Genomic DNA, 57,671 nt, shown 5'->3' with positions numbered 1-57,671 from the left:
AACGGCGGCAGCATGCTGTTAGGAGCCTGCGAAGAGCCCGGAGCCCGGGATCGGCTGGCCTATCACATGCTGGTTCTTCTGGGGTTTACAATCGCGGTATCGGTACTTTACATGCTCATCATACAGTTCTTTTATTAAAGATAAGGAGAGAATAAGATAATGGAAACAAAGAATAAAAAAGGATTTCTATCAGGAACCGTCGCCATACTGACAAATGTAAATTTTTTACTTATTATTGTTGTAAACATGGTATCAAGTATTGCATTCTCCATGATCAACACACCGGTTACCCTGGTGGGTTCCAATCTGGGCCTAAGCGCCACACTGATTGGCCTGATTGCCAGTCTGTATTCCTTCAGCAAGATCCTTGTACGTCCCTTCATGGGAAACAGTTTCAAACGATGGAACCCCAAATGGGTCTACATGGCCGTCCTGTTCATGCGGGGGCTGGTGGCGGTGGCCTATGCATTTACCAACAATATTCCCATGTACATATTTTCCCGGCTTCTGCAGGGTGTAAACTTCGGCTGCAGTAACCTGGCTACCCAGATCGTCGTAGCCGAGGTGGTGGACCGCGAAGAAATCGGCAGCGCCTTTGGTCTCAGCTCTCTCCTGCCGAAACTGGTGGCCGCGTACACTACCATCGTCTCCATGTTTTTCTACCAGAATTACGGCGCTTCCGTGGCATTTTGGGCGTCTGCCGCAGCCAGCGTGCTCTCAATGATTCTGTTGCTGCTGGTAAAATTCCCGGATCGGACGGAAGAAAAAAAGGCATTTCAGAAAAATCTGGAAGAAAACCGCTTCAAAAAGAAGGGTATCAACGATTACATCTTCCTTCCGGCCATCCCTATGTCCTGTATCGTCTGCCTCCTCTGCCTTCCCACTTTTGCAATGGAGACGATTCTCTTACTTTACTGTAAGGAGATCGGCGTGGATTTCGGGGCCGAATATCTCGCCGTTTACGCTGCCATGATGGGAATCGGCGCCTTTGCCGGAGGGCTGCTGGGCGACCGTCTGGGTGAAAAGTTTGTGGTATATGCATCGATGATTATGGCAATCGTAGCTTTTCCATTAATCTGCGTCACTACAAACAAGACGGTCTGGATGGCCTCCGCCGTCCTGGTCGGGCTGTACAATGCCATGCCGAGCCCGGCTATCCGCGCAAACATGATGCGGCAGGCGGGTGTCTTATACTCCAGTATCGCATTGGCGACCTTCTGTATTTTCCAGGATATCGCCTCCACTGTTTCCAGTACGATTGCTGGCTTTTTATCCGACGCCTTCGGATTCCGCATGGCGCTCTGCGGGCTTGCCGTTTTCCCGTTTATCGCCATGATCATCTATACCGTACTGCTGTTCCGGGCGAAAAATGCGCCGCAGACTGAGAAAATCAGGGATTCGTATTAGTAAAACAGAGTTCGGAAGAACCGGTTTTAGTAAACCGAATCCCGGGATGCCTAATGTCAAAACGCGCGATTTAAGAAAGGATATGTTATATGGTAAATGTAAGTTTAAAACCTTATTTTGAAATAGAATCCCTGGCCTTTTGCGAAGACGCTTCCACGGCGCTCGCCAATGATTTTCAGTTCGGCATGGCCCTGCCCTGCCGGATTCATCAGGACAGGCTGATGGCGGATGCCGATTCTTTTGCAAAGCTGATGGCTTTGGGATGGACAAAAGAACAATCCCGAAGTATCCCGCGGACCGAGCTTTCGGGCCATCTTTTCCTTCCCGTGGGACAGGTCCTTGCCGAGCAATTCGGATGGACCGTGCGCGAACGGTCTTACCGTGGAAAACGGATGATAAAGGCATCTAAACTGCCGGATTTCCCCATGGATCCCATTGGTCTTTATTACTTATTTGAACAGACATGCGGAATTGTGAAAAAAGCATTTTATCTGGAGGAAGCACGGACGCTGATCGCCTACCGTCTTTATGTTCCGGTCTCCTGCCCCACCTCCTCCCCGGACTCCGGACCGCGTAAGCTGGCGGTAATCCTTCACGGCCTGGGAGGCGGCAATGTGTTTGACCGGGCAGATAATAAACTGGCCCATATGGGGCAACGGTACAACTATCTGATTCTGGCACCGCTTGCCTATACGAACGGAATGCATGGAAGCGCCTATCCGATGGCACGCGATTTTACGGACATGGAAACCGCAGACCCGTCCAATCCAGCCAACCTGACGGAAGAAGAACAGCGCATTTACCGCCTGTGTGAACTGGCCGATATGCAGGCGCTTGAGGAAGTGAGAAAACAGTACGGGGTTGACGGCGGAAACATCTTCCTGGGCGGCAACTCCATGGGCGGGGACGGTACTTTTTATCTGGCCTCCCGTTACCCGGACGTCTTCCGCGCCATCGCCCCCTGCGCAGGCGGCCCGGACCTGCGTTTTTTCCCGGCCGAACAGCTCCGGGAGCTCCCCGTCCGGCTTCTCTGCGGCACGGAGGACTCCGGTTTCCATCTGCTCCTCTCCATGTACCGGGAACTGAAAGACCGGGGCGTACCGGCAGAATTCGCAGCCGTTGGCGGCGAGACGCACGGAACGGCATGGCTGCATGATCTGGAAGGGATGTTTGATTTTTTCAACAGGATGTCGGCAGAATCGTCTGAACGGTAAGATCGGACGGAGAGCAGAAAAAGGAGCCGTTGTTCCGGTAGAAATGATTCTACTGTTACAGCGGCTCCTTACTTTTCAAATCTTATGCCGCATGAAACGCAGCATAAATGCAACACGATATGCAACACGATATTAAAAAAGCCCTGAAAAATCAGGGCAGCAAAAAAGCGGGTGATGGGAATCGAACCCACGTATCTAGCTTGGAAGGCTAGTGTTCTACCATTGAACTACACCCGCGTAATAATCATGAGAGGTACAATCTGGTACATAAGATATTCCGTTGGGAGCTTGCTCACATAAGAAATATCTCACATTCCAATCGGGGTGACAGGATTCGAACCTGCGACCTCCTGGTCCCAAACCAGGCGCTCTAGCCAAGCTGAGCCACACCCCGTATATGCATGGCAGAACATCTGCAATGCATGAATTATTATATACTATGCCGTCCCGGTTGTCAACCGTTTTATATAATAAATTGTGTCTTTCAAAAAGATATTTTTCATGTAATTAATACAATTTTCTGCCGTCCTCATCGGGACGGCCTTCGGTGTCAGTTCTCCAGGTAATTGATTGTATAGTGCGCTTTTCCTTCGCGATCCAGCTCCATCAGCATATAGCTCGGCTTTCTTCCGTCCTGCCGCGGGAAAGAGAGACTGCCGGGATTCAGGATCGTCAAATCCTCCCGGATGTCCAGGTATGGTTTATGGGTATGGCCGAACATGGCAATTTGAACCTTGCGGTCCCTCGCCTCATCCGCCAGACGCTCCGTTCCCACCGAAACACTGTAAAAGTGCCCATGGGTCAGGAATACCCGGTAGTCTCCTATTGTAATCTCTTTCTCTCTGTCCAGGTTGGAAAAGAAATCGTTATTTCCCAGTATCATATAGACCTGGCAGTTTTCGTTCTGTTCGCGGCACCAGGTTTCAATCCGGTCCTCGCTGCCCTCCGCGTCCCCCAGATGAATCAGCATGTCAAAGGGCGCTGTTTTTTCAATTACAGTCTGCAGATTACCATCCCTGCGATGTGTATCACTTACGATTAATATCTTCATCGTTCCCCTCCAAGGCCGCCTTAAGCGCCTCTTTCATCATTTCCAAAGCCTTGCCGCGATGGCTGATTTTATTCTTCTCATCGATCGCAAGCTCGGCGGATGTTTTTCCATACTCCGGCAGATAAAGAATCGGATCGTAGCCGAATCCCCCTTCTCCGGCCGGCTCCCTGGCTATGAGCCCTTCCATTGCCGCCTGGGTGTGAAGGACACGGCCGTCGGGAAGAACCGCGGCAATATTGCACACGAAACGGGCCGCCCTCTTCTCTCCCTCCGCGCCTTCCAGTCTCTGGATCAGAACCCGGTTCTTAACCGAATACGGCTCCGCCTCCAGATATCTGGCCGAATACACGCCCGGTTCCCCGCCCAGGTAATCGATAACCAGGCCGGAATCGTCCGCAAGAACCGTGCCTCCCGTCTGCTCCCAGACTGCGCGGGCTTTAATCTCTGCATTTTCGGCAAAGGTGGTTCCGCTCTCCACAATATTTCCCTTGAATCCGGCTTCCTCCATCGAGAGGATCTCTCTGCCCAAATCCTTGAGGATCAGGCGGATTTCCTTCATTTTCCCCTCGTTGCCTGTCGCAAATATAATTTTATTCTTCATTCTCCACAACCTCTTTTTTTCTCGTGTATGCTTTCAGGCACACATTGCATTTCTGTTCTTCCTCCACCCGCTCCCAGGACGTTCCCTTAAAGCTGATGTAACCCTCGCCGTCGCTTAAATCGACGCGGAGGTTTTTATCGGGTGAATTGTATTCGATCGCCACCGGATGAACAGAACCCGGCGTACTGATACTGACGATGACGGCAAATTTCTTTCCGGCTGCAAGTTCCACCGGCCGGTCTAAATCAATGGTATAAAATCCTGCATTTTTAAGTGTGCCCGACGCTGCCAGCATCCGCCTGCCAAACTGTGCGCTGCCCTCCACATCGGTGACCGTATATACTTCATAGGATGTATCCTGCCCCGTGGCATAAAAGCCGACCGCGGACAGCTCTTCTTCCTCTTCGGCCGTATAGATATTGGCAAAATAGGCGTTCTCCTTACCGTAGCCGAGCTGGCCTACCCAGCCGCAGAGATCCGTCTGATAAATATTATCGTAATTATCCGTGCCGTCCACTCTGGAATACAGGATATTGTGAATTCCAATATTGGTATCGTAATAGGATACGTAAAAATATCCCTCATCCCCGAATTCACCGCCCCAGCTATTGGCACAGATAAAAGCTCCGTCGCCCTCCAGATCCAGATTAAAGTTTTCTTTGGAATAATTGTCGTCCCATCCGATGATTACGATATCGTGGTTCGGCTTTGCCGTTCCTATATAGCAGTATGCCCCCTGCTCCTTGTTATAATAACGCGAATCACTCTGGCCGGTCACCATCGAGGTGTACAGGGAACTCTGAACTCCGCCGTAGAGATAAACAGCCCGCTTAATGGCCTCATAGTCTTTGCTCGGTATAATCTGTATGTCCTGTACATGGCACACGGGCTTCAGTCCCGGAGGCGAATATTCATCTCCGTATTCATCGTCTTCCTCATATACCGGTCCCTGCCATGCGAGCAGATAGGCCATGGACATCGTATACTCACCGCCGTCGTTCTGCTGCATATGGAAACTGTTCCTGATGGACATATGATCCTCTGAAAAACTCAAGTCCGCTTCCGGAAGGAGCCTGCTCTCCAGCGCCATGACGGAGGCAAAAGCCCAGCATGTGCCGAAGCTGCCCTGGTTCTTGACCCTGGGCGCCCGCCCTGTTTCGCGGTAATCATAGGCATAGGGAAGACTTCTCTCATCCTTTCCCTCAAAGGAGAGTTCCAGAATGTTTTCATTCACATCCCACTCTTTTTTGTAGGAAAGCGCTTTTTCCACCGCTTCCAGCGGAACGTACAGAACGCCGTCCCTCTTTTCAATCCCGGCTTCCAGGGCTACGGTGACACCGTTTAAAATCATCTCGGGCGTCCCCTCCACCATCTCCGCGCGGATTGTGTTCTTCTCCATAACCAGCCTGGAATTATCGTACAGCCTGGCCGAACAGGAAAGGCAGTCCTGAAGAATACTCACCGGAACCATAAAGTATCCCTCCTCCGTCATAATTACGGAAGGGCCTTTTCTCTTCACCGTGCGGCCGTCAATCTTCAGTTTAATGGTTTTATCATTTACTTCCTTCGATATAATGGAATACCATCCGCTGTTCCAGCTTCCCGGCTTCTCTCCCCTTTTAACCTGTTCCCGGGTAAAAAAAGCCTGGTTCTTCGCCGCAATGCAAAAGAGCAGCAGAACCAGCAGAACGATATATAATCGTTTACGCCTCAACTGTATCTCCTGTTTTTCTTTTCGGTGGTCTCGGTCCCATAAACTGGTAGTAGTACGTCTTCATCATACCGTTATAAATCTTCCTGTTTTTATCCGCTTTCCTGCCGATATCCCTCTCCGCGTCCTCATACGCGGTAATCAGATACAGGGACCAGGAATCAAGGGCCTTGTACCGCTCCCCAATCTGACGGTACAGCGCGGGGAGATCTTTCTTCTCCTCCAGCCTCTCGCCGTAAGGAGGGTTGGAAATGATAAAGCCGTATTTTTTAGGATGGCTCAGTTCGGAGATAGGCCTCTGCTGGAAATGGATCAGATGATCGACGCCGGCCCTTTTCGCATTCTCTCTGGCCGCCTTAATCACTTCACCGTCTATATCGTAACCCTGAATGTCCACTTCTACCGTATCGTCCACCATTTCGGATGCCTCGTCAATGGCGTCATACCAGCATTTTCTCGGAATCAGGTTCTTCCAGTCCTCGGAGAGAAAAGAACGGTTCAGTCCCGGCGCAATCCCCGCCGCAATCATCGCGGCTTCGATCGGAAAGGTTCCGCTGCCGCAGAACGGGTCTACCAGGATCCTGTCTTTCTTCCATGGAGTCAGCATGATGAGGGCGGCAGCCAGGGTTTCCGTGATCGGAGCCTTGCTTGTAAGCTGCCTGTATCCCCTCTTGTGAAGGGAATCTCCGCTCGTGTCAATGGCTACCGTGACCTGGTCTTTATAGAAGAAAACCCTCAATGGATATTCACATCCCGTCTCGGGCATCAGTTCCAGATCGTATTCGGCCTGCATACGGCGTACAACGGCTTTCTTCATGATTCTCTGAATATCCGAAGGGCTGAAAAGTTTACTGTTGATGGAGGATGCTTTCTTCACCCAGCATTTCGCATCCTTTGGAAGATAATTCTCCCAGGGAATTTCCCTGGTTCTCTCAAACAGTTCATCAAAGGTAAGGGCCTGAAAGCCGCCCACTTTTAATAATACCCTCTCGGCTGTTCTTAAGAAAATATTAGCCCGGCAGATTGCCTCCGCATCGCCTTCAAAACTGACGCGTCCGTTCTCAACCTCCGTAATCTCATATCCCAAATCAATTATTTCCTTTTTCAAAACAGCCTCCAGGCCAAAGTGGCAGGGGGCTATCAGTTCATATCGCACCAAAATGTGTCCTCTTCTCTTTCCATATCCGTATTTTATTGTTTATTCATCACATTAACAGCGGCAATTCAGTACCTTCATAGTTACCGTTAATATTACTATTTTAGTTTACCAGATCGCTCCTGTCAATAACCCTTTTACTGGTCTGTGAGGTACTTTCCCCTGTAAAATCTAAGCCCATTTGCAACATTTACAACCTGATACCCTTTTCTGTAAAATAAATTGCAGGCTAACAGGCTTTCGCTTCCTCTCGCACAGTAAAACAGCAGCGGCTGGCTGTTGTCCAGCAGTTCCGGCTGCTCCATCAGTTCGTCAAACGGATAATTTTCTGCACCGCATAAGTGGGACTGACAGTAAGAGGATGGACTTCTCAAATCTATAATCCTGCCCTCGTATCCCTGTTCCAGCCATCTGTCCAGATGCTGAATCGGAATTGTCTCATACATAATAGACCTCCTGTCCCTTTTACTATATTATATTCCTGCCGGACAGACTTGTTCCTGCGTAATAAAAAAGAGTCCGGCGAAGCATTTTCCTATGATATGAAAAAAAGAGTATTCCTCTCCCGGGACATAAATCCCTGCAGAGGAATACTCTCTTCCGGCACAAAACCTGCCAGATTAACTTACTTAGTAGTTATTTCTGTCACAGTTGCTGGAATTGTTCTGGCTGTAATTCTGGCTGCTGTTCTGGCTGTTGTTCTGGCTGTAGTTCTGGCTGTTATTCTGGCTGCTGTTTTTGCTGCTGTTGTTAGAGCTGTTCTGGCTGCTGTTTTTAGAGCTGTTCTGAGATTTGTTCTGGCTGTTGTTCTGGCTGTTGTTCTGAGAACTGTTCTTGCTGCTGTTGTTGTCCATATCGTTGTAGCTGTTTTTGCTTGACATATTCATTACCTCCAAGGCTGTTTTTTGTTACACCGTTAGTATGGCTGTCACTGTTTTAAAATATTCATGAAGGCAGTTTACAATTTTTTGTAACAATTTTGGACAGCGTGAAAAACAATGCAAAAGCACGGTTCGCGGACTTTTCATTGCCACTCAATAAAAGACGAAAGGCACAGCTGCAGCTTTGACGCTGCATCTGTGCCCTTCCTATATCATCCTTTAACCGAGTACGCTGACGATTTTGACAGGTGTACGGTAATTCCAGTTTGAAGTTTTGATTCCGGTACGTTCTGTGGACGCATGTACAATCTGTCCGTTTCCTATGTAAAGTGCCACATGGTTGATTCTCTTCCCATTACTGTAAAAAATCAGATCTCCCGGCTGCATCTCCGCCGCGCTGATCGCTCTTCCCTGTGTGGCCTGGGAACCGGAAGAACGGTTTAAGCTGACTCCGCCCCCATTCTGCATCACATATCTGGTAAATCCTGAACAGTCAACTCCTGTGCGTGGATCGCTTCCGCCGTATTTATAACGGCCGCCTACAAACTGAAGTGCGTAATCCACAACCTGCTGTCTGGTGTTGGTCTGCGCCGTCTGTGCCTGCGCTGCTGCTTCCGCCGCATCGGCAGCATCTTCAAGTGTAATGCCGTCTGTCTTTAAGTATCCTTCTTTATCTCCTGCCGCAACTCTGACCCAGCCGTCGGAACCGTTCTCAACTACCTCGAAAATTCCGCCCTTCTGTGCCGTGGCAACGACTGCCGAACTCTCATTCTCCTCTGCATAGACGGAGGCATTGGCTGCTTCAATCTTTGCCACCATATCTCCATCCAGGCCGTCGGCCGGTCCTGCAAATGCCGCCTGCGGTCCGGCTACCGTAAACATTCCGCAGATACACATCATTCCAACAAATTTGATACTCTTATTTAAATTCATCCAAAAACCCCTTGATTGTTATTTGCTATATTCAGTTAAATTCTCACGAAAACCTTGCTATTTATTAAGGTTTCCTTTCTAAATGTTACACAATTGTTAAATCATGTTACGTTGTTATTATATTTTCTTTTCTCATCTTTGTCAAGTTCGTTTCGGATGTTTTATATTTATTTAATATTTTCGCGTAACAGTCCATGCTGTCTGAACTGTTACTATTTCGCCTTTTTCCTCTCCTCCCAGTACGCCCACAGCGGACCCGCAATGCAGACGGATGAGTAACAGCCGCTGATTAGTCCGGCCAAAAGAGGCAGTGAAAATACCTGGATTGATTCAATTCTGTAAACGACCGAGAAAATATACACGATAAAAATACTCATTACAACCGTGAGCGCCGTATTGATGGAACGCCCCAGTGTTTCCGTGATACTCCGGTCCACCAGTTCCGACAGGCTGGTCTTTTTGCCCGCCTCCTTCATATTCTCTCTTATCCTGTCATAAAGCACGATCGTGTCGTTGATGGAATAGCCGATAATCGTCAGCGTCACCGCTACAAAGGCGTCGTTGACCGGAATCCGGAATATGCCGAAAATGAAGACAACGATCAGGATATCGTGGATCAGCGCCAATACGGCGGACACTCCCGCCGCCAGGCCGGAGAGAGACGAGAAGCGCAGCCTGATGTAAATAATAATGAAAAGAGCGGACAGCACCACCGCCGTCACCGAATTTTTCAGCACTTTTGCCCCGATATAAGGTTCTACGGCAAATGTCTCGGACAGGGCAAAGTCTCCTCCCTGATTGTTCAGCAGGGTTGTCACGCGTCCCTGTTCCTCCGGCGAGATTCCCTTATTGCCAGCCAGCGTCAGCACCAGCTTTTTCTCTCCCGTAAGCGGATCCTCCGAGGTCTGCACACTGACCGGGCGGCCCAGTTCATGCTCCACTCCCGACCGGACGGCCTCCGTATCGGCCTCCTGATCGTATGTATATTTGAGGATCACGCCTCCCGTAAACTGTGTGTCCAGCTTCATTCCGTTTACCGCGCTGATGGTGGTTCCCGAAAGGAGCACAAAACAGGTAAACAGGAGAATCCATTTTCTCTTTTTCGAAAATCCCAGCACTTTTTTCTCTTTTTTCTTCCGGAACATTGTAATCCGGCCGAAGAACGGATACTCGATCAGGGAATTGAGGATCGTCCTGGACATCCATACGCCTGCAAACAGGTTGATGAGAACGCCGGTAAGCAGCGTGTAGCCAAAACTCAGCATGGTCCCGGAGCCGAAAAACATCAGGATTGCCGCCACGGCTGCCGTCGTGATATTTCCGTCAAGAACGGAGGAAAATGCATTTTTGTATCCTCTTCTCACCGCCTGCTTGACCGTCATTCCATTTCTCAATTCTTCACTGATGCGCTCGCTGATGATAATGTTGGCGTCCACCGCCATCCCGGCCGACAGGATCAGGCCTGCAATGCCGGGCAGCGTGATTGTATACTGGGGAATCGATATTGCAAGCACCTGAAGCGACATCTGAAAGAGCAGGGTCAGACAGCTTACGACTCCCGGCAGCCTGTAATAAATCATCATAAACAGGCAGATGAGGACCATGGAAAGCGCTCCGGCCGTGGCCATGGATTTCAGCGCCTGGTTTCCCAGCGTAGGGCTGATCGTATTATAATTGGTCGTCTCCATCGAAAACGGCAGCGCTCCGGCGCGTATCTTCTCGGACAGGGCCTTGGCCTCCTCCGGAGAATCCATGCCGTTAATCATGGCCGTTCCCCCGGTAATGGTCTGCTTTACAACCGGGGCGGAAATCAGGGTCTCATCCATATAAATCCCAATCCGTTTTCCGGTCAGTTTTTTCGTGGCCTCTGCAAATGCCTCGGCTCCCGCGCGGTCAAAGGAAAGGCTCACAACGCTCTCCCCGGTATTCGGATCACGGACGGCCTCGCTGCTGTTCACGTCCTTTCCCTCCACCAGGATATTGCCCTCCTCGTCCCGGAATGTCAGCCTGGCCGTCTCTCCAAGCTCTGCTATCGCCTCTTCCGGGTTAAAGTTCTTTTCATCCGATTTCCATGGAAAACGGACAATGACGTGGCCGGCTTTTCTGTCCACCGTCACCTCACGGTCCAATATGTTTTTAGCGTCCAGTCTTCCTTCAATTACATCCCTGGCGGACTCCAGTTCACTTTCCGAGGGCCGGTAATCCCCTGCCGGTTCAAACACAGCCTCCACTCCGCCCCGGATATCGATGCCGAAACGCATCTGCCCGATTCCTTTAATATCGTTTCCGCAGCCAAAAACCGCAGCATAAACAAAGACAGCGATGATGACACCCACTATCCAGATATGATTTTTTTTATTTTTCACGTTATTCCTCCTGTGTTGTATTAATTTACAGTTTCACTACAGGAGCGATCCGTTTCTTTCCGTCCGTTTTATGGAGAATGCAGACAATAAAAAGAGCGCGGCCCATATGCAGGAGCGCGGTGCAAAGATAAAAATAGAAATTTCCCACAATTCCGGTAAACGTATGGGAAAAAGGTACCAGAAAAAGCGGGGCGCCGTCACCGCCCCCGAACGGCCGCCGGCCGTCCTCTTCAAGTTCTTCCTCATCATATAAGTACAGACCCGTTTTCTGGCCGTTCTTCTGGTTCCATGAGACGGGGCCTGCTGCCGGTATGAATGCATATCCGTCGTCGGCCGAACGCCAGCCTGTCCCGGAGATGCATTCAGGCCCGGCGCCGTTTCCCCCCGCCGCTCCATGGGCAAAATGCGCGAAGCTTAAAACAGGGAAGGAATCAGAGACGCCCGGCCCAAAGGATAAAAATAGCAGGCAGAGGATGAACGGATAAAGAAGTCTTAGAATCCCTGTACAAGATTTCTCCTTCATTCGCCGTCGCCCCCTGTCTGCCGTATTAAACATAATTTTGATATGCGAAATATAGCACAGGGCACGGAACATGTCAATTCCGTGCGGCTGTCTTATTCTTTTCTTATCGTTTTGTTTACAGGGTCACCTCTAATCCGTCCTGCGCTCGGAGGCGGCCAGAACCAGGACGGAACGCGCTCCAATCCGGCACGGTTCATTTCCCGCCGCGGTATGAGCGGCGGCATGAGAGGTGTCATGGGAGACGCCATCGTCCGATGTATCCGCCTCGACACTCCAGGCATAATGGGCCGGCAGTTTGGGAAGTCTTATGACCTGCTCCTCCCAGTAGGGATTTACGGCCAGGAAGACGATATCGTCGGCCTCCTGCTCTTCGTCGTACCCGGCAAACAGGATGCCAACGGTCTTTGTTTCGTTGGTGACCGATACATCCCATGAATCGGATGTGTACGTGCCGACAGAGGGGAAACCGCATTTGGCCGCTCCCAGTTCACAGCGTATGGAGCGGTGTTTTTTTCTAAAGTGTATCATTTGTTTAAAGAATAAAAACAGTTCCCGGTTTTTCTTAATCAGTCCCCAGTCCAGCCAGGACAGCTCATTATCCTGACAATATGTATTATTATTGCCCTGCTTGGAAAAGCCGAACTCATCTCCCGCCAGCAGCATCGGCGTACCCCTGCTGCACATCAGGACGGCACAGGCATTCTTCATCAGCTTCATCCTCAGGCGGTTGACCACCTCATCGTCCGTCGGCCCCTCTGTCCCGCAGTTCCAGCTCCTGTTGTCGTCGCTTCCGTCCGTATTATTCCATCCGTTGGCCTCGTTGTGCTTCTGGTTGTAAGAGTACAAATCGCACAGGGTGAATCCGTCGTGGCAGGTAATGAAATTGACGGAAGAATTGTACCCCTGATACTCCTTATCCGAACGGTACAGATCGGGGGAGCCTGTAATTCTCTTCACCGCCTGGGGCGCCAGCCAGTACTCTCCTTTTAGATAACTCCTCAGCTCATCCCTGTATTTCCCGTTCCACTCGGCCCAATGGCAGAACGCCGGGAAACTTCCGACCTGGTAGAGGCCTCCCGCATCCCAGGCCTCCGCAATCAGCTTCGTATCGCCGAGCAGCGGATCAAAGGCCAGCCTTTTTAACAGGGGCGGGTTGGACATCGGCGTCCCATCCTCATTTCTGCCCAGGATACTGGCCAGATCAAACCGGAATCCGTCCACATGATAGGATGTCACCCAGTAACGCAGGCATTCCACAATCATCTCCTGCACAATGGGGTGGTTGCAGTTTAATGTGTTGCCGCAGCCGCTGAAATTATAGTAATAGCCCTCCGGAGTAAGCATGTAGTAGATGTTGTTGTCAAACCCCTTAAAAGAGATCACGGGCCCGTGTTCATTGCCCTCGGCGGTGTGGTTGAAAACCACGTCCAAAATGATCTCCATGCCGTTCTCATGCAGTTCCTTGATCAGGGTTTTCAGCTCCTCGCCCTCCCGGTTGTATTCATCCGCGGCCGTATAACTGGTGTTCGGCGCAAAAAAGCTCACCGTATTATATCCCCAGAAGTCACAGAGCGTCTTGCCGCCCACGACTCTTCTGTCCTGCGTCTCATCGAACTCAAAGATAGGCATCAGTTCCACCGTCGTCACTCCCAGCTCTTTAAGATATGGAATTTTCTCCATCAGTCCGGCAAATGTCCCGGGATTTTCCACTCCCGACGAAGGATGGTGCGTAAACCCTCTCACATGCATCTCGTAGATAATGGAATCGGACATTGAAAGTTTCGGGCGGAACACATCCTTCCAGTCAAAGTTATTTCTCACGACTCTCGCATGGTACTGATCCTCGTCACCGCGCTTCACGCCCCAGACGCTCTGTCCCGTTATCGCCTTGGCATACGGGTCTAAAAGCGGTTTGGTCCTGTCAAAGAGCAGCCCCTTTGACGGATCCCAGGGACCGTCCAGACGGTAGGCATACTCAAATTCCGTAATTTTCAGACCGAACACAATCATGGAATAGACATTCCCCACCCTGTATTTCTCAGGAAACGGGATAACGGCATAGGGGCTGTTCTCCATCCTGTGATATAAAAGCAGCTCACAGGAATAGGCTCCGTGAGAATGAACGGTAAAATTGACGGCTCCCGGAAGTGCGGTGGCCCCGTTGCTCCCATACAGCCCCGGACGTATCCTAAAACCACTCACCTCATCTAACGGTTCCATCTGCTCACATTCGCCTCCGGGCGCGATTATACCCGCACAATCCGCCGGTTCTTCCGTGTCCCGGCCTGCTGTTTCCTGTCCTGCTGTTTCCTGGCCTGCTGTTTCCCGGCCTGCTGTTTCCCGGCCTGCTATTTCCTGGCCTGCCACCGCTCCCGCAATCATAATTTCCTCTTTCGGCTGTTTTGTCTTTCCCTCTTTTTCATACATGGCCTCACGCGGAGGCAGGTGTTTCCGGACGGAACCATTCTCCTTCCAAAAACACCTGCATCTCCTTCTCCTTTTTTATTATCTGCCGTCAGGCATCCTTGCCGCAGTCCAGTGTGAACCAGAACTCCACTCCGTCCTCCAGATTTCTGACTCCATATTGTTTATGATGGGACTCCATAATTGCCTTTACTATTGAAAGTCCGATTCCGCTTCCTCCATATTCTCTCGTTCTCGCCTTGTCTACCTTAAAGAACTTGGTCCACAGATTCGGAATATCCGCCTCCGGGATAGGCTGGCCCGTATTGAATACGGATACCATCACTTCCTTACCGTCCGGTTCCATGCGGATGACAATCTTTTTCTCACCCTCCGCGTGGTTAACGGCGTTGTTCAGATAATTGGTCACTACCTCCTCTATCTTGAATTCATCGCCCCAAACATAGACCGGTTCCGTGTAGCCAAAGTCTACGGTAATTTCCTTCTGCTGAAGTATCAGGCCCGCTGCCGATATGACTCCCTGGATCAGCTCCGTCAGATTAAACCGCTCCATGGCCGTCTGTTCATTGCCGAATTCCAGGGCGGTCAGGGTCAGAAGCTGTTTTACCATCTTGTTCATCTTGCCTGCCTCATCCATAATAACCTCGCAGTAGTAATCGCGGCTCTCCTTCTCCTCTGCCATTCCTTCGGTCAGTCCTTCCGCATATCCCTGAATCAGGGCAATCGGCGTTTTCAGCTCATGGGAAACATTGGCGATGAAGTCTTTCCTCATCTCGTCTATCTGCGTCTTTTCCTCAATGTCCTTCTGCAGCCGGATATTGGCCGACTTCAGCTCTCCGATTGTCTCCTTCAGTTTATCCGACAGCACATTCATACTGTTGCCCAGCGTGCTGATCTCCTCGGTCGAATGTCTCGTCTCCCTGTATTTTGCCTCAAAGTCCAGATTGGACATCTTTTCGGAAAGCCGTGACAGTTCGTGGATCGGGGATGTGATTCTGCTTGTAATAAAGTAGAGAATGATGCTGCCGACCAAAATCACGGCAATTCCCACGTACATCAGGAAACGGTTTGATATGGCCGCGCTTTCCCGGATGCTGTCGAGAGGAGTCGTCATGATAAAGATGGTCCCGTTGTCGGAGAAGAATCCCCAGCTTTCCAGGTAAAAGGTCTTGGTCCTGGGATCGTACGTTTTCTGGATCATGTAGTTTTCATGCTCCTCCATGATCTCCCGGTGAGGCGCGTTCTTTCCTACAATATACTGGCTGACCCTGTCCTTCATGATTTGAATATCTTTTACCGAGGACACAAGGATGTTGCCGTTCATGCTGTCGCAGATAAGCAGCGTAATATTGGACGTATCCCTCAGGTAGCGCACCAGCTGCGCCAGCTTTACGACTCCGCTTTCCGAACCGTCCTCATTCGTCCCTGTCTCCGGCTCTGCCGAAGAAACGGATGGCTCTTCCAATTTTAATCCGTAGTCATCACCGCCCCTTTTTCCGGAGTTTCTGTCTCTTCCGTAACCTTTGTCGGTCCCTGTTCCGTCTGCAGAAAAAAAGTCGCTGCTGCTCAGTTCATCCTCCGCCCCTTCCAGGGCGCTCCCGCCTTTTGCCTTCTCTTCCAGGACAATGGCGTCAATTGCATAGTAGGCCTTTTCCAGCACGCCAATCTTGTAATTCTGGTAATAACTCTCCAGAAACCAGTTGTTAATGCACCATGTAGCCGCCACGGCCAGAGCCATCATGCCGATAAACGTTACTGTGAATTTCCATTTCAGCGTCGTATGTCTCATCCATCCACCTCGAATTTATATCCCATGCCCCAGATGGTCTTGATATATTCCCCTTTCTCACCCAGCTTGCTGCGCAGCTTTTTAACATGGGTGTCGATCGTCCTGGCATCGCCGAAATAATCGTAATTCCATACATTGTTCAGGATCTTCTCCCTGGAAAGGGCGATCCCCTGGTTCTCCGCAAAATATGTGATCAGTTCGAATTCCTTGTAGCTCAAATCCACATTCTTTCCATCCACCAGCACCTGATGGGCCGACTTATCAATGTGTATTCCGCCTACATTGATCACTTCCTGAGACATGGTGCTGCTCCTTCGAAGGATCGCCTCCACCCTGGCTACCAGAATCTTGGGGCTGAACGGCTTGGAAATGTATTCGTCCACACCCAGACTGAAACCCTGAAGTTCGTCCTGTTCCTCTCCCCGCGCCGTCAGCATGATAATCGGAACCTGGGAATACTTTCTGATTGTTCTGCACACCTCCCAGCCGTCCATCTTCGGCATCATCACATCCAGAAGAATCAGGGCAATGTCCTTCTGATCGAAAAATACATCTATCGCTTCCTCCCCGTCACCGGCTTCCACAACCTGGAATCCCTTTACCGTAAGGAAATCTTTGACCAGTTTTCTCATTCTGGGCTCGTCATCCACTACCAGTACTTTTAATATCTCCATCTTATTCACCTCTGTGTTATCAGAATTATCAGGGGCTGATCCGGCCCTTTCTTATACAGTCTTGCCGGATAGCCGCTGTTTATCTTTGTTTTACCTGTATTTTAGCAGATTGTAAAGGGAGTTTCTACTGTTTCACAGAGATTTCACAGTGTGGGGGAGTTAGTTGAGATGCGAGGACGCCTCTGTAAGATGGCGGACGGGGTGGTGGGAGGCTGGATATGAGTCTTCAGTCCCAGCGGTTGGTTACGGTGAGGGGGAAGGAAGGTTGTCGATGGGACTGAAGACTCAGCGAAGGGGGTTGCCCCGTCCGTCATCTTCAGAGGCTGATTGTCTCTTTCGTCAAGTGCGGGGCAGGTATTGTCGCTGTCTTTTGGTGGTGTTCCCGCAGCTCAATAATGTCTGGCCATGGAAATGGTTTTCTGATAAAATATGTTTATCACCGTATCATAGGGTTGTGAAAGGAGTGCGTACCATGAAAGTGAGGCCGGCTGTAATCAATGATATAGCGGCAATTCTGGCACTTTACCGTGATCTGAATCGGGAAATGGCGGAATTACAGCCATTCTATATACGTCCCGCAGAGGAGGACAGAGAGTTTCTGGAAGCTGCTGTTGGAAGTGAAACGGAAGATATTTTAATTGCAGAGGAGGATGGAGAAGTTCTGGGAATGGCTTACATCCAGTTTGAACAAACTCCCGTCTATAAAAGTATTATTCCCCACCGTTATACCTATCTTATGGATTTTATCGTCCGGGAATCGTTACGCGGAAACGGGATTGGGAAAAAGCTGTTAGAAGGCGTGGAAAACTGGGGGAGGAGCAGGGGCTCCGAGTATATGGAATTAGATGTACTGAGCCAGAATTTGAATGCTTTAAGATTTTATGAGAAAGAAAATTTTGAGGAATCTGTGAGGGTTCTGAGGAAAAGATTGTAGGGCGGGAAGGCCGGGGCCGGAAAGACGATATCCTTCGCGTCTTCAGTCCCGGTCATAACCTGCCCGGATTTACCACCCGTGACAGCCAAAAATCCGGGAACTGGAGACTCATCTACTCCCTCTCACCATTCCGCCCCCAGCCATCCCGTCGGCGTTTTTATTTCTCAGCCAACTCCCGCTCAGTCAATCTGCGGCTTCCACTGATATCCCAATTCCCACGGGAAATAGTGGAAGGACCATGCGGACAGCTTATTTGTGTAAATCAGAAAACTCTTATAGATCTCGATAAACTCCTCTTTTGTCTCAAATTCATCCAGGCACTCCCTGAATCTGCGGCAGAATTTTCTGAGTGTGTACATGCCCGAGTATCCCAAGTATTCCGTGTAGGGAATATGGAACACCTTATAGGCATCTTTTAAATTTTCCAGTGTATAGTTTGTCTGGACGGCCAGCTTGTAAATTGGGTACATTGTGTACATGGAAAAGTCCCTGATCATGCCGTTTGAAAAATCGATGGATGTCCAGTCCTGGTCGTAGGAGCCTGCTTCGTTTCCTACGGTTGCCGTTCTGATCCTGTAAAGCTCCTCCGGCTCCTTGTCCTGCATTGCCATTGTCTCCGCCTCAATATCGAGTTTTAACTGTTCCCACTTTTTCATTACTCTTCACGTCCTTTCGTATATTCTACAATGATTGGTTTTTTCGTCGTCTTGTACTCTTCCCAAACCTTCTCTCCCACAATATCCAGAAGCTTAATCTGCTCAGGATCTTTAATAAAGCCGACGATCGGGGTCAGCAAATCTTCCGTTACTTTCCCGTAGCGCACGATCATCTTATTACCCGTCTTCTGGGAATAGGATACGACTCCCGGAGGGGTATCCTTAATTTCCATCTGGAATGGTATATCGGCCAGGCTGACCATCGGAACCCACGCATACATGGATTTTCCGGTAACCATTGCATGTTCCTGTATTGCAGTCATAGGAAGGTTGCTCCAGATTTCGTCAATGAGGTCTTTGTTGCGTACATCCTCCAGCTCCGCCTCCACCTTAATGCCGAGTTCGGGCCATTCAATAAACATCGTCTTCATTTGCTCTTCTCCTTCTTTTTGATTTGATTTTTGATTTGTTTTCTATAATTGTTTATAATCTATCTTTCCTTTCGGGAAGATGGTTATAATCTAGTCATTCGGCCGTAAGTCCTCCCTGCATCTGAATTTCGCTGAACATAGAATCCAGCGCCATGAGCAGTTCTTCCTGGGACTGGAAAAGCGGACTGTAGCCGTCAATCACTTTCCTTGCCGCCTCCGCCCCGTCCCTCAGAAGCTCTTCGGCAAGCATGAGCTGGGCTTTGGCGGAATTGACACAGGCACGCTCGGGATCTTCGATATGGTATTCCGCTCCGTGTCCCTTTCCTTTGGCACCTCCGGCTTTTGGCTGAATCGTCGGCATGACGGCCGAGAGATCTCCCATATCGGAACCGCCCCGTCCCTCCACATCGTATTTGATATCCACCTTCTCTTCTCCGGAAAGCTCGCACATACACTTCTCCGCAATTTTCATGAGCTCCCTGTTGTTAAGCTCCGGCAGGGCGCAGGGCCTGTCCTTAATCGTGAGGCCCGCTCCGATTGCATATGCAGCTCCCTTCAGCGCACGGTCCACTCTCCGGTTGGCCTCATACATCATATCGAGAGTAGAAGCCCGCACCATCGTTTCCCCGGAGACCGTACCGGGTATGACGTTGACCGCCGTCCCACCCGCCGTTATGATGGGATGTACCCGCACATGGTCCTCGTCACGGAAGGTTTCACGGATTGCATTAATGGCAGACAGTCCAAGAGACGCCGCATACAGCGCATTGACTCCCATATGGGGACCGGCCGCCGCATGGGCCGCCTGCCCATGAAAGGTAAAGCTCTTGATAATCGCCCCGTTGAGGCTCTTAATTGCGATAAAATCATAAGGAGTGTCCGTCCCCGTATGAAACAGAAAGGCCAGATCGACTTCTTTCATATACCCGCGTCTCATAAACTCATCTTTTCCGCTGAAATACCGGATCACACCACGGCTGCGCAAATCCTCCCTGAATTGTGTGGCATTGATCTCCTCGGCCGGAACGGCCATCAGACGGATTTTTCCGCACATTGTGTCAATCGCTCCCGGTTCCTTCAAGACTGCGGCAATCCCCAGAAGGGCCGCGCACTGTGCATTATGGCCGCAGGCATGGGCAATTCCGTTTCTGGCGTCCGGGTGGCCGTCACACGGCAGTGCGTCCAGTTCTGCGAGTATCAGCAGGCAGGGACCTGGACGTCCGGTGCATACATCCGTATAAAAGCCGGGTATGTCTCCCGCTTTTACCAGCGTGTAACCCAGAGACTCAAATTTTTCTTCCATGTAGGCCGTAGTCTCCCACTCCTGGAATCCGATTTCAGGGTGATGGAAAATATATTGTTCCGCTTCCAGGATGGTTTCTCTATATTGCTCGGTACATCTTACTAAATATTCCTGTGCTTTTCTCATTCCGTATCAGCTCCTTTAGCTCCTCCTTTTGTGCAGCAGTGGCAGGCTACATAATGTCCGGGGGAAATCTCCTTAAGCTCCGGTTCCGGTCCCTCACAGGCGCCGCAGGCCTCATAGCACCGCTTCTTAAACCGGCAGTCGCCGAGCAGTCCGATCGGTGAGGCCACCTCCCCCTTCAGGATAATCCTCCCGCTCCGCCTGGTAAGTTCGGGAACAGGGATGGCGGAGAGGAGCGCCCTGGTATATGGATGGATTGGATTGTCAAAGAGTTCTTCCGACGGCGCCTTCTCCACAATCCGTCCGAGATACATAACCGCTATCTCGTCGGAAAAATGGTGCACCACCGACAGATCATGGGTGATGAACATGCATGTTAGCCCCCTGTCTTCCTGAAGCTCTTTCAGGAGATTCAGAATCTGCGCCTGAATCGAGACATCCAGAGCGGAAACAGGCTCATCACAGACAATCAGCTTCGGGTGAACCGCCAGCGCTCTGGCTATGCCGATACGCTGCCTGCGGCCACCGTCCAACTGGTGGGGATATGTATTGTACCACCGCTTGGCAAGCCCCACCGTATCCATCAGTTTCAGAATCTGCTTTTCACAATCTTCCTTGTCCCCGGCAAGTTTGTTCAGGGTAATCGGCTCACCGATAATCTGGTTCACCGTCTTTCTCGGGTCAAGAGAGGCAAAGGGATCCTGGAATATCATCTGCATTTTCTGCCTGTGGACTCTCATCTGCGCCCCGTTTAATCCGGTAATATCACAGCCGTCGAACATAATCTGACCCGATGTCGGCTCGATTAGACGGAGCACGGTTCTTCCCACCGTGGATTTCCCGCACCCTGACTCGCCTACCACTCCCAGGGTGCTTCCCCTTTTAATATCAAAGCTGATATTGTCCACCGCGTGCAGGGTTCCGCGTTTTGTCTTATAATGTTTGCAGAGGTTTTTTACCTCCAGAATTGCGTCACTCAACGCCCTTCCCCCTTTCTATGGAAAATCCCGGCTCGTCGTAGCGGGAGCAGCGCACCATATGGGTGCCGCTGATATAACGGCTCTGCTGGGTACGGCATGTACACTGTTCCACCGCATAGGCGCATCGGGGAGCAAAGACGCAGCCAGAGGGCAGTCTGGTCGGATCCGGCATCATTCCCGGTATCGGGGTCAGTTTTGCCCTTCTTTCCTTGATGTTGGGAAGGGAATTGAACAGCCCCTCCGTATACGGATGTTTTGTATGGTTAAATACATCCTCCAGCGTCCCCTGTTCCACGATATTTCCTGCGTACATCACCGCCACCTTATCGCATACATCCGCCACGATTCCCAGGTCATGGGTGATTAATATCATCGAAGTGTCGTATTTTTCCCGGTAGTCTTTCACCAGCTCCAGAACCTGGGCCTGTATCGTCACGTCCAGGGCCGTCGTCGGTTCGTCCGCAATCAGAAGCTTGGCATGACAGGCCAGGGCAATGGCAATCACCACCCTCTGTTTCATCCCGCCCGATAACTGGTGAGGATAATCCCCTGCCCGCGTTCCCGGTATCCCTACGATTTCAAGCATCTCCCTGGCTCTCGCCATGGAATCCTTCACGCTGATTCCCTCGTGGATACGGATGCTCTCCGCTATCTGCTCCCCCACTGTGAACACGGGGTTCAGGGCGGTCATCGGATCCTGGAAGATCATTGAGACATCTTTTCCCCTGATTTCTTCCAGCTTTTTATCATCCATTGTGAGAATATCCTGACCGTCCACCTCTATTCTTCCCTCACAGATGCGGCCCGGAGGATCCGGCACCAGGTTGAGCATTGCCAGAGCCGCCGTCGTCTTGCCCGCCCCGGTTTCTCCAACCAGGCCCAGCGCCTCCTTTTGTCCGAGTTGCATATCGATTCCGTTCACTGCGTGCACAATGCCGCTTTCCGTCTCGTACTGCACGACCAGGTTTTCCATATTTAAGACCATTTTGCCGTCACTCATGCTTATCACCTCCTATCGTTTCAGCCTGGGATCCATTGCATCACGCATTCCGTCTCCAATCAGGTTGATGGCAAGCACGGTAATCATGATGGCAAGGCCCGGAAACAGGGTCATGTAGCTGTAATCGCGGATGAACAGCCGCCCGTCCGACAGCATGCCTCCCCACTCCGGCATCGGCGTCGGAACGCCCAGCCCCAGAAAGCTCAGAGACGAGGCCGTAATAATTGCGGACGCCACGCGCATTGTACTCTGTACGATAATCGGGGACAGCGCATTGGGAACCACATGAAAGAGAATAATCTGATACTCCCTTGCTCCGGATGCCCTTGCCGCCTCGATGAATTCCTGCTCCCGGATTGTGAGGACCGACGCACGCGCCACCTGGGCAAAGGGCGGTACGCTCACAATTCCGATTGCCAGCATCAGCACGCCGATGCTCTGTCCAAACGCAGTCGAAATACAGATGGCGAGGAGCAGGCTGGGAATCGGGCTGATTACATCCATGATTCTCATAATCAGTGTCTCAGTAATTCCGCCGTAGTACCCGGCCAGAATTCCAAGCCCGGAACCAATCAGAACGGATACCATAACGGCACAGATGCCGACGGCCAGCGAGTATCTGGCCCCGTACAGAATCCGCACGGCTATATCACGGCCGTACTGGTCCGTGCCGAAGATGTGCTGCGCCGAGGGAGGTTTCAGGGCATTTACAATATCGATCCCCACTACCTGGGTGGAGTAGTCAAACAGAAACTCCGCCAGAATGGCCACTCCGATAATCAGGGCAATGATGGTGAGTCCCGCCATCGCTCCTTTATTTTTTTTATAATCCCGCCATATTTCAGCCCAGATCCCAATTTTCTCAAATTCTTCCGGCCCGGCATCCGGCGTTTTCTTTTTTGCAGTCAACATAAGTTCACCCCTGTCTTCCAAATTTCCTGTTTCTCCGTCACCTCGAATAGCGGGCGCGGATCCTTGGATCCACAAACGCATAGATAATATCGATAAACAGCATCAGCACACTGGCCAGCATCGTGGTCAGCATGATGCAACCTACCACCGTCACCTCATCCCTTGCGTAAATTGCGTCGATCGTCATTCTTCCGATTCCCGGCCATGCAAACACGCTCTCCGTGACTACGGCTCCGCCCAAGGCCACACTGAGCTGGGTGCCCGCGGCCGTAATTATCGGAATCAGGGCGTTGCGGAGCGCATGGTGATAGATAACCTCTTTTTCACTGACTCCCTTTGCCCTTGCCGTTCTCAGATAGTCCTGCCTGATAACTTCCAGCATGGAGGAACGCGTTGTCCTGATCAGCAGGGCGGCCTGGCCTGTGCCTACCGTAATCGCCGGAAGAATGATGCTGTTCCACGATTCGTTTCCGAACGACGGAAACAGATGAAGATGCAGTGAAAATGCAATGATGAGCAGCAGCCCCAGCCAGAAGTTGGGAATGGAAAGGCCGAGAAGTCCTAGTATCATGCTAGAAGTGTCCGCCCAGGTATTTTGTCTGGTGGCGGCAATCACTCCAAACGGAATCGCGATGAGGAGCGCCACGAAAATCCCCCAGAATGCAAGCTGTATCGTGGCCGGCAACCGGCTCATGTACATCTCAAACACCGGCTCATTGGTGGAGGAAGAATGCCCCAGATCTCCTTTCAGAAGATTCCCCATATATCTCGCATACCGTATCACAACGGGATCATTTAACCCCATCTCCTCGCGGAGCTCCTCTTTTTCCTCCACGGAAAGTTCCTGTCCCATATTGACGTCCACCGAGTCCCCCGGCGCCAAATCCACAATAAAATAAACGACGAAAGAAACAGCAATCAGAATTGGTATCAGAAGCAGACAGCGTTTTATAACGTAACGGATCATTTGCTACCTCCTTTGTATATTTAAGCCTGCCTGCATCCCGCTACAAGGATGCAGGCGGCTTCGGCTTTTATGCTGCAGGCCGTCACTGCGGAATATAAACGTTCCTGAAATCCAGAATTGCTCCATTTGGCAGTGTCATGCCCTGAACATCCGCTTTCATTCCCAAATCCAGCATCTCCACCGCTATCGGATAGAATGCGGCCAGATTTGTCATATATTCCTCCAGCTCACCGTAAAGTGCCTTACGCTCATCAGGATCTGAAATTATCCTGGCTTCGTCCAGAGTTTTATCAATATACGGATCGCTGACATTCGTGTAGTTGATGCGCCCGTCCGTATGCAGAATACTTCTCAGCGCATTGTCCGGTCCGATTGTATATCCGCTCCAGCCGCTGACCATAAGCTGGTAGCCTTTTCCCTCTGCAATTGCCGCGTTGAATGTGGCGCTTTCCATAGATTGAAGGTTGACGGTAATTCCGAACTTTGCAAGCTGTGACTGGACAATCGTACAGATCGCTACGTCGTTTACCGCCTGGTTGCTGATCATGTTAATGGTAAAGCCGTCCGCATATCCTGCCTCCTCAAGAAGTGATTTTGCCTTCTCGGCATTATAGGAGTAACCTTCCACTTCGGTGAAAAATTCATTGTCGGGATGCATGACGTTGCGCATCTCCATGGCGTTACCCTGGTAAACGGCGGCGATCAGTTCGTCCCTGTTGATGGCATAAGCGACGGCCTGACGGACTTTGGGATTGTCAAACGGCGCTTCCGTCGTATTCAGACCGAGATAACGGACCGTACTGCTTGGGTACTGTGCCAGCGTCAGCTTCGGGTCATCCGCAATATATCCAAGATCCGTGGATGCCGGGCTCTGGATCATATCCACCTCCCCCGTCTGGAGGGCAATCAGCCTGGCCGCCTCCTCCGGGATGGTACGGACCACAATGCGCCTTGTCTTTGGCTCTCCGCCCCAGTAATCGGGATTGGCGGTTACGGATACGTACTCTCCGTGTTTCCATTCCTCATACCGGTACGCTCCCGTGCCGATCTGGTTGGCCTCCTCCTCACTCATCGTGTCAAATGCCTCCTGGGAGAGAATCACCAGATTCGGATCCGTGATTTTGTAAATGAAATCCATGTCCGGCTGGTTCAGGGTAATCCGGACCGTATAATCGTCAACCACTTCCACACTCTCCATGGAATCCAGTCTCGGCTTGCTGGCTCCCTGTGTCTTTCCCCGTTCATAGGTGAATTTTACGTCCTTTGCCGTAAAGTCCGAACCATTATGGAATTTGACTCTCTGGCGCAGCTTGAATTCCCAAACTGTGTCGGAAACCTGTTCCCAGGATTCGGCCAGGGACGGAGCCAGCGTATTGGTCCCGGTATCTTTCTCAACCAGCGTGTTATACACCCAGATATAAACACTCTTGGTAGACGTGGAAACGCAGTTTTGTACATCCATCGTGTCAAAACTGAGCTTGGGCGCAAATACAATCTCATCCTTGTATCCGCCGGAAGAACTCTGCCCCTGGGATGGAGCCGCCGTCTGGCCGGTATCCGTGGACGGGGCGCTCTGACATCCCACGAGAGTCGATAACGCAAGCGCAGTACAGAATACACGCACCTTAAGGGAAACATTTTTTCTCATCATAGTAACCTCCTGATTTTTTGTCTGATAGTGTTTCATCATTTATCTTTTCCTCTTGTCTATAAATAAAGCAAGTTTTGTGCCAACTTTACATATGCCGGATTTTGCCGAAAAACCGTTCTTTTCCGGCTGCAAATAATTCCGTTCCAAAAGAAAACCGGCAAATTTTTCCTGTTTTCACAGGCAAAATTTGCCGGATATCTTATATATCGTATTCCTTAATCTTATTAAACAGGCCTCTCATACTAATTCCCAGCTCCTGGGCCGTCTGCTCTCTCCGTCCATTGTTCCGTTTCAGTGCCTCCCGGATCATAATCTCCTCCACTTCTCTGATTGTCATACCTGCCAGACGGCTGCCCGGCAGATTCACTGCTGCCGCGGCCGTCTTCCCCTTGCGAACCGCATCCGGCAAGTCTTCCGCCTCAATGCGCCCGCTATGCGACAGAATCACCGCATATTCAAGAATATTGGAAAGCTGCCTGACGTTTCCCGGAAAATCATACTCCATCAGAAGCGACTCGGCCTCCGGGCTGAGCGTCAGTTTTTCCCGGTTCTGTTCTTTCTCAAACTGCCGCAGAAAATGACTGCCGAGCAGCGGAATATCTTCCCGCCGTTCCCTCAGAGGCGGCATCGTAATACTGATCACATTCAGCCGGTAATACAAGTCCTCCCTGAATGTCCCGGCATGCACCATAGATTCCAGGTCGCGGTTGGTGGCAGCCACAATCCGCACATCCAGTTTACGCACCTCATTGCTGCCAAGCGGTGAAAATTCCTTCTGCTGCAGCGCGCGCAGCAGTTTTCCCTGGAGCCCCAGCGGCATATCACCAATCTCGTCGAGAAAAATAGTTCCCTTATCGGCTACTTCGAATTTTCCCTTTTTGTCCTGCACGGCTCCGGTAAAGGAGCCCCTCTTATGGCCGAACATCTCTTCCTCCAGAAGACTCTCCGGGATTGCCGCACAGTTGATTGCCACAAAACGGTTCTTCGCCCTCCGCCCCAACTGGTGCAGCGCCTGGGCCGCCAGTTCCTTGCCGGTCCCGCTCTCCCCATAAATCATTACACTGGTGTCCACATCCTTGAGCCGCTCTATCATATCAAAAACCTTCTGGATTGCAGGGCTTTTTCCAATAATCTTATGGTAGCCGTAGTACCCCTTCAGCTCTTCCGTCAGATATTCACACTGATCATTTAAATGCTTTACATCCAACGCCTGCTTGATAAACACGTTCAGTTCGTCGATATCAAGCGGTTTCACAAGATAGGTAAATGCACCGTTTTGGATAGCCTCCACCGATGTGGGAATACTCCCGTAGGCAGTCATCATAATGACCGAAACGCTGCCGTTCTCCTTCTTTATCTGTTTCAGCACATCGATCCCGTCGCTGCTTCCTATCATCAAATCCAGAAGGATCAGGTCCACCTTCTTCTCCTTCACATATTTGATCCCCTCCTGGGCTGTGGTGGCATAGTGCACATCATACTCCTGGCCGAGCGCCAGGCTCAGGAGCGTGCACATGCTAAGTTCATCATCAATGATCAGAATACTGTTTTTCATCTTCCTCATACCTCCTGAACCGAATCAATATTTCCGTATATACACCGGCCTCGCTTTCGATCGTCAGTGTTCCTCCGTTTTCCTCCACAAACTGCCTGGTAAGAGCAAGTCCCAGCCCTGTACCGGCCTTTTTCGTTGTAAAAAAAGGATCGGTACAGCGTCTCAGCTCCCTGGCATTCATTCCAATGCCCCTGTCGAACACGGACAGGCAGGCCCATGACTCTTCCCTGTAAACCTTCACAACGATGGACGGCTCCGAATTTTCGTCACCCGGGAAATCCGCCAGCTTCTTTTCAATCGACCAGACGCTGTTAATCAGAATATTTATCAGGGACTGGCGAAGCAGATCCTTTTGGACACGGATTAAGAGCGTCTCATCCAGGTCTACGGAAAACCGGATTCGGTTTCCTCTGGCGGTTATGTTTGTCAGATACAGGCAGTTATTCACTATCTCGCCAAGCTGCACCACCTCCGACTTCTCCCTCGTGGGCCTGGAATAATTTAACAGTCCCTCCACCAGCCGGTTCATCCGATCCACTTCCTCCGGAATAAAACGTGCGAAGGCCTCCTTCACCTCCGGTCTGTCTCCCTGGGTCAGGATCAGGGAAACCGCCGTTTTCAGATTCATCAGTGGATTTTTAAGCTCATGGGCGATTCCGGCCACAAGCCTTCCCAGGACCTGGGCCTTTTCCCTCTCAAACTGTTCTTTTCTGTGCTGTTCTTCACTGGTAACGTTTTCCGCCATGAACAGCATACCGCCGGAATAATCCTTCAGGAAATGGAACCAGCAGCGGTACTTCTGCTGATTTTCACCCTCCGTGATTGTCAAAAGATAGGACTGCTGTTCCTGACGGCGAGGCAAGATCATCATTTTATCAAGTTCTTCCATTAGGCGGCCGAACAATGGGAGCTCTTTTACATTTCCCGCCTCTCCTTCCCGCTCAAAATCGCCGCACATCGACTGCGCCGCCGGATTCATCATCGTAACGCCGAAGTTCCGGTCCAGAAACAGGATCCCCGTAGGCACAGCCTCGATAATGCGGTTTCTCAGGCTGCTCTCGTTTTGCAGTCTCACGACCTGCCGCTCCAGCAGTTCATTGGCATGACGCAGCTCCTCTGTTTTTTCCGCAACCTTTTCCCGCAGCATCCTGTTTACGCGGGCGATAATTCCAATTATCAGTAATGCAGCCAGTACTACGATTCCTCCAACCGCCAGAATCCTGTATATCATATCCCTGGCCCTGTCAAGATCGCGGCTTGTAATCCATTTTTTATAGATTTTTTCGTACTCCCCGCTGGTCCTCAGTTCCGCCAGTTCCGTGTCCAGTGTCGCCCGCAGGCGCTGGTTGTCCGGATTCAGGAGGATAGAATAGCCTACCGATGTAATCTGATCATGCATTACTTTATACTGATTTTTGAATCCTTTCCTGTTCAGAATGTATTCGAGGCTCTCGCTGGTTCCGACCGCAATATCGGCCGTGCCGTTCATAAATGCCTCCGCCACGCCCATCTGGCTGGCCGCCGCTATGTACTCCTTGATTCCCATCGATTTCATATAGGCATAATCGATGGAACCCAGTTCAAATACGGCCCGGGAAAGTGACAGTTCTTCCGCCTTCTTTCCATTTCCGCCGGATGCTTCCTTCCTCACAATCATGTAGATTGTCGCCTTTGACAGTTCTCCCGTGGCCTGGTACTTTCTGCCGTCATAATTGCTGACCGGATAACCCATCACTGCATCGGCGTCGCGGACATCCAGGGCGGCAATGCATTCCTCCCGGGATGAGAACGGCAGGTATTCCACCTCCATTCCCTGCTTTCCGGCCATGGCATCCATCATATCGACATGCATTCCCGCAGCCCCGCCCATGTCATCCGTATACTGAAAGGGCGGCATATTCTCGCAGTATGCCACCCTGATTTTCGTTGTTTCCCGTGCTTCTTCCGGTTCTCCTGCCAGCAATACGGCAGGATTTACCCACAATAAAAACACGGTCGCCATAATCCATATTATTTTCCAGTTTTTCCCCTGTCTCATACTCCCTCTCTCTTTTCCCTCACCCCCGGAAATTCCCCAATTTCCGGCCGCTTAACAGAATAAAGTTCCTACATCGGCTTTAAGTTTTTATTCAGCCGGTCAACCATCCATGCAATGCGTTTTTCCCGCCCCGCATCTGTTTTCGCGTCGAGATATGCACGGGTGTAGGTCTTCTTTACCGATAGCGGCATCGCAAGAAAGTTGCTGTATGCAGGTTCATATTCTTTCAAAATCCCGGAAAGAGCCGTAATCTCCTCCTCCCCAATCACGGGCGCCTTGGGGGCATCCCATTGGCCGTTCTTTTTGGCCTCTTCTATTTTCTTCCTGCCGTAATCGGTCATAATGCCCTGCTTCTCAAGCTTTTCTGCCAGCGCCTTATTCTTTTCCGACCACTTGCTGTTCTCTCTGCGTTTTGCAAAATATTTTTTATAGCTTTTGTCGTCAATGCTCTGCATCTGCCCGTCAATCCAGCCAAAGCAGAGGGCCTCCTCCAACGCCTCCCCCGCCTTTACCGTTTTCGGACCGCCGGCCTTGCCGAACAGCAGCCAGTAGCCTTCATCCGTCAGGCAGTTGTCATTCAGCCATTTTCTAAAGTCCTCTCTGTTTGAAAACTCCAACATCCCACTCATCATAAATCCCCTCTTTCTCCCTGTTTGTTTTACCGGAATATTCATTTTACCAGAATATATATTTTCACCTCATTATCCGGATCATCGGGTGATATTACCGCCCTCTCATATTGTTCAAAATCCTCCCTGTCGTCCAGTTCCTCTTTCACCGACGGCAGCCAGGTTCCAAAAATATACTGATACGTTTTATACAGATTTCCAAAATCCCCCCGATGGGTGAAAACCGCAGACTTTCTGCGGCAGGCGCAGAAATCTGCATGCGCATGATATAATATCCGCATTACGGACATTATATCATATTCCACTTTTCCTCTCTATTACCAAAAATAAGCAAAAAATGTCATGAATGGAGGCCGCGTATCTGATAAGCTGTAACGCAGGTATCGTTATCTGTGAATGAATACGCAGATATCTCCATCTGTCACTTAAAGGAGGAAAACGATGAGAGAAACTTTTAGAACCGGAGAGGGCAGTCCTCTCCCCGACGCGCCGATCGGCAGGCTGCTCTCCGTCCTCCGCCCGCTTCTCCTCATGATACCCCTGATTCACATTTTATCCCGTTTCCTGGGGCTTAACGGGGTTCTTTTCGCAAGTCCGGCGACCAACCTGCTTTCCTCACTGGCCTGCTTCGTGATAAGGGCAACACGGTACTTGTGGTCGAACACGACAGGGATGTAATTTCGATTGCAGATTATATTATAGATGTGGGGCCGCAGGCAGGACAAAACGGCGATGAAATCGTGTTTGCCGGCAGCTATGAGGAATTACTCTGTTCCAATACCCTGACTGGACGGGCCATGTTCCGCTCCCTGCCCATCAAACAGAACCCCCGCCGGCAGACAGGGAGTCTCCCGGTACGGGACGCCTGTCTTCACAATCTAAACCATGTGAACGTGGATATTCCACTGGGAATTATGACCGTTGTAACCGGAGTTGCCGGTTCCGGAAAGAGCACCCTGATCTCCCGGGTATTTGCCGGTCTGTATGAAGATGATATCGTGATGGTCGATCAGGGACCCATTACGGCGACAAGCCGCTCCACGCCCGCCTCTTATCTCGGTTTTTTTGACACAATCCGAAAGCTGCTGGCAAGGGAAAACGGCAGACCTGAGGGACTGTTCAGCTTCAACTCCACCGGAGCCTGCCCGGTCTGCGGCGGCAGGGGTGTCATCGTGACCGAGCTTGCTTTCATGGATCCCGTCGTAACGGAATGTGAGGCATGCGGCGGACTGCGGTATAACGAGGAGGCCCTTGCCTGCACCTATAAGGGGAAAAATATCGTAGAACTACTCCGCATGACCGCGTCACAGGCTATGGAAGTGTTTGAAAACGCGAAAATCAGGAACCACCTGAAGGTGATGGAACAGGTCGGCTTATCTTACCTGACGCTCGGCCAGCCGCTCAGCACCCTGTCCGGAGAAGAGGTGGTATTTACCGGAACCCCCGCCGCCATGGCGATGAATGCAAAAACATTGACGGCAGACAGCCTGCGGGCGTCACTGAATGAAAAGTGAGAGCAACAAAGCAGGGAAGAATTGCCAATGTGGAATTCTTCCCTGCTTATCTGTAAGTGTCTGTAAGTGTCTATAATGAACCGTAATAATCCGTAACGGCCCGGGGCTGTGTTCCCGGCCGTTACAAACTCTTTTCTCCTATTCCGCCGCAACAGCCGCTTCCTTTACGGCCTCGACGCCAGCCTCAACCGGAAGTACGGATGTACAGTGCGCACATTTAGTAGCCTCAATCGGGATCTCGCTCTTGCAGAACGGACAGATCTTGGTGGTCGGAGCTGCCGGAGCTTCTTCTTCCTTACGCATCACTCTCGATGAAAGTGTATTCATCGCTTTTACAAGGCAGAAGATGACAAATGCCATAATCAGGAAGTTAATGACTGCCGTCAGGAACTTTCCATATTTTAATGTAACCTCTCCCAGAATGTTGACCGAAAGCTCATCAAAATTCAACCCTCCGAATATACCGAGTATCGGAGAGAGGATATCTTCAACCAGAGATGTGATAATGGAGGAGAACGCGCCTCCAATGATAACACCGACTGCCATATCCATCACGTTTCCACGGCTGATGAACTGTTCAAATTCATGAATAAAGCCTTTTCCCTTTCCCATATCTTTCCTCCTTAAAAATGATATAACGGCGGGTGTTTCTCTCTTTGCCGTTACCTTTTATACTACCATGAAATGACATTTTTCTCAATCATTCTACCTGAATAACGCTGATCTTACGAAACTGTTTCAACCATCGGCATCGTTCTCATTTCCCGGCTCAGATTCCCCTCCTCTTCCGCTGTTGACAAAGCGCTTTTCCATACCTATACTTGGAATATATCTGTCATTTTACTAGAGCGTGTTTGAAAATTGCTTTCCGTCAGCTGTGCGTCACACTTTGTGGGAGATTTGGGTCCAATGAAGAAGGCGTAGTGGGCTACGCCTTCTTCATTGGACCCAAATCTCCCACAAAGTGGGGCGTGCAGATGGCGGGAATGAATTTTCAAACACGCTCTAGGATTAACTGTAAAACATACGTTATCTCGGCAATGACATTTACGGATGCGGCCGCACACCGGAAGGAGAACGGAGGGGGACTCTTTGAAAACTTTTAATACGAATGAAATCTGCCAGCTATGCGACGTGAGCAGAAAACAGCTTCGCTACTATGAAGAACGCGGTATGCTGAGCCCGGTTCCCCGGTTTAAGGATAATAATTACCGGTATTATACGCACCAGCATATTTGTGAGATTGTGGCAGCCAAGGCGCTTAAGAATATAGATATGTCGCTGAGTGAAATAAAGGATATTATTTATGGCAGGAATATCGGCAGTATTCAGATGTCGATAGAGAAAAAGATGGTCGGAGCCAGAGATGCCCTTCAGGAGAGTCTGCTGCGCTATGAGCAGAGCATGATTGTTTATACGAAACTGATCGAAGCAATTTCCGTCCTGAAACTTCACGAACACAAAATTGATACGGATCTGGGATATGAGGTGGTCGATTTTCCGGAGCAGAATATGATATCACTGTCCTATCAGACCAACTTTGAGGATGAGGAATGCTACGATATCGAATACATGGCTAAAATCCAGAAAATATCCCAGGAAGTGAATGTCGCCTCCCTGGGTGCGCTTCTCTATGTGCTGTATAATCATTTTGACAGCAATACCTGCAGCTTCGACAACCAGATACACGATTACAAAATAGCCGTTCCCGTGGTGGACACGAAAAAACCGTGTCTCCATTATGATAAAATTCCGGCATTCCGCGGTGTCTGCGCCGTACATATCGGAACACCGAAGGACAAAAAGCTTTATAACACTTATACCGGCCTGCTGCGCTGGGCCAAAGCCCAGGGATATGAACTGGCCGACTGGTCCGTCGAGGAGTGGCTGATCAGCCCGATGATTACGAATAATAAAGACTTCTGGATTCTCCGGGTTATCATTCCGTTTAAAGAATATGATAAACCGGCTTCTCCGGGAGGCGTTCTAAAATCTGTTTGATATTCCACGGAGGTTTCCGTCTCAGCCATCCATATATGTGGGACCGCAGTAAGATATAGTTTCTGCGATCCCACTTCCCGTTTTGGATTTTCCCTATTCTCCGCCAATGAAAAATCCATCGTATTTACTTTATCCGCTCTTATTGTTCAATCGCGATTTTTTCCAGATCTCCGGTCAGGGAATCCAGGACCATGTATTTCTTTTCTCCGCATTCTTTATTGTAGAACTCCATGACATACAATATTTTGTAATACAGATGTGTCCTGTATTCTTCCAGTACCGGGGGAGCGTACAGGTTCTTGTATTTTATTGTAATCCAGTTTTTATTGTAATTCCAGGCCATATCCACCGCCTGTTTCTCATCGCCTTTATTGTTCAGAACCGTATACTCGGGTACTTCCATTTCTTTGGCCCCGGGCAGCAGTTGTATCTTGCCCGGAACCATATTCACTTCATCCACCCCGGCGTAATATCCGGCATACCGGCTGGTGTGTTTCGACGCCTGAAGAAGGACCCGGAATTCAAACACCCAGCATGGGCTGTAGACCGTGGACACATGGCGGCAGCAGAGGCTGGCGTACCGTTTCTTTCTGCCCAGCCGTTCAATTAAATGCTCCGGTTTAAACCGGATTCCCGTCATCACATTAATTTTCCTCATGGCAGCTCCTTCTTCCTCAGCCGTATTATTTTATAAATATGCCGGGATGTTTTATCGTATTTTATCTTATCCTTTATTGTCCTTCAATCACCATGGCAAGCTGTCCGGAGCTCATCACAATTCCAGATTTGACCACGTTGACCGGTTCGGCATCCTCAAAGGCCGCCGCATAATCAACATAATCTTCTATCTCCTTCGGCGGTTTCTGCGTCCTCAGGCTCACTACAATATAGGCTATAACCGCAATGACAAGCGCCGCGAAGAACGTATGGATGTTGGTCGATTCCTGGAGCAGATAATACCAGAATGCCCCTACCAGGGAGCCTGAAATCATTGCCGCATAAGCTCCCTCTTTTGTCCCTCTCTTCCAATAAAGACCGCCGACGATACACGGAATGAAAGCCGGGGAAAGCACGGACCAGGCGATCCAGGTGAGCTGGTATACGCCGAGCTGGAAAACGGGAATAAAGCACATTGCCACCGAAACAATTCCCAAAAGGTAGGTGGACATTCTCGTCACCTTCATTACCTGATCTTCCGACGCCGTTTTTCCGGATGCGGAATTGCGGTACAGGTCATTGCCAATGGCGGAGCCGATGACCAGCAGCAGGCCGCTCGCCGTTGACATAACTGCGGAACAGGCCCCGGCCAGCAATAGCCCGGCCAGAGGAGCCGGAAGTTTTGTCAGCGCCAGCATCGGCAGCACATACTCCGCATTGCCTCCCGGGAGCATGGAAATATCGGGATATACGACTCTTCCCACACAGCCGAGCGTATATACGCCGAAAGCCAGCATAAACCCAAACACGGCGCCGATCATCGGAACAAGACGGATGGATTTGTCATCCTTGATGGCAACCGTCTTCAGAATCAGATGGGGCTGCCCCATATAACCGATAAAATAGACAAGCGCCATACCCGCTATCAGGAGGGGCGCTCCCTTCAGGTAATAATCCTCGCCCCACAGGGTGGGAAGTCCTTCATTGATTGCATACAGTCCCGCGTTCATTCCTTCCAGACCGCCCACGCTTGCGATACAGACGGGGATTAAAATGAGCATTCCGACCACCATCAGGATTGACTGGGCAAAGTCCGTGTAAGCCACGGCCAGGTATCCGCCTGCGCCCGTATAAATCAGGATAACCGCACAGCCGAAGATCAGGGAAATGATAAATGACCAGCCCGTTACCGCCGAAACAAGGACTCCCATTGCCATATATTCCACAACGAGGCTGATGAGCATTGCAATAACCAGGATAACCACGGAAAAGTTTCTCACTCCCTTGCTGTAATAGCGGTGTCCGAAAAATTCCGATATGGTCAGTGTTTTCGCCTTCTCCGTATAGCGGCGCATTCTGCGCGCCAGGATACCGAAGTTCAGTAAAGGCCCGAACACATCGCCCGGCGCCGCCCACAATGCCGATGCTCCCGCTTCCCAGCCGTACTGCGGACCGGCTATGTACATGCCGCCTCCGAGAGAACTGGAACCGTGCGCAAGAGCCGTAATCCAGGGGCCCATGGAACGTCCTCCCACGAACCAGTCTTCCGAGTTTTTGACCTTTCTCGCCGACCAGAGTCCAATTGCCAGTATGGCAAGCATATAAACAATAAGGACCACAGGTACAATGAGCGGAATTTCGATTCCCATGGCCTGTCCGAGATTCTGAATTTTCATACTTTACCTCCTTTTTAACCTACAGCTTCCACCAGCCCTTATAAAATGTAAAAGTGGCAATTGCAGCAATCACGATTGTTCCAAGAATCAAAATACCGGTGCTGGCCGGATATCCCAAAAATAAAGTGCCTTCCATCTGTTTTCTCCTCTCTCACATCCTGAACAGGATTTTTGCCGCGCTCTTATCCACAGAACTCAGAAGTTCAAACGCCTTTCTGCCCTCTTCCAGTGTGTATTCACCGGAAATGACGGGGCTGATATCCACACGTTTTTCTGCGATAAGGGAAACCGCCTCCCTTAAATCCTCATCGGTGTACACATTGCAGCCAACCAGTGTAACCTGTCCGGCCACCAGCGCGTTAATGTCAAATATGAAATCTTTTTCAAAAATGCTGACCACATAGAGAAATCCGTTCGCCTCCACGTGCTCCGCAGCCATTGTAAAGGTGGCAGGCGCTCCGGCGGCCTCAATCACCTTGTTAAACCGGTCATTTTCATCCGGTTTTTGCACGGCCTTTGATGCTCCGAGCTTTACCGCCAGTTTGAGGCGGCTCTCCGACAAATCCACCGCCGTAATGTCATCCACCCCGTATACCTGCTTTGCCAGGGCAATCGTTAGAAGGCCGATGGGCCCAGCCCCGATCAGGGCAATCCGGTCACCCGGTTTAAACGACGCCCTGCGGCAGATATTTACGGCTACGGCAAGCGGCTCCGACAGGGCAATCTGTTTTAAATCGGCGGAATCCGGAACACGGATTAACTTTTCTTCTTTTACCGCAATGTACTGCGCAAAACATCCCTGTGAAACCTCTCCGATAAATCCCAGCGCCCCGCATGTATTGAAGCTTCCCTTCAGACAGCTTTTACACGTGCCGCACGGGACCATGGGATTGGCTGTCACCTTGTCCCCCGGTTTGAAATTTTTTACGCAGGAGCCTGTCTTTTCAATCACCCCGTCAAATTCATGCCCCATTGTTTCGGGTATGTTCTGAATGAACATACCCTTGTTATAGATGTGAAGATCGGAACCGCAGATACCGGCGTAGGCTATTTTGATCAGAGCCTCATCTTCCCCGCACTCCGGGATCTCCGTTTCCTCCGTCCTCAAATCATGAATCCCATAAAATCTGAGAGCCTTCATTTCACTCCTCCCTTCTCTATTATCAGCTTGCCAGCCAGCCGCCATCCACCTTGATTGTGATGCCTGTAATATAGTCGCTTGCCGAGGAAGCAAGGAACAGCATCGGTCCCGCCAGATCGGCTACGGTTCCCCACTCGTGGAGCGGAATCCGGCTCTCAATCCAGGCGCGGTGTTCCGGGTCGTCATAAAACGGCTTTGTCATCGGTGTGATAAAGTATCCCGGCGCGATACAGTTCACCTGGATATGGTCCGGTCCCAGTTCAATGGAGAGCGTCTTCGACATCTGGATGACTCCTCCTTTGGTGGTACAGTATACGCTGGATTCGGCCAGGCCGATATAGCTTCCCAGGGAACCGATATTGATGATCTTCCCGCCGCCGTTTGCCTTCATCACTTTTGCCACTTCCTGCGCTACAAAAAACACGCCCTTTAAGTTGACGCCCGTAATAAAGTCGTAGTGTTTCTCACTCACTTCCACAAAAGGCTCTATATGCTCCACACCGGCATTATTGACAAGCACATCTATCCTGCCGTATGTTTCAAGGATGGCTTTTACCATGCCTTTGATGCTGTCCTGACTAGTCACATCCACCACAAAGGCCGCCGCCTCCCCGCCCTGGCTTCTGATGTCCTCCGCCGTCTGTTTTACCTGCTCCTCATTGATATCCGCACATGCCACCCTGCATCCCGATTCTGCGAAAATATGGGCATATCCCTCTCCCAGTCCCGTCGCCGCTCCTGTGACAAGAACCACCTTTCCCTCTACGTCAAAAATATTTTTCCCCTGAAGAATATTCATATAAGTCCTCCTTTTATTCAGTTTATCATCTGCTCCACACGTACCAGTACCGATTTTTGATGGGCAAACAGGCCTTCCTCCCCTGCGAGCTGCACACATGTTTTGGACAGGTTGCCGCAGCCTTCCCTGGAGATATGCTGGGTGAAAGATGTTTTTAAAAATGTGCCGACCCAGACTCCGTTCGAATACTTGGCCGTTGCCATCGTCGGAAGTGTATGGTTGGTTCCCGAACAGTAATCACCAAATGCAACGGGCGTATATTCCCCGATAAAGAGGGAACCGAAATTCCGAAGCTTCGCGGCAACCGCATCACTGTTGTGCGTATGTACTTCCAGGTGCTCCGGCGCAATATCGTCGGAGATTGCAATTGCCTCCTCCAGGGAGTCCGCGATAATAATGGTTCCGTTGTCCTCCCACGATTTTTTCGCCGTCTCCCCGGTGGACAGTTCATCGGCAAACTTATAAAGCTCTTCCAGTACTTTTCCGGCAAACTGCTCCGATGTGGTGATGAGCGTTGCCCTTGCATTGGGATCGTGCTCGCTCTGGGCCAGCAGGTCAATGGCCGTATACCTCGGATTCGCCAGTTCGTCTGCAATTACAAGAACCTCACTCGGTCCCGCCAGACTGTCGATTCCGACATTGCCGAGAACCTGTCTCTTGGCCTCGGTCACAAACTTGTTTCCCGGCCCTGCTATCAGATCGACCTTCTGCACGGTCTCCGTTCCGTATGCCATGGCGGCAATTGCCTGCGCTCCTCCGGTGCAGTAAATTTCATCAATTCCGGCAATGTCCATCGCCGCCAGGACAGCCGGGTGGATTGTCCCGTATCCTTTGGCCGCCGGGCTGCAGGCCACTACTTTCCCGACACCGGCTACCTTTGCGGGAATCGCCAGCATCAGCGCGGTACTCGGAAGCGGATAGCGGCCGGCCGGCACGTAGGCGCCTACCGTTTCAACCGGAATCAGGCGGTGTCCCAGCGTCACTCCGGCCACCGGTGACGCCGTTGTCAGCGGTTTCATACACTCCAACTGCTTCTCGGCAAAGAAACGTATTTGTGCGGCGGCATTCCTGATGGCCTCAACCGTATCCTGTGAAATGAGGGAATATGCCTTTTCAATCTCCTCTCTTCCCACTTTCACAGATTCCATCTCAATCCCGTCAAACTTTTTCGTCAGTTCCAGAATTTCCTGATCCCCTCTGCGTTTGACATTTTCGATAATGCCGCCCACCAGTTCCGTCACTTCCCGGCTGCGTTCATAAGTCTTGCGTGCTGCCTCCTTGTACATCCTCATCTTTCCTTATCCTCCTTATAAATTTTATCGTTTCTTCATCATTTTTCTGTCATTGTTTTATCTCTGCAAGCGGTAATAAAAAGACACCGGCCAAAGTGTTTTACCACCTTTAATCAAAGTATATCCGTGTACTTTGGGGACAGGTCAAGCTTATTATTTTCGATTTTTTCCGGGTACATCCTTTGACATTATCTGATATATGTAATCTTAAATCAATATTTTTATTTTTTTTAAGAACAATATATATGTTATTAGATAATTATAGTAATTCCAAACCTGTCCCCGGAGGTCAGGTTTTTTTATCTGATTATTATTTGCTATATCATCTTTTTAACTATCATCTGCTTTAGATTGCTGCCGCGGATCCGTAATCGCAGCAGCGCAAAAAGAAGAGCCCCTGCGGGCTCTCCAATTGTAAACAAACTATATTTTTTCCGTATCGGCAGTTTTCATCCGGTAACCGGAATTCCCTGCTAAACCTTTACCTCTTTAAAAAGATCGTTGTAAAAGCAGGTATATATGTAATTAAAAGCAGCACGACAATCAGCGCCAGTAACGGTTTTATTATCTTCTTCGTAAGCTCCTCGATTGACACCTTGGAGATGGAAGAAGCCACAAACAGGTTGATGCCGTAAGGCGGGCTGCAGAAACCGATTGCAAGGTTCATCGTCAGCATGATTCCGAATGTGACAGGATGCATTCCAATTCCCGTACAGATTGGAAGCAGGATCGGGGTCAGGATAATCGTTGCCGGGATATTATCGACAAACATGCCCACAATCAGCAGGAAGATATTGATAATCAGCAGAATCAGAATCGCGTTGTCGGTCAGCCCCAGGATTCCCTGTGCAATCATATTCGGAATCTGAGCCATGGTCAGGAAAGCGGCAAACACGGTCGAAAAACCGACCATAAATGTGGTTGCGCCGTTGACCACGATTGCATCCTTAAACGACTTGTATGCTCCCCTGAGATCCAGTTCCCTGTATACAAACACACCGATAATAAAGGAGTATACGACGGAGATGACGGCCGCCTCGGTCGGTGTGAAGAAACCCGAATAAATTCCGCCCAATATGATAACCGGTGACAGGATTGCCCAGAACGCATCCTTAAACGCTTTCCATATTTCCGCCGGGCTGGACGCCTTTTCCTTGCCTCTGTACCCGTATTTTTTCGATACAAAGTAGCACACGATCATCAGGGCGACGCCCATCATGATTCCGGGCAGGAAACCTGCCGTAAACAGATCCGTGATGGATGTTCCTGACACGACGCCGTAAATGACAAAGGGAATAGAGGGCGGAATGATAACTCCTATCGTTCCGGCTGCCGCGGTCAGAGCCGCGCTGAACGGTTTATTGTATCCATGCTTCACCATCTCCGGAATCATGAAGGCGCCGACGGCCGAAACCGTGGCCACCGCAGATCCGGAAATTGCGGCAAAAAACATGCACACAATAATCGTAACCATCCCCAGGCCTCCCGTTACATGGCCAATCAGGGAGTCAAAGAAATTCACAAGCCGCTTCGCAATGCCTCCGCTGCTCATCAGGTTCCCGGCCAGCATGAAGAACGGTATCGCCAGAAGCGGAAATGAATCAACTCCGGTGATGGATTTCTGCGCAATAATAATCAGCGGTATGTCCGAAAAGTAATAGATGGCAATGAGGCTGGAAATGCCGATTGCATACCCAATCGGGACAGTTAACAAAAGTAGTACGAAAAAGCTTCCAAACAATACAAGTGCACTCATAAATCAGTTCCCCCCTCTTCCACACTTTTTCCCATCAGTCTCTTAAGGTCCGTGCCGAGCGCTCCCAAAAGTCTCAGGCACACTAAAAACGAGGCAATCGGAAATACCATATAAACGTAAACGAGCGGAAGCTGCAGCCCGGATGAAGCCGCGTTTCTGGCCGCCATTGAGACAAGCAGGTCTTTCCCGTTTATCACCATATAGGCGCAGAACAGAAACCACATCAGATCGGCCGCCAGGGCAATCACTGCTTTGGCCTTCCCGTTTTTTACAAAGGAATAGATCAGGGTGACACGGATGTGCTCATTGTATTTTAAAGCGATGCTGGCCCCCAGCCAAATCTGCCATATAAATATGTACCGGGAAAGTTCCTCCGACCAGGTCAGCGAATTTTTAAATACGGTCCGCATCACGACCTGCAAAAATACGAGAAGTACATTGCCGACCAGGCTCGTAATCAGAAGGTACTCTTCCAGACTGTCATATACACCCACTATTTTAGCTAAAACACTCTTTTCTTTCATGCTTTCACTCCTTTTTAAACTTCCCCCTACTGTCCGTATTTCTCCGCCATGGCAAATACTTCCTCTCCAAACTGCGCCTTGTATTTTTCATACATCGGGGCCAGAGCATCTTTAAAAACAGCTTTTTCTTCCTGTGTCAGCACGTTGACCTGCATTCCGTCTTCCTTTAGTTTGTCTATGTAGAGCTGGGTATCCTGAAGCTCCATCTGGCGCTGCCGGCTGACAAATTCGGCCGCCGCCTCGGTGATAATCTGCTGCTGTTCCGCGGTAAGCCCGTCGTAGAAATTTTTATTCATGATAAATCCAAGGAAATTATTTACGTGTTCCGTCACGCTTAAATATTTCTGAACCTCCTGGAGACGGCTGGCATAGATCAGAGACGGAGGATTCTCCTGACCGTCCACGGTATTCTGCTGAAGTCCGGTAAACAGTTCATTAAAGCTCATCGGCGTCGCGCTGGCTCCCAGCGTATTGAAGAAGTCGATAAAAACCTGATTCTCCATGACGCGCATCTTCAGGCCCTTCAGATCTTCCGGCTTTGTGATTGGACGCACGTTGTTGGTCATGCTGCGCAGACCGTTATAGGAATATCCGAGACAGTGGATTCCTACCGTCTCCAGCTTTTCATTGAAATATGCTCCCATATCCCCGTCCATTGCCGCAAACGCGTTCTCCGCCTTGTCAAACAGCCACGGCATATCCATAACGCCGAATTCAGGAGAGTATGAAACGAGAACGGATGTGGACGGCAGAGCCGCCTGGAGCGTTCCCATGGCGACCGATTCAGTCAGCTCGGAATCTCCGCCCAGGGCGCTGTTCGGATAAATCTCCACCCGGATTGTACCGCCCGACTTTTCCTCCACCGCCTGTTTAAAATATTGTTCCAGGGCCTGATGGGTCGAGCGGTCCTCCGCCTCCACATGCCCGATTTTTATTGTCACCTGAGCCGTCCGGTCTCCCTGTAATTCCGCCGTGCTTTCCCCCGAACCGGCGGCCGGAGCCTGTGCCTTTCCCGCGTTTCCCGCATTCCTTCCGCAGCCTGCAAGGCTCATCGCCATTGCCGCCGTAAGCGCCAGCGCTGTGGCTTTTTTAATTCCCCTCATGATATATCCTCCTTTTAATTTTCACTTTCCCATAAGTGATTCATTCATACCTGTGAATATCCGTATGTATTCAACTTGTATAATCTAATTATACATACTAATAATCTGATGTAAATTAACATCTCGTAAAGATTTTCTTATTTTGTTTTCAACTATGTATTTTTTTGTCTTTTATGCATGTTTATTCTCCTGGAAATAAATTTGTACTTTCCTATTTTTCTTATTCCATCGGTAAATGCTGTCAAACTGGTACGCGAATAAATCGATATTAATGCAGAAATAAAGTTTTCTGCGCTCTTTCTTGACTCCGCCCATTTCACTTATCCGGGCGGGCTGTTTCCAGCATGTCAGAATAATTATATCCGGATGGTTAGTCCGGATGGTTATGCCAGGTCGTTATGCCAGGATCGTTATGTTAGGATGGTTATGCCAGGATCGTTATATCCGGATGGTTTTTTAAGAGTTCCTTCTTTGTCCCGGAGTACGAAAATAGAATATTGAGTAGATGGAGAAGCTCAATATCTGGAAGTAATTGGAATTATTAATAAAAATCAGTTTTTTCACGAAACGATTAAGTCTTTGGTGACAAATAAAGGTTTTGATGGTATGATTTATATAAAAAAAGAGGCGGAGGAGGTAAAAGATTGGCCAGAGGAGGCGCATCAGGAAGGAGTTCCAGCGGAGGACGAAGCAGTTCAAGCCACTCCAGTTCATCCAGAAGTTTTTCAAGCAGATCAAGTTCAGGAAGTTCAGCGGGCAGAGGCGGAAGAAGCTCTTTCGGCAGTTCCAGCAGTTCCGGCAGTTCCAGCCGCCCCAGCTCATCAAAGGGCTTCTCGAGCAGTTCCAGTTCATCCCGGAGTTTTTCGGACAGAACAAACTCCGGCAGTTCAACGGGCAGAGGGGGAGGGAGTTCCTTCTGGGGTTCCGGAAGCTCCGGCACGGGACGTACCTCTAATTCCTTCGGTTCTTCCCGGCCGCCGAAGCCGCCCAGACCGCCGAGGCCGATCGTGATTGTTCCGCCAAGGCCGCGCCGGAACGACGGTCCGGTTTACAGTTCGCCGGGTCCGTCCGGCCCCTACGGACAGAACTATGGAGGAGGGGGAAATTCCGGTTCCGGCTCAAATAACGGCGGCTGTGCCTTGATTTTAGGCGCTGTAATCCTCTTCTTTGTGCTCATCGCGCTGCTCCCGCCCATTGTAAAATCAGACAATGCGGAAATAACGGTCAGCACCACGAACCGGGATCCGCTGCCCGCCGCCGCGTGTACGGAATCCATGGTATGGTATGAGGATCACATCGGATGGATAACCAACAGTTCGAAGATGAAGCAGGGCCTCCGTACGTTCTATCGGGAGACCGGAGTTCAGCCCTATGTGATCATCACCGACCAGATCAATGGAAAGGGAGGAGATCTCACGGACTCCGAGGCGGAGGACTATCTTCAGAAGCGGTATGATGAACTCTTTCAAGATGAAGGCCATCTGCTCTTCCTGTTCCTGGAGTATGAAAGCAGCGTGTATAAGGAATACCTTTATCTCGGCAACCAGGCCTCTTCCGTGATCGATTACGAGGCGCAGGAAATCATCTATGATTTTTCAGATTACTACTATACGTCCGACCTGGACGACAATGAATTTTTTGCCACTGTCTTTGAAAAATCGGCGGAACGGATTATGCGGAAAACGACGACGTCATATGATATGGCCATGAGATTCGTACTCGTATTCGGCACCGTGGTGATCTTCCTGGTGATTGGAACCATCATCCTGAAAAAGAAGAAACTCGATGTGAAAGAGGCCGAGGAAAAGCGGAAGATTCTGGAGACGCCCATCGAGATCCTGGAAGATGAGGCGCTGAAGGATAAATACAAAGATTAACGGAGTGAAAAACGAGAAATCAATCAGAAGGAGATTAATTTTATGGCAACTATTTTTCAGAGAATCAGTTTAATCGTCAAGTCAAACGTCAACGAGCTGTTGGATCGCTTTGAAGATCCGGAGAAGATCATTGATCAGTGTATCAGCGATGCGAAGGAAGAATATTCGGTCATGCTGAAAGACACGGCCTCCGTGAAGGGCAATCTGACCGTTGCCAGGGATAAGCTTAAGAAAATCCAGGACAGCCGCGCCCAGTGGCAGTCCATCGCCGAGAAAGCAGTAAAAGCCGGAAATGATGACGATGCCAGAAAGGCGCTGCAGAAAGCGGCCGAAGACAAGGGGCGCGAAGAGTCCCAGGCGGCCGTCGTGGCCAAGTGTGAGGAGGCGGCTGATAAATCCGTGGCGGCTCTGAATTCATTTGCCGATCAGATCCATGCGATGGAGATGAAGAAAGATGAACTGAAATCCAAGGCCATAGCCGCCAGGAGCCAGCAGAAGGCCAATGCCCTCAAATCCAGAAATATGGCCGGGAGCCTGAGCAAATTTAACGAGATGGCCGAGAAGATCGACGCGAATCTGGCGGCCCAGGAGGCGATGGCGGAGCTGACCGGCTCCGGGGAGAAGGCGGAGGAAGATTTGATTGCAAAATACTCCTCGCCGGATGTCGACGACGCCCTGGCTGAGCTGAAAAGGCAGATGGGAGTGGAATAAAAGGAGCACCGAAATTGCCTGTCATACAACAAGAGTCCGGCGGCCATAGGCCCCGGACTCAGAGTGTCGACAAAGTCGCCACTCTGTAGAATTCATGGCATAACGCCATAAATTCTAGTCACCGAAGGAAGAACTGCCGATTTCCTCGCGCAAGGGCTAAAGCCCCTAGAAATCGGCAGTTCAGCACTACGGCGGAACTGAATTCCACCTACGTGATTTGAAATGAGGGTTACACCCTCAAACTCCTGATATAAGGAAAATATAGTTTGTCTACAGTCTGAGTCCGGCGGCCATAGGCCCCGGACTCTTATCTGTTTATCATTATTCGATTATTCTTTCCATCCTGTCCATTCTTTCCAACCGGCAAAACCGCCTGGAACATGTTTGGAAATTCATTCCACCCTCTGCGCTCTAGCAAAGCTTTTCCAAAACGGCTCCCGAAGTTTTCTGGTTATTATCACGGCAGTTTTCAAAATGACGGCGGTAGTATTCCGTATATACCAAATCTATCAGAAATAACTGACTGATCTCGGCAGAGGTGGAACCTCCCTGAAGCGGGCCCTCGTTTGCCCCGCACAGGAGCGTCACGTCGGAAAATGAGGTCAGCGGGGATTTGACAAAGCGGGTGATGCAGATGGTGCTGGCGCCTGCCTTTCTGGCAATCTCGGCCACCTGGATTGTGTCCTTCGTGGCTCCCGAGTAAGATATCATGACCGCCGCATCCCCCGGTCCCAGAGTGGAGGCCGCCATGGCCTGCATATGGGAATCCTGCAGACAGTACACCTTCGGTTCGATGCGCAGGAATTTATTCATCGCCTTCATGGCCGTCAAACCGCTGGCTCCGACACCGAAGAAATAAATCTTCCTGGCTCCGTCCAAAATATTAATCGCCCTCTCAAAAGTCTCACGATCCAGCAGGGAATAGGTCTCCTGAAGGGCCGATATATTGGTATTCAAAACTTTCTGGGACAGCTCCATGAATGTATCGTCAAGCTCCACATCCCCGGTAAACTGGTTATGCTTCTTCCCCTCGTCTCCCAGATCCAGGGAAAGCATCATCTTAAATTCCTGGTATCCCTTCAATTCCATCGTCTTGCAGAAGCGGAAAACACTGGTATCCCCCACATCGCAAGCTTCCGCCAAATCAGTGATGGACATGAACAAAACTTTCTTTGGATTCTGCAGCACAAAATCTGCCACCTTCTTTTCAGCCTTTGTAAATTGATTTGAAGAAGCTCTTATTCTTGTCAGAAATTCTTTGCTCATATGCGTACCATCCCGTTTTTTTATAATCTGCCGAAATGCAGTTTTCCCCGGAAATTCCCACCGGACCGATCCCTGTGCAATCCCTCTTAATTATGTATCTATTATAACTTTAATCACGGGATCATTCAACTGTACAGCCAACTTTTTCCCACTATTTGGAAATATGCGTTCACTTCTACAGGCAGTATTCCGCAAGGTGTTTTTCTGCCTGTTTTGCATGAAACTCCTACTGCTTCCACTATATCATATCAGAAAATAATTTTCAACATTTAAGAATAGTCAGAAAAACATTTCTTTTATTTACCGTGCAGCCTCCCTGCACGCCGCCGTCATAGCAGCAAAACAAAATATATTTATCACTCCATCATATTTAATAAATCAGTCCGGTAAACCAGTGGAGATCATGGTATAATCGAATAAAAAAATAAACTGGAATTTAAGGCGGTGCATACAATGGAATTTAAACAAAATTATTACGGAAGCTTATGTACGGAAATGTATGAAATCTTACATGAAAAAGCTCCTCAGGATGAATTAGCTTTTTATCTTTCCTATGCAGAACACGGGAAGAAAATATTAGAACCGTTATGTGGCAGCGGACGTTTTTTAGTCCCCTTTGCAGACAGAGGGTTTGATATCAGTGGAATGGACTTATCCGGGGAAATGCTTGCAAAATTAAAGCAGAAAGCTCCCAATGCGAAGGTGATCCAGGCCGATATCACGGAATATTCTTCGAACGAATATTATGATTATATTTTTATTTCTTCCGGATCGGTTTCATTATTTACAGACATGAAACTGTGTAAAAGTATTTTGCAAAAACTGAAGGAACGGCTGGCGCCGGGAGGAAAGTTTGTTTTTGCTGTCGATACGGTTGCCGACCGGTGTCCGGATGATACGGAATATAAAACTGCGGTTTCGGTAAAAACAAAAGAGGGATTTGACTTAGTACTGAAAAGTAAAAACTATTATGATGAAAAGAGCCGGACACAATTTTCTCCCGGGATTTATGAACTTTACAGCGGCAGGGAATTATTGCAGCGCGAGACTATGGATTTTCAAACCCATCTCTACGAATTGGGAGAAATGGAACAGATTTTAAGAGAAACAGGGTTTACAAACGTCATAACCTATTCCTCTTTTCAAAAGGAAATTGCCGCCGATAACCTGTGTGAAATGTTTTTGTACGAATGCAGTTCCGGCAATAAATCATAACGTTTTATGCATATTATGCGTAAAAACACCCGTCGGGAATTTCCAGTGAACAGTAACGGATGTTATCCATGCAGTACCCCGGCTCTATATCATCTCTGTATTTCCGGTTTGATTTGTGATATACTTCTATACAACCCGATTTTGAAGGAGGTGTTATATGGCCGTCATTCTGTTTTTTATCCTTATAGCCGTACTGACCGTCGCAATCTGTTTTTGGGCCGGGAGCAGAACGGCCGGACATGCAGATAACTTTTTGCAAAGACGACCTGCCGTTGTCAAGGCTGTGCTGTTTGTTTACGTGGCATTTGCCGGATGTTTCACATTCCCAATCAGAAGCGACCTGTTTCCGCTCGACAGTGCAAAATTATATCTGCTGATCGCGTCCTACGGCATAATAGGGCTGGGATTCGCCGGGGTTTACGGGCCTAAGAAAGAGAAAGTAATCTATCCCGTCACCCTGATGCTGACCGTCCTTGGAATCCTGTGCCGGTATCTGCTGGAGTATGGGGAAATTTCAAACTATTACAATTTTACCTTATTCAATATTGCATCCTATATTGTGGTAATGCCCACTTATACGGTTCTAGCCTACCATTACATTGTGAAATACCTCATGACCCGGAAATAGCGTGATCCAACTGCGGTAAGCCCGCCGTGCGGATCTTTCACCTACGGGCTACAGCAGATCTACAGTAATGTAAAAGCCCCTGGTTTCTTCATCAGAAAGCAGGGGCTTTTATATTACTGTTCCATTATTCTTCCGTACCGGCAATCGCAACTGCAATACTCAGTTCTTCAAGCTGTTTATCATCAACCGATGCAGGCGCTTCCATCATCAGACAGGACGCATCCTTTACCTTCGGGAAAGCAATGACGTCACGGATGCTGTCCGCTCCCACCATCAGCATAACCATACGGTCAAAGCCATATGCCAGTCCTGCGTGAGGCGGTACACCGTATTTAAATGCGTCTAAAAGGAAGCCGAACTGCTCGTTCGCGCGTTCCGGTGTGAAGCCCAGAACTTCCAGCATCTTGGACTGTACATCCGCCTGATGGATACGGACGGAACCGCCGCCCATCTCCGTGCCGTTCAGCACGATGTCGTAAGCTTTGGCGCGCACCGCACCCGGATCGGTGTCGATCAGAGGAAGATCCTCCTCCATCGGCATCGTAAATGGATGATGCACCGCCACATATCTCTCATCCTCCTCGGAATACTCAAACAGCGGGAATTCCGTTACCCAGAGGAATTTAAAATCATCTTTCTTTAAAAGGTCGAGCTGTCGCGCCAGTTCCAGACGGAGATTTCCGAGCACATCGAATACCACCTTGTCCTTGTCGGCGGCAAACAGAAGCAGATCGCCCGCTTTTCCGTCCATGGCTTTTACAAGGGCGTCTAATTCCTCCCCGGTCATGAACTTTGCAAAAGAGGACTTGTAGCTTCCGTCTTCCTGGATAGCCAGGTAAGCCAGGCCTTTGGCTCCAAAACCTTTGGCATATTCTACAAGGGCGTCAATCTTCTTACGCGGCATTGCTCCCTGTCCTTCGGCGTTGATGCCGCGGACGGAACCGCCGTTTTCCAGCGCTCCCTTAAATACGACGAACTGGCAGTCCTTTACCACTTCCGAAACGTTTTTAAGTTCCATTCCGAAACGGAGATCCGGTTTATCGGAGCCATAGCGCTCCATCGCTTCGTGCCATGTCATTCTCTGGATTGGAAGTTCCAGATCATAGTTGCAGATCTCTTTAAATAAGGTCTTTAACAGTCTTTCGTTGACATCCAGCACATCCTCCACATCTACGAAGGAAAGCTCCATATCGATCTGTGTGAATTCAGGCTGTCTGTCCGCGCGGAGGTCCTCATCACGGTAGCATCTTGCAATCTGGAAATAGCGGTCATAACCGGAACACATTAAGAGCTGCTTTAAAAGCTGCGGGGACTGCGGAAGCGCATAAAACTCCCCCGGATGAACACGGCTGGGCACCAGATAGTCGCGTGCTCCCTCCGGTGTGCTCTTGATGAGCGTCGGTGTCTCAATCTCCAGAAAACCTTCCTCGGCCAGGAATTTTCTGGTCAGGATGGCAACCCGGCTTCGAATCATCAGGTTTTTCTGAAGGTCAGGTCTTCTGAGATCCAGGTAGCGGTATTTCAGACGAAGCTCTTCCTTGGTTCTTGAATTCTCCTCGATCGGGAAAGGAGGCGTCTCCGATTCGGCGAGCACGCGCAGGGAATTGGCCCTGATCTCGATTTCACCCGTCTTCAGGTTCTCATTGACCGCGCCGGAACGTGCTTCCACTTTACCGGTTACGGCAACAACAAATTCACTTCTGAGCTTCTCCGCCTTGGCAAAGCTCTCCGCTCCACAGTCCGATTCCTCAAAAATGATCTGTAAGAGGCCGGAACGGTCCCTTAAATCCACGAAAATAATTCCGCCTTTATTTCTGCTCTTCTGAACCCAGCCCATCACCGTCACCGTCTCACCGATATTCGCGGTGGATAATTCCGTACAGCGGTGGGAACGTTTCAGCCCTGCCATTGATTCTGCCATGATGTTTGTTTCCTCCTGATTTTTGTAACTGTATCTTAATTTAGTATTTGATATATGGCAGCCCCTGTATGGAACTGCCGTGATAACCTTTTACATGTTTCCGGTATGAACGCTTTTTTACGCTTCCCGAAACCGGATGGATGTTAGATGGAATCTTTGTAGAACTCTACAAACTCCTCAAATCCTTCCTTCATAAGCTGCTCTTTCTGGAATTTCTTGTTTTTATTCATCTGGGCAACGGCCACACGCACGCCCTTCGCCCTCTCCTCCTGAGCCGCCTGAAGCACCTTCTTAAACTGCTCTTTGCTGAGATTCTTCTCAAACAGGAATACCTTCTTGCCTACCAGTGACGGAATCTTGAATCCACTCTCCATCAGGATGGTGATAATACGCTCGAAACCGATTGAAATTCCGCAGGCCGGTGTATCCACGCCCGTAAACTTGCCGATCAGCTTGTCGTAACGGCCGCCGCCTGCTACGGAGCCGCCGAATCCTTCCATGGAAACTTCGAAAATGGTTCCCGTATAATATCCCATTCCCCTTACCAGGGTCGGATCGAATTCAAGGCCGCATTCAACGTCGTTGATCTCGCTTACGGTTTCCATAATATAAGCCAGGTTCTCCGCCTTCTCAGGATCCATAACGGAAGCCAGCTTTTCGCCCAGCGCTCTCACGCCGTCTGCGTCATTCTTGATATTGGCAAGGAGGTCCGTATATTTATCCACGGATTCTTTGGCGTATCCCGCCTCCAGAAGCTCCTCCGCAACGCCGTTTAAACCAATCTTGTCCATCTTGTCCAGAATGATAAATACCCGGTCTGTCTCATCCTCCGGGAAACCGCTGTAATCAGCCATGCCTTTTAAAATGGCACGGTCATTGACACGCACGGTAAATGCCTTTTCCGGGCAGATTCTGGTAAGCGTCTTAGTGATAGCCAGGATTGTCTCGATCTCCACCAGGTTTGTTCCGTCTCCGAGAACGTCGATATCGCACTGTACGAACTGTCTGAAACGGCCCTTCTGAGGTTTATCGGCGCGCCATACGCTGCCTACCTGAAGCGCTTTAAAAGGAGTCGTCAGGTTGGCCGCATTGTTGGAATAATAGCGGCACAGCGGTACGGTCAGGTCATAGCGGAGTCCCTCTTCCACCAGATCCGCATCGGTTTCTGCGGTCTCCAGGTTCAGTTTCTCGCCGCGCTTTAAAATCTTGAAGATCAGTTTTTCATTATCGCCGCCCTGTTTGCTTGTCAGGTTCTCAATATGTTCAACGCAAGGAGTTTCAATTGAGGAAAAGCCGTATCCTCTGTAAGTGTCTTTAATAATATTTAACACATAATCTCTGAGTTCCATCTCTGCCGGAAGAACATCCTTCATTCCGGTTACCGGTTTTTTCTTTAATGCCATAGTCTTCACTCCTTATTCTTTGTTGTTCGCCAATTGTCACCGCCCGCTCCGTGAGCGGCAGCCGCCAATCTTACCGTCTGTCCCTGCTTTCTCAAGCGGCCGTTTTCCGTCTAAAAACCATAGTAGCAGACATTGGTAATTTTGCAAGCACTTTTTCATCCCATATATTTCATCTCATTTATTCCATGACTGCAATCAGTTTTTCTTTTCTCCCGAACATTTCGCCGACACGCTCAATATACTGCTCCACATCCTTGACATTCTCAGCCCTTTCGAGCCTGTTCTCGGACGGGTAAAGCACCTTGGTCGTAGTGCCCGCGCCGCAGGCCATGATCGTCTGCTTCTCTTCCATGATAAGGATATTGTAAATACATTCTTTACCCGGGGCGGCATAACCTACATTCTCAAAATTCCCGGCCATATTTTTCTGGCGGTACAGATAGTAGGGATACAGCCCCATTCCGTGGGCGTAATCGGCAGTCATATCTATCATTTCCTGTGTATTCACAATCTTCAAATCGCCGTATCGCTCTTTGAACATATTTAACCTGGCCGCTCTCTTAATTGCCAGGGAGTGTACGGTGACGCTGTCCGGAGCCAGCAATTTTATTTCTTCCATTGTATTTTTCACATCATCGATGGTCTCTTCCGGAAGGCCGACGATGAGGTCCATGTTAATATTATCAAATCCCAGCCCTCGGGCCAGGTGGAACTTCTCCCTCACATCCTCCACCGTATGGCGGCGGCCGATGAGATCGAGCGTCTTCTGGTTCATGGTCTGAGGATTGATGGAAATTCTCGTAATTCCATGGTTTCTCAGCACCTGCAGCTTTTCCTTTGTAATGCTGTCGGGCCTGCCCGCTTCCACGGTGAATTCCTGCACATGGGCCGTATCAAAGGTGGTTTCCAGTCTTCTAAGGAGCGTTTCCAGATCTTCGGGGCTTAAGGAAGTCGGCGTCCCCCCGCCAAAATAGATGGTATCCAGAGGGCGTCCCTTCATTCTGTCCGCAACATAATCCATCTCCTGAAACAGAGCGTCCAGATACAGCCCTGTCTTTCCCTCCCACTTTCCAATCGGGAAAGAGGTAAAAGAGCAGTAAAGGCAGGTGGTCGGGCAGAACGGAATCCCGATGTAGAGGCTGTATCCCCTTTTATAATCTACGGGCGCAAGAAGTTCGATCTCCCTCTTTGCCACAGCAAGAGCCAGTTCAATCTTCTCGTCGCTTGTATAATATGTTTCCTTCATGTAGCCGCGGACCCACTCTTCGTCATGTCCTTCCAAAATCTTTGTCATCGCGATCTTGGTCGGGCGGATTCCGGTCAGCGTTCCCCAGGGAAGTTCCTTTCCCGTGCGGGTGCGCAGTAAACCGTAAAGTGTCCGCTTAATCAGGTTCTTCGTCTCAAACCGGCTGGTAAAATCCGGCCTGACGGAGGCAAAATGGATGGTTCTCTCCTCCATCGGTCCCTCGTTGTCCTCGATGGAGAGGTCAAAGGTGACGCCGTTCCTTCCCCCTTTTACGAGGAATTTTGCCGCGTCCGATTCCTCTCTTTTATGGGTAAATGCTTCACCCGGGTAAAAGGCCATCAGAAGCTCCCTGATATCCTGCTCGAAGGAATTATCATCCAGCAGAATTGCTATCATAATGTTCTCCCTCTGTATCCGGCCAGCGGATTGTATTTCTTTTCATCTTTGATTGTCGTATAGCCCATATGGCCCGGATAGACATCGGTGCCGTCCGGAAGCGCAAACAGGATATTGGCTACCGAATTCACCATATCCCTGGAATTGCCGGTCGGGAAATCAATTCTTCCGTATGATCCTTCAAACAGGGTATCCCCGGCAAACAGCACATGCTCCGATTCCACATAGTAACAGCAGGAACCGCAGGTATGGCCCGGTGTGTGTATCACCCTGAACCGGTATCCGATCAGATCAAATTCTTCTCCATCCTTTAAAAGCCGGTCCGCCTTTAACTGAATGCCTCCGCCCATGAACTGACAGGAAAGGTTTTTATCGGGATCCGCCAGGATCTCCGCCTCTTGTTCGAATGCGTAAACGGGCGCTTTATATTTCAGACGCAGCTCTTCCATTGCCATCACGTGGTCAAAGTGGCCGTGTGTCAGTAAAATCCCCTTTACCGCCGCTCCGAGTTTTCCACAGACCTCGGCGATTTTCGCTGCGTTATCCCCAGGATCTACGATAACCGCTTCTTTATTCTCAGGGTTCATTGCAATATAACAGTTGGTTTCCACCATTCCTACTACCAGTCTTGTAATCTCCAATTCCATGCCCGCCTTTCACCGTCTTCTTAGATAGAAAGAGAAAACTGCCAGTTTACCCCGCAGTTCTCTCTATATCCAGCACTCCTTCAATTTGTCTCAGCTTATCCGTCAGCTTATTTAACTCTTCGATTCCATGGATGTCAAATGCCATCATGATGGTCGCCTTCCCCTGTTTGCTGGTTCTGACGTTCATCGAGGTGATGTCAATCTGCCGCTCCGTAAATACCTTTGAGATATCGACAAACATCCCGATACGGTTATTGGCAAATATCTTGATTTCCGTTGAATACTTCTCTTTGCCGGTAGATCCTTCCGGCTGCTGCCATTCGGCGTCGATCAGACGTTCCCTCTCCTCCTCAGGAAGATTGATCACGTTGATGCAGTCCGTCCTGTGGATGGAAATTCCTCTTCCGCGGGTAACAAAACCGACAATCTCATCTCCCGGCACAGGGCTGCAGCACTTGGAGAAACGCACGGCCAGGTCGTGAATTCCCTTTACCACGATACCGCTCTGGGATTTACCGGCCGCCAGCACAGGCACTTTGCTGCCCTCGCTGCTGATGCCGTCCAGAATCGCCTCATCCGTCTCTTCCTTCTTAAGCTTCTTATTCCTCTCCTCCAGCATCTTGTTGATGATCTGGCCCTCTTTCAGGCCGCCGTGGCCGATGGAGGCGAGAACGGAATCCCAGTCTTTGAAGGCATAGCGTTTCATGACCTTCTCCGTGTATTCCGGCTTGTTGATATCTGAAAAGTTAACACCCTTGGCACGGCAGTACTTGTCGATCAGGTCGCGTCCGCGCATGATGTTGTCTTCTTTTAACTCGGTCTTAAACCACTGGTTGATCTTGTTCTTCGCCTGTGTGCTCTTAACAAGCTTCAGCCAGTCCCGGCTAGGTCCCTTGGAATTCTGGGACGTGATAATCTCGACGCGGTCTCCGTTCTGGATCACGTAGTCGATGTTGACCAGCCTTCCGTTGACCCTGGCCCCTACCATCTTGTTGCCGACGGCACTGTGGATGGAATAGGCAAAGTCGATCGGCGTGGAACCGCTCGGCAGGTTCTTGACATCACCGGTCGGTGTAAAACAGTATACATTATCGGTGAAAAGATCCAGGTCACTCTTTAAGAGACTCAGGAATTCCTTGTTATCCGACATGTCGCGCTGCCATTCCAGAATCTGGCGCAGCCATGCGAGTTTGGCCTCCGCGCTGTCCGACGCGGTCTGGCCGCTGCCGCTCTCCTTGTACTTCCAATGGGCCGCAATACCGTATTCCGCGGTGCGGTGCATCTCAAATGTCCTGATCTGTATCTCAAAGGGCTGGCCGTTGCTGCTGATAAGCGTCGTATGTAAGGACTGATACATGTTCGGCTTCGGCATCGCAATATAGTCCTTGAAACGTCCCGGAATCGGCTTATACAGCTCATGGATGACGCCCAGGGCCGCGTAACAGTCTTTCACCGTCTCCACGACAATCCTCACTGCAAATAAATCATATATCTGTTCCAGGGTTTTATCCTGGTTTACCATCTTCTTATAAATACTGAAAAAATGTTTGACGCGGCCGTCCACCTTCGCCTCGATGCCCGCATCGTCGATATGGCTCTTCACCTCACTCACGATGCCCTGTACGAATGCCTCTCTGGCATCCTTACGAAGGGCCACCTTCTCCGCCAGCTCGTAATAAACTTCCGGCTCCAGGTATTTTAAGGACAAATCGTCCAGCTCCGTCTTGATTTTCGATATACCGAGGCGGTCGGCGATAGGCGCATAGATATCCATCGTCTCCCTGGCCTTCTCCTTCTGCTTCTCCGGCTTCATATACTGAAGCGTCCGCATATTGTGAAGGCGGTCGGCAAGTTTGATTAAGATAACGCGGATATCCTTCGCCATGGCGAGAAACATCTTACGAAGGTTCTCGGCCTGGATCTCCACCTTATCCATGGACCATGAAATCTGAGTCAGCTTTGTGACGCCGTCTACCAGAAGGGCAACCTCTTCTCCAAAGATCGTGGTCAGTTCCTCCTCCGTCATTACCGTATCTTCCACGACATCGTGCAGAATACCTGCCACGATCGTCTCCTTGTCAAGCTCCAGATCGGCCAGTATGATGGCAACACAAAGTGGGTGAATAATGTACGGTTCACCCGATTTACGTTTCTGTTCCTTATGGGCGTTATAAGCAATATCGTAGGCTTTCTCCACCATCGAGATGTCATCCGACGGATGATACTTGCGAATGCCGGATATCAGTTCCTGATAGAGTTTTTCGGGACTTGTAAAGTCGGCCGGCGCTTCTATCTCCTGATCCAGTTTTTTAATTATTTCCAAACTTCCCATATACAATGCCTCCTGGCCTCCGGGCGGCTTTCCCCTTCGGTTTATCTATTCCTAACAGAATTGTAACTGTCCGGTATCCCAAAAACGCATAATTCGACTTCATGGGATACATTTTTCCGTGCAGCTACAACAGAATAATCACTATTATAAATATTTTTGTCAAAAAATGCAAGACTTTCAAGGTTTTGTCGATTTCTCATCCGTGTATTTATTACTATACGTTACTGTTCGCACCGCATTGCGCTGTAAACAGTAACTACGATACACTCCGGCCGCGGCCGTTTGCCCCGTCTTTTTTACACTGTATGACAGTTAGATTATTCCCTCACCTGTCTATTCTATTCAGATACACGTCTTCTGTTTCCTCTGACTGTTTCCTCCGTCTGTTCCCTGGGGTCTCCCCGGATGCAGGACTTCCTCCCGAATGCGAGACGCCCGCAGCCGGGGACCCCTGCTTTTTATCCGGATACGGACCCGGATATCTTATACCCCGTTCTCCTGTCGACAACGCTTAAATATTCCCCGCCGTTTATGTAGGCATTCAGGTTCTTCAGGCTGATATCCACGATGCGGTCCACGGTGTACTTGAGATGGAAACCGCCCGATACATGGGGCGTGAGGAGAAGATTGGGACAGTCCCACAGTTCCTCGTCCCCGGGCAGGGGTTCCTTCTCGCACACATCAATGGAGGCCCCTGACAGTTTTCCCGTCTTTAACGCATCCACAAGCGCCTCCGTATCCACAACATTGCCGCGGCCCACGTTTAAAAATACGGCTCCCTCTTTCATCGCCGCAAACTGACGGCCGGAAAACATGTGAAATGTCTCCTTTGTCCCGGGCAGACAGACGGCAACCACATCGGCGAGAGCAAGCTGCCGTTCCAGGTTATCTATCGTATCCATCTCATCCACACAGTCCGGTTTTTCCCTGACGGTGCGCCGAAGTCCGGCCACATACGCCCCGAACGCCTTCATTCTGATGGCAAATTCCGTTCCGATGTCCCCCATGCCGACGATCAGGATACGGGAGCCGCAGACAGGGCGCACCGTTCCCGCGTCCTTCCAGATATGTAATTTCTGGTTTTCCAGATAGACCGGAAACTTTTTAAGCATCATCAGGAGCTGGCCGGTCATATGTTCCGCAATACCCACGCCATATGCCCCGGTGGCGTTGGTGAGGACGGCCGTCTCCGACAGCACTCCCTCCGCCAGGTAGCCGTCCGTTCCGGCGCTGTTTAACTGAACCCACTCTACCGCCTGATTTTCCGCCAGCATGGAGGGTGGGATATTTCCAATAACCGCAGTCAGGCTCTCCACCGTCTCTGCCGTGACTTCCTCTTTCCTGCAAAAGATAAATTCAGCTTCAGGAGCCGTATCTGCATACTGTTTTTTCTGCTCCGGCGTCACCGGGAGCGTTACTAGGATTTTCTTCATCTTTGTCCACCTTCGGGCCTCTCAAATATTATTTTAAAGGGGGGATTTAATTGAGGAATGAGAACGCCGCCGGGACGGTCGGGGGGCGGGATGGTGAGGGGAGGTTATGAGTCTTCAGTCCCGGTTTGAGGTTGTCGCAGGTGGGGAATCCGGGCAGAAAAAGTTCCTACGGGAAACGCTTGCGCTCTTCGAAGTGCATAACGGTACTAACCTCGAAAAAACCT

The 57,671-nt window shown here is 50.1% G+C and carries 53 protein-coding genes, 2 tRNA genes and 1 pseudogene (1 of these 56 running past the window's edge); 12 read left to right on the top strand and 44 right to left on the bottom strand.

All coding sequences use genetic code 11. The annotated features are described in order from the left end of the window. From QZT18_RS09870 to QZT18_RS09860, 3 genes are all read left to right on the top strand, one after another. A protein-coding gene (locus tag QZT18_RS09870; protein ID WP_294147258.1) for an SLC13 family permease crosses the window boundary here: on the top strand, window positions 1-138 show its end. 1,146 nt of this gene lie to the left of the window's left edge; only the last 138 of its 1,284 coding nucleotides appear in the window; its start codon lies off the left edge, out of view; the stop codon is at window positions 136-138. 21 nt (window positions 139-159) lie between these two features. Next, window positions 160-1,407, top strand: a complete 1,248-nt coding sequence (locus QZT18_RS09865; protein WP_294147256.1) for an MFS transporter — start codon at window positions 160-162, stop codon at window positions 1,405-1,407. Window positions 1,408-1,496: 89 nt separating this feature from the next. Next, window positions 1,497-2,621, top strand: a complete 1,125-nt coding sequence (locus QZT18_RS09860) for a hypothetical protein (RefSeq protein ID WP_294147254.1) — start codon at window positions 1,497-1,499, stop codon at window positions 2,619-2,621. Between the two features lie 166 nt (window positions 2,622-2,787). Here QZT18_RS09860 and QZT18_RS09855 read toward each other — a convergent pair. The 14 genes from QZT18_RS09855 to QZT18_RS09790 all read right to left on the bottom strand — a co-directional run bounded on the left by QZT18_RS09855 (window position 2,788) and on the right by QZT18_RS09790 (window position 16,730). Continuing rightward, window positions 2,788-2,858: transfer RNA gene (locus QZT18_RS09855), tRNA-Gly, on the bottom strand. Between the two features lie 82 nt (window positions 2,859-2,940). Continuing rightward, window positions 2,941-3,015, bottom strand: a tRNA-Pro gene (locus QZT18_RS09850). Between the two features lie 156 nt (window positions 3,016-3,171). Further along, window positions 3,172-3,672: a metallophosphoesterase gene (locus QZT18_RS09845; RefSeq protein ID WP_294147252.1), complete on the bottom strand. Its 501-nt coding sequence runs from the start codon at window positions 3,670-3,672 to the stop codon at window positions 3,172-3,174. Next, window positions 3,650-4,273, bottom strand: a complete 624-nt coding sequence (gene rdgB / locus QZT18_RS09840) for an RdgB/HAM1 family non-canonical purine NTP pyrophosphatase (protein ID WP_294147251.1) — start codon at window positions 4,271-4,273, stop codon at window positions 3,650-3,652. Before rdgB ends, QZT18_RS09845 begins: the two co-directional genes overlap by 23 nt. Beyond that, window positions 4,263-5,987 carry a lectin like domain-containing protein gene (locus QZT18_RS09835; RefSeq protein ID WP_294147249.1) on the bottom strand — a complete coding sequence of 575 codons (1,725 nt, stop codon included), beginning with the start codon at window positions 5,985-5,987 and terminating at the stop codon, window positions 4,263-4,265. The genes rdgB and QZT18_RS09835 overlap by 11 nt, the downstream gene beginning before the upstream one ends. After that, window positions 5,977-7,143: a class I SAM-dependent RNA methyltransferase gene (locus tag QZT18_RS09830; RefSeq protein WP_294147247.1), complete on the bottom strand. Its 1,167-nt coding sequence runs from the start codon at window positions 7,141-7,143 to the stop codon at window positions 5,977-5,979. The genes QZT18_RS09835 and QZT18_RS09830 overlap by 11 nt, the downstream gene beginning before the upstream one ends. A gap of 134 nt (window positions 7,144-7,277) precedes the next feature. Then, on the bottom strand, window positions 7,278-7,586 hold the full coding sequence (locus QZT18_RS09825) for a rhodanese-like domain-containing protein (protein WP_125144500.1): 309 nt from the start codon (window positions 7,584-7,586) through the stop codon (window positions 7,278-7,280). 183 nt (window positions 7,587-7,769) lie between these two features. Further along, on the bottom strand, window positions 7,770-8,021 hold the full coding sequence (locus QZT18_RS09820) for a hypothetical protein (RefSeq protein WP_294147244.1): 252 nt from the start codon (window positions 8,019-8,021) through the stop codon (window positions 7,770-7,772). Window positions 8,022-8,240: 219 nt separating this feature from the next. Beyond that, window positions 8,241-8,954, bottom strand: coding sequence for a C40 family peptidase (locus tag QZT18_RS09815; protein ID WP_294147242.1), 714 nt, complete (start codon window positions 8,952-8,954; stop codon window positions 8,241-8,243). A gap of 212 nt (window positions 8,955-9,166) precedes the next feature. Beyond that, on the bottom strand, window positions 9,167-11,320 hold the full coding sequence (gene secF / locus QZT18_RS09810) for a protein translocase subunit SecF (protein ID WP_294147239.1): 2,154 nt from the start codon (window positions 11,318-11,320) through the stop codon (window positions 9,167-9,169). Window positions 11,321-11,345: 25 nt separating this feature from the next. Continuing rightward, entirely contained in the window at window positions 11,346-11,843 is a 498-nt protein-coding gene (locus QZT18_RS09805; RefSeq protein WP_294147237.1) for a hypothetical protein, read from the bottom strand. Between the two features lie 129 nt (window positions 11,844-11,972). Next, the gene (gene glgX, locus QZT18_RS09800) at window positions 11,973-14,063 is read right to left on the bottom strand and encodes a glycogen debranching protein GlgX (RefSeq protein ID WP_294147276.1); all 2,091 of its coding nucleotides are present in this window, start codon (window positions 14,061-14,063) and stop codon (window positions 11,973-11,975) included. Window positions 14,064-14,358: 295 nt separating this feature from the next. Beyond that, window positions 14,359-16,056 (bottom strand): cell wall metabolism sensor histidine kinase WalK, encoded by a 1,698-nt coding sequence (locus tag QZT18_RS09795; protein ID WP_294147235.1) that lies wholly within the window; start codon window positions 16,054-16,056, stop codon window positions 14,359-14,361. Then, on the bottom strand, window positions 16,053-16,730 hold the full coding sequence (locus tag QZT18_RS09790; protein ID WP_294147233.1) for a response regulator transcription factor: 678 nt from the start codon (window positions 16,728-16,730) through the stop codon (window positions 16,053-16,055). Before QZT18_RS09790 ends, QZT18_RS09795 begins: the two co-directional genes overlap by 4 nt. Window positions 16,731-17,202: 472 nt before the next feature. Here QZT18_RS09790 and QZT18_RS09785 point away from each other — a divergent pair, with 472 nt between their 5' ends. Then, window positions 17,203-17,664, top strand: a complete 462-nt coding sequence (locus tag QZT18_RS09785) for a GNAT family N-acetyltransferase (protein ID WP_294147231.1) — start codon at window positions 17,203-17,205, stop codon at window positions 17,662-17,664. Window positions 17,665-17,843: 179 nt separating this feature from the next. On the opposite strand, the gene QZT18_RS09780 is transcribed toward QZT18_RS09785, so the two are convergent. The 12 genes from QZT18_RS09780 to QZT18_RS09725 all read right to left on the bottom strand — a co-directional run bounded on the left by QZT18_RS09780 (window position 17,844) and on the right by QZT18_RS09725 (window position 30,214). Continuing rightward, complete coding sequence (locus QZT18_RS09780; protein ID WP_294147229.1) at window positions 17,844-18,320, bottom strand: hypothetical protein; 477 nt, start codon at window positions 18,318-18,320, stop codon at window positions 17,844-17,846. Beyond that, window positions 18,320-18,751 (bottom strand): hypothetical protein, encoded by a 432-nt coding sequence (locus QZT18_RS09775; RefSeq protein ID WP_294147227.1) that lies wholly within the window; start codon window positions 18,749-18,751, stop codon window positions 18,320-18,322. The genes QZT18_RS09780 and QZT18_RS09775 overlap by 1 nt, the downstream gene beginning before the upstream one ends. A gap of 94 nt (window positions 18,752-18,845) precedes the next feature. Continuing rightward, on the bottom strand, window positions 18,846-20,180 hold the full coding sequence (locus tag QZT18_RS09770) for an amidohydrolase (RefSeq protein WP_294147225.1): 1,335 nt from the start codon (window positions 20,178-20,180) through the stop codon (window positions 18,846-18,848). After that, window positions 20,177-21,157, bottom strand: a complete 981-nt coding sequence (locus QZT18_RS09765; RefSeq protein WP_294147222.1) for an ABC transporter ATP-binding protein — start codon at window positions 21,155-21,157, stop codon at window positions 20,177-20,179. Before QZT18_RS09765 ends, QZT18_RS09770 begins: the two co-directional genes overlap by 4 nt. Further along, complete coding sequence (locus QZT18_RS09760; protein WP_294147220.1) at window positions 21,150-22,157, bottom strand: ABC transporter ATP-binding protein; 1,008 nt, start codon at window positions 22,155-22,157, stop codon at window positions 21,150-21,152. Before QZT18_RS09760 ends, QZT18_RS09765 begins: the two co-directional genes overlap by 8 nt. 12 nt (window positions 22,158-22,169) lie before the next feature. Then, a complete protein-coding gene (locus QZT18_RS09755) occupies window positions 22,170-23,069 on the bottom strand; it encodes an ABC transporter permease (RefSeq protein ID WP_294147218.1) in 900 nt (299 codons plus the stop codon). Window positions 23,070-23,106: 37 nt separating this feature from the next. Then, the gene (locus QZT18_RS09750; RefSeq protein WP_294147216.1) at window positions 23,107-24,036 is read right to left on the bottom strand and encodes an ABC transporter permease; all 930 of its coding nucleotides are present in this window, start codon (window positions 24,034-24,036) and stop codon (window positions 23,107-23,109) included. An 82-nt stretch (window positions 24,037-24,118) separates the two neighbouring features. Continuing rightward, window positions 24,119-25,687, bottom strand: coding sequence for an ABC transporter substrate-binding protein (locus QZT18_RS09745; protein WP_294147214.1), 1,569 nt, complete (start codon window positions 25,685-25,687; stop codon window positions 24,119-24,121). Window positions 25,688-25,886: 199 nt separating this feature from the next. Then, entirely contained in the window at window positions 25,887-27,242 is a 1,356-nt protein-coding gene (locus tag QZT18_RS09740; protein WP_294147212.1) for a sigma-54 dependent transcriptional regulator, read from the bottom strand. After that, a complete protein-coding gene (locus tag QZT18_RS09735; protein WP_294147210.1) occupies window positions 27,217-29,280 on the bottom strand; it encodes a transporter substrate-binding domain-containing protein in 2,064 nt (687 codons plus the stop codon). Before QZT18_RS09735 ends, QZT18_RS09740 begins: the two co-directional genes overlap by 26 nt. A gap of 68 nt (window positions 29,281-29,348) precedes the next feature. Continuing rightward, window positions 29,349-29,912: a YdeI/OmpD-associated family protein gene (locus QZT18_RS09730; RefSeq protein ID WP_366925843.1), complete on the bottom strand. Its 564-nt coding sequence runs from the start codon at window positions 29,910-29,912 to the stop codon at window positions 29,349-29,351. 38 nt (window positions 29,913-29,950) lie between these two features. Then, window positions 29,951-30,214, bottom strand: coding sequence for a GyrI-like domain-containing protein (locus QZT18_RS09725; protein ID WP_294147208.1), 264 nt, complete (start codon window positions 30,212-30,214; stop codon window positions 29,951-29,953). A gap of 136 nt (window positions 30,215-30,350) precedes the next feature. On the opposite strand from QZT18_RS09725, the gene QZT18_RS09720 reads away from it, so the two are divergent. Then, window positions 30,351-30,587 (top strand): hypothetical protein, encoded by a 237-nt coding sequence (locus QZT18_RS09720; RefSeq protein WP_294147207.1) that lies wholly within the window; start codon window positions 30,351-30,353, stop codon window positions 30,585-30,587. Continuing rightward, window positions 30,563-31,423, top strand: coding sequence for a hypothetical protein (locus QZT18_RS09715; RefSeq protein WP_366925841.1), 861 nt, complete (start codon window positions 30,563-30,565; stop codon window positions 31,421-31,423). Before QZT18_RS09720 ends, QZT18_RS09715 begins: the two co-directional genes overlap by 25 nt. A 138-nt stretch (window positions 31,424-31,561) precedes the next feature. Here the strand turns inward: QZT18_RS09715 and mscL are convergent, their stop codons facing one another. Both mscL and QZT18_RS23540 read right to left on the bottom strand, forming a co-directional pair. Then, window positions 31,562-32,035, bottom strand: coding sequence for a large conductance mechanosensitive channel protein MscL (gene mscL, locus QZT18_RS09710; protein WP_294147205.1), 474 nt, complete (start codon window positions 32,033-32,035; stop codon window positions 31,562-31,564). Window positions 32,036-32,238: 203 nt separating this feature from the next. Then, window positions 32,239-32,421 (bottom strand): DUF6783 domain-containing protein, encoded by a 183-nt coding sequence (locus tag QZT18_RS23540; protein ID WP_366925844.1) that lies wholly within the window; start codon window positions 32,419-32,421, stop codon window positions 32,239-32,241. Here QZT18_RS23540 and QZT18_RS23535 point away from each other — a divergent pair. Then, window positions 32,338-32,529: pseudogene (locus QZT18_RS23535) on the top strand (DUF6783 domain-containing protein); the annotation flags it as partial. The gene QZT18_RS23540 and the pseudogene QZT18_RS23535 sit on opposite strands and share 84 nt — an antisense overlap. After that, on the top strand, window positions 32,516-33,424 hold the full coding sequence (locus QZT18_RS09705) for a MerR family transcriptional regulator (protein WP_294147203.1): 909 nt from the start codon (window positions 32,516-32,518) through the stop codon (window positions 33,422-33,424). The pseudogene QZT18_RS23535 and the gene QZT18_RS09705, both read left to right, overlap by 14 nt. A 139-nt stretch (window positions 33,425-33,563) precedes the next feature. On the opposite strand, the gene QZT18_RS09700 is transcribed toward QZT18_RS09705, so the two are convergent. From QZT18_RS09700 to QZT18_RS09660, 9 genes are all read right to left on the bottom strand, one after another. Continuing rightward, the gene (locus QZT18_RS09700; protein WP_294147201.1) at window positions 33,564-34,082 is read right to left on the bottom strand and encodes a hypothetical protein; all 519 of its coding nucleotides are present in this window, start codon (window positions 34,080-34,082) and stop codon (window positions 33,564-33,566) included. Between the two features lie 73 nt (window positions 34,083-34,155). Continuing rightward, window positions 34,156-35,757: a sodium/proline symporter gene (locus QZT18_RS09695; protein WP_294147199.1), complete on the bottom strand. Its 1,602-nt coding sequence runs from the start codon at window positions 35,755-35,757 to the stop codon at window positions 34,156-34,158. A gap of 151 nt (window positions 35,758-35,908) precedes the next feature. Further along, window positions 35,909-36,898, bottom strand: a complete 990-nt coding sequence (locus QZT18_RS09690; RefSeq protein ID WP_294147197.1) for a zinc-binding dehydrogenase — start codon at window positions 36,896-36,898, stop codon at window positions 35,909-35,911. 22 nt (window positions 36,899-36,920) lie between these two features. Then, window positions 36,921-37,697, bottom strand: coding sequence for an SDR family NAD(P)-dependent oxidoreductase (locus tag QZT18_RS09685; RefSeq protein ID WP_294147195.1), 777 nt, complete (start codon window positions 37,695-37,697; stop codon window positions 36,921-36,923). A gap of 17 nt (window positions 37,698-37,714) precedes the next feature. Continuing rightward, on the bottom strand, window positions 37,715-38,989 hold the full coding sequence (gene hisD, locus QZT18_RS09680; protein WP_294147194.1) for a histidinol dehydrogenase: 1,275 nt from the start codon (window positions 38,987-38,989) through the stop codon (window positions 37,715-37,717). A 481-nt stretch (window positions 38,990-39,470) separates the two neighbouring features. After that, a complete protein-coding gene (locus tag QZT18_RS09675) occupies window positions 39,471-40,745 on the bottom strand; it encodes a TRAP transporter large permease (protein WP_294147190.1) in 1,275 nt (424 codons plus the stop codon). Then, window positions 40,742-41,269: a TRAP transporter small permease gene (locus QZT18_RS09670; RefSeq protein ID WP_294147189.1), complete on the bottom strand. Its 528-nt coding sequence runs from the start codon at window positions 41,267-41,269 to the stop codon at window positions 40,742-40,744. Before QZT18_RS09670 ends, QZT18_RS09675 begins: the two co-directional genes overlap by 4 nt. 26 nt (window positions 41,270-41,295) lie before the next feature. Further along, window positions 41,296-42,372, bottom strand: a complete 1,077-nt coding sequence (locus QZT18_RS09665; RefSeq protein WP_294147188.1) for a TRAP transporter substrate-binding protein — start codon at window positions 42,370-42,372, stop codon at window positions 41,296-41,298. 571 nt (window positions 42,373-42,943) lie between these two features. Continuing rightward, window positions 42,944-43,312, bottom strand: coding sequence for a hypothetical protein (locus QZT18_RS09660; protein ID WP_294147186.1), 369 nt, complete (start codon window positions 43,310-43,312; stop codon window positions 42,944-42,946). A 199-nt stretch (window positions 43,313-43,511) separates the two neighbouring features. Between QZT18_RS09660 and QZT18_RS09655 the strand changes: the two genes are divergently transcribed. Next, the gene (locus QZT18_RS09655; protein WP_294147184.1) at window positions 43,512-44,249 is read left to right on the top strand and encodes a hypothetical protein; all 738 of its coding nucleotides are present in this window, start codon (window positions 43,512-43,514) and stop codon (window positions 44,247-44,249) included. A 42-nt stretch (window positions 44,250-44,291) separates the two neighbouring features. Continuing rightward, window positions 44,292-44,960, top strand: a complete 669-nt coding sequence (locus QZT18_RS09650; protein ID WP_294147182.1) for a PspA/IM30 family protein — start codon at window positions 44,292-44,294, stop codon at window positions 44,958-44,960. A gap of 411 nt (window positions 44,961-45,371) precedes the next feature. On the opposite strand, the gene QZT18_RS09645 is transcribed toward QZT18_RS09650, so the two are convergent. Beyond that, window positions 45,372-46,226, bottom strand: a complete 855-nt coding sequence (locus tag QZT18_RS09645) for a MurR/RpiR family transcriptional regulator (RefSeq protein ID WP_227029536.1) — start codon at window positions 46,224-46,226, stop codon at window positions 45,372-45,374. Between the two features lie 453 nt (window positions 46,227-46,679). Between QZT18_RS09645 and QZT18_RS09640 the strand changes: the two genes are divergently transcribed. Further along, window positions 46,680-47,441, top strand: a complete 762-nt coding sequence (locus QZT18_RS09640; RefSeq protein WP_294147178.1) for a bifunctional 2-polyprenyl-6-hydroxyphenol methylase/3-demethylubiquinol 3-O-methyltransferase UbiG — start codon at window positions 46,680-46,682, stop codon at window positions 47,439-47,441. A 157-nt stretch (window positions 47,442-47,598) separates the two neighbouring features. Next, the gene (locus QZT18_RS09635; RefSeq protein WP_294147176.1) at window positions 47,599-48,069 is read left to right on the top strand and encodes a hypothetical protein; all 471 of its coding nucleotides are present in this window, start codon (window positions 47,599-47,601) and stop codon (window positions 48,067-48,069) included. 124 nt (window positions 48,070-48,193) lie between these two features. Here the strand turns inward: QZT18_RS09635 and aspS are convergent, their stop codons facing one another. From aspS to QZT18_RS09605, 6 genes are all read right to left on the bottom strand, one after another. Further along, window positions 48,194-49,990, bottom strand: a complete 1,797-nt coding sequence (gene aspS, locus QZT18_RS09630) for an aspartate--tRNA ligase (RefSeq protein ID WP_294147174.1) — start codon at window positions 49,988-49,990, stop codon at window positions 48,194-48,196. Window positions 49,991-50,133: 143 nt separating this feature from the next. Next, on the bottom strand, window positions 50,134-51,393 hold the full coding sequence (gene hisS / locus QZT18_RS09625; protein WP_294147172.1) for a histidine--tRNA ligase: 1,260 nt from the start codon (window positions 51,391-51,393) through the stop codon (window positions 50,134-50,136). A gap of 178 nt (window positions 51,394-51,571) precedes the next feature. Next, window positions 51,572-53,035 carry a coproporphyrinogen dehydrogenase HemZ gene (gene hemZ, locus QZT18_RS09620; RefSeq protein ID WP_294147170.1) on the bottom strand — a complete coding sequence of 488 codons (1,464 nt, stop codon included), beginning with the start codon at window positions 53,033-53,035 and terminating at the stop codon, window positions 51,572-51,574. Beyond that, window positions 53,032-53,682, bottom strand: coding sequence for an MBL fold metallo-hydrolase (locus tag QZT18_RS09615; protein ID WP_366925840.1), 651 nt, complete (start codon window positions 53,680-53,682; stop codon window positions 53,032-53,034). The genes hemZ and QZT18_RS09615 overlap by 4 nt, the downstream gene beginning before the upstream one ends. A 46-nt stretch (window positions 53,683-53,728) precedes the next feature. Continuing rightward, complete coding sequence (locus QZT18_RS09610; RefSeq protein ID WP_294147167.1) at window positions 53,729-56,014, bottom strand: bifunctional (p)ppGpp synthetase/guanosine-3',5'-bis(diphosphate) 3'-pyrophosphohydrolase; 2,286 nt, start codon at window positions 56,012-56,014, stop codon at window positions 53,729-53,731. Between the two features lie 458 nt (window positions 56,015-56,472). After that, window positions 56,473-57,447 carry a D-2-hydroxyacid dehydrogenase gene (locus QZT18_RS09605; RefSeq protein ID WP_294147165.1) on the bottom strand — a complete coding sequence of 325 codons (975 nt, stop codon included), beginning with the start codon at window positions 57,445-57,447 and terminating at the stop codon, window positions 56,473-56,475. Window positions 57,448-57,671 lie beyond the last annotated feature (224 nt).

It is taken from the genome of uncultured Clostridium sp., assembly GCF_900547735.1.
GTDB lineage: Bacteria > Bacillota > Clostridia > Lachnospirales > Lachnospiraceae > Otoolea.
This window is presented reverse-complemented; position numbering and strand designations above follow the sequence as displayed.

What these genes read in the sequence shown, in the direction of transcription:
- QZT18_RS09865 (WP_294147256.1), top strand. Translation starts at nt 160, where the DNA reads ATGGAAACAAAGAATAAAAAAGGATTTCTATCAGGAACCGTCGCCATA.
- QZT18_RS09860 (WP_294147254.1), top strand. Translation starts at nt 1,497, where the DNA reads ATGGTAAATGTAAGTTTAAAACCTTATTTTGAAATAGAATCCCTGGCC.
- QZT18_RS09845 (WP_294147252.1), bottom strand. Translation starts at nt 3,672, where the DNA reads ATGAAGATATTAATCGTAAGTGATACACATCGCAGGGATGGTAATCTG.
- rdgB (WP_294147251.1), bottom strand. Translation starts at nt 4,273, where the DNA reads ATGAAGAATAAAATTATATTTGCGACAGGCAACGAGGGGAAAATGAAG.
- QZT18_RS09825 (WP_125144500.1), bottom strand. Translation starts at nt 7,586, where the DNA reads ATGTATGAGACAATTCCGATTCAGCATCTGGACAGATGGCTGGAACAG.
- QZT18_RS09820 (WP_294147244.1), bottom strand. Translation starts at nt 8,021, where the DNA reads ATGTCAAGCAAAAACAGCTACAACGATATGGACAACAACAGCAGCAAG.
- QZT18_RS09815 (WP_294147242.1), bottom strand. Translation starts at nt 8,954, where the DNA reads ATGAATTTAAATAAGAGTATCAAATTTGTTGGAATGATGTGTATCTGC.
- QZT18_RS09805 (WP_294147237.1), bottom strand. Translation starts at nt 11,843, where the DNA reads ATGAAGGAGAAATCTTGTACAGGGATTCTAAGACTTCTTTATCCGTTC.
- glgX (WP_294147276.1), bottom strand. Translation starts at nt 14,063, where the DNA reads ATGGAACCGTTAGATGAGGTGAGTGGTTTTAGGATACGTCCGGGGCTG.
- QZT18_RS09795 (WP_294147235.1), bottom strand. Translation starts at nt 16,056, where the DNA reads ATGAGACATACGACGCTGAAATGGAAATTCACAGTAACGTTTATCGGC.
- QZT18_RS09790 (WP_294147233.1), bottom strand. Translation starts at nt 16,730, where the DNA reads ATGGAGATATTAAAAGTACTGGTAGTGGATGACGAGCCCAGAATGAGA.
- QZT18_RS09785 (WP_294147231.1), top strand. Translation starts at nt 17,203, where the DNA reads ATGAAAGTGAGGCCGGCTGTAATCAATGATATAGCGGCAATTCTGGCA.
- QZT18_RS09780 (WP_294147229.1), bottom strand. Translation starts at nt 18,320, where the DNA reads ATGAAAAAGTGGGAACAGTTAAAACTCGATATTGAGGCGGAGACAATG.
- QZT18_RS09775 (WP_294147227.1), bottom strand. Translation starts at nt 18,751, where the DNA reads ATGAAGACGATGTTTATTGAATGGCCCGAACTCGGCATTAAGGTGGAG.
- QZT18_RS09770 (WP_294147225.1), bottom strand. Translation starts at nt 20,180, where the DNA reads ATGAGAAAAGCACAGGAATATTTAGTAAGATGTACCGAGCAATATAGA.
- QZT18_RS09760 (WP_294147220.1), bottom strand. Translation starts at nt 22,157, where the DNA reads ATGAGTGACGGCAAAATGGTCTTAAATATGGAAAACCTGGTCGTGCAG.
- QZT18_RS09755 (WP_294147218.1), bottom strand. Translation starts at nt 23,069, where the DNA reads ATGTTGACTGCAAAAAAGAAAACGCCGGATGCCGGGCCGGAAGAATTT.
- QZT18_RS09750 (WP_294147216.1), bottom strand. Translation starts at nt 24,036, where the DNA reads ATGATCCGTTACGTTATAAAACGCTGTCTGCTTCTGATACCAATTCTG.
- QZT18_RS09745 (WP_294147214.1), bottom strand. Translation starts at nt 25,687, where the DNA reads ATGATGAGAAAAAATGTTTCCCTTAAGGTGCGTGTATTCTGTACTGCG.
- QZT18_RS09740 (WP_294147212.1), bottom strand. Translation starts at nt 27,242, where the DNA reads ATGAAAAACAGTATTCTGATCATTGATGATGAACTTAGCATGTGCACG.
- QZT18_RS09735 (WP_294147210.1), bottom strand. Translation starts at nt 29,280, where the DNA reads ATGAGACAGGGGAAAAACTGGAAAATAATATGGATTATGGCGACCGTG.
- QZT18_RS09730 (WP_366925843.1), bottom strand. Translation starts at nt 29,912, where the DNA reads ATGATGAGTGGGATGTTGGAGTTTTCAAACAGAGAGGACTTTAGAAAA.
- QZT18_RS09720 (WP_294147207.1), top strand. Translation starts at nt 30,351, where the DNA reads ATGAGAGAAACTTTTAGAACCGGAGAGGGCAGTCCTCTCCCCGACGCG.
- mscL (WP_294147205.1), bottom strand. Translation starts at nt 32,035, where the DNA reads ATGGGAAAGGGAAAAGGCTTTATTCATGAATTTGAACAGTTCATCAGC.
- QZT18_RS09700 (WP_294147201.1), bottom strand. Translation starts at nt 34,082, where the DNA reads ATGAGGAAAATTAATGTGATGACGGGAATCCGGTTTAAACCGGAGCAT.
- QZT18_RS09695 (WP_294147199.1), bottom strand. Translation starts at nt 35,757, where the DNA reads ATGAAAATTCAGAATCTCGGACAGGCCATGGGAATCGAAATTCCGCTC.
- QZT18_RS09690 (WP_294147197.1), bottom strand. Translation starts at nt 36,898, where the DNA reads ATGAAGGCTCTCAGATTTTATGGGATTCATGATTTGAGGACGGAGGAA.
- QZT18_RS09685 (WP_294147195.1), bottom strand. Translation starts at nt 37,697, where the DNA reads ATGAATATTCTTCAGGGGAAAAATATTTTTGACGTAGAGGGAAAGGTG.
- hisD (WP_294147194.1), bottom strand. Translation starts at nt 38,989, where the DNA reads ATGAGGATGTACAAGGAGGCAGCACGCAAGACTTATGAACGCAGCCGG.
- QZT18_RS09675 (WP_294147190.1), bottom strand. Translation starts at nt 40,745, where the DNA reads ATGAGTGCACTTGTATTGTTTGGAAGCTTTTTCGTACTACTTTTGTTA.
- QZT18_RS09670 (WP_294147189.1), bottom strand. Translation starts at nt 41,269, where the DNA reads ATGAAAGAAAAGAGTGTTTTAGCTAAAATAGTGGGTGTATATGACAGT.
- QZT18_RS09665 (WP_294147188.1), bottom strand. Translation starts at nt 42,372, where the DNA reads ATGAGGGGAATTAAAAAAGCCACAGCGCTGGCGCTTACGGCGGCAATG.
- QZT18_RS09650 (WP_294147182.1), top strand. Translation starts at nt 44,292, where the DNA reads ATGGCAACTATTTTTCAGAGAATCAGTTTAATCGTCAAGTCAAACGTC.
- QZT18_RS09645 (WP_227029536.1), bottom strand. Translation starts at nt 46,226, where the DNA reads ATGAGCAAAGAATTTCTGACAAGAATAAGAGCTTCTTCAAATCAATTT.
- QZT18_RS09640 (WP_294147178.1), top strand. Translation starts at nt 46,680, where the DNA reads ATGGAATTTAAACAAAATTATTACGGAAGCTTATGTACGGAAATGTAT.
- QZT18_RS09635 (WP_294147176.1), top strand. Translation starts at nt 47,599, where the DNA reads ATGGCCGTCATTCTGTTTTTTATCCTTATAGCCGTACTGACCGTCGCA.
- aspS (WP_294147174.1), bottom strand. Translation starts at nt 49,990, where the DNA reads ATGGCAGAATCAATGGCAGGGCTGAAACGTTCCCACCGCTGTACGGAA.
- hisS (WP_294147172.1), bottom strand. Translation starts at nt 51,393, where the DNA reads ATGGCATTAAAGAAAAAACCGGTAACCGGAATGAAGGATGTTCTTCCG.
- hemZ (WP_294147170.1), bottom strand. Translation starts at nt 53,035, where the DNA reads ATGATAGCAATTCTGCTGGATGATAATTCCTTCGAGCAGGATATCAGG.
- QZT18_RS09615 (WP_366925840.1), bottom strand. Translation starts at nt 53,682, where the DNA reads ATGGAATTGGAGATTACAAGACTGGTAGTAGGAATGGTGGAAACCAAC.
- QZT18_RS09610 (WP_294147167.1), bottom strand. Translation starts at nt 56,014, where the DNA reads ATGGGAAGTTTGGAAATAATTAAAAAACTGGATCAGGAGATAGAAGCG.
- QZT18_RS09605 (WP_294147165.1), bottom strand. Translation starts at nt 57,447, where the DNA reads ATGAAGAAAATCCTAGTAACGCTCCCGGTGACGCCGGAGCAGAAAAAA.